This window comes from Pseudomonas sp. C 49-2 (genome assembly GCF_003970195.1).
Lineage (GTDB): Bacteria > Pseudomonadota > Gammaproteobacteria > Pseudomonadales > Pseudomonadaceae > Aquipseudomonas > Aquipseudomonas canadensis.
This window is the reverse complement of record NZ_RXYG01000006.1, coordinates 1-57,671: the sequence shown is the minus strand read 5'-3', so window position 1 is coordinate 57,671 and position 57,671 is coordinate 1. Positions and strand designations below refer to the sequence as shown.

At 59.3% G+C, this 57,671-nt stretch carries 47 protein-coding genes, 4 tRNA genes, 1 pseudogene and 1 riboswitch (1 of these 53 running past the window's edge); of the genes and pseudogenes, 14 read left to right on the top strand and 38 right to left on the bottom strand.

The window, feature by feature from the left end:
• Positions 1–746, bottom strand: the 5' portion of a protein-coding gene (locus EJ576_RS13435; RefSeq protein ID WP_122726436.1) for an XdhC family protein. It extends 241 nt beyond the left edge of the window; 746 of the gene's 987 nt are visible here — the first part of the coding sequence; the start codon lies at positions 744–746; its stop codon lies off the left edge, out of view.
• Positions 747–885: 139 nt separating this feature from the next.
• Entirely contained in the window at positions 886–2,217 is a 1,332-nt protein-coding gene (locus EJ576_RS13430) for a dicarboxylate/amino acid:cation symporter (protein WP_028617588.1), read from the bottom strand.
• Positions 2,218–2,555: 338 nt separating this feature from the next.
• Between EJ576_RS13430 and EJ576_RS13425 the strand changes: the two genes are divergently transcribed.
• On the top strand, positions 2,556–3,554 hold the full coding sequence (locus tag EJ576_RS13425; protein ID WP_016979763.1) for an AraC family transcriptional regulator: 999 nt from the start codon (positions 2,556–2,558) through the stop codon (positions 3,552–3,554).
• 54 nt (positions 3,555–3,608) lie between these two features.
• Here the strand turns inward: EJ576_RS13425 and EJ576_RS13420 are convergent, their stop codons facing one another.
• From EJ576_RS13420 to EJ576_RS13410, 3 genes are read right to left on the bottom strand one after another with little or no spacing between them, the layout of a single operon-like run.
• The gene (locus EJ576_RS13420) at positions 3,609–4,955 is read right to left on the bottom strand and encodes an ATP-binding protein (protein WP_028617590.1); all 1,347 of its coding nucleotides are present in this window, start codon (positions 4,953–4,955) and stop codon (positions 3,609–3,611) included.
• Positions 4,952–5,629, bottom strand: coding sequence for a response regulator transcription factor (locus EJ576_RS13415; protein ID WP_016973689.1), 678 nt, complete (start codon positions 5,627–5,629; stop codon positions 4,952–4,954). Before EJ576_RS13415 ends, EJ576_RS13420 begins: the two co-directional genes overlap by 4 nt.
• Before the next feature lie 18 nt (positions 5,630–5,647).
• The gene (locus EJ576_RS13410) at positions 5,648–5,956 is read right to left on the bottom strand and encodes a hypothetical protein (RefSeq protein ID WP_126570507.1); all 309 of its coding nucleotides are present in this window, start codon (positions 5,954–5,956) and stop codon (positions 5,648–5,650) included.
• Between the two features lie 147 nt (positions 5,957–6,103).
• Between EJ576_RS13410 and EJ576_RS13405 the strand changes: the two genes are divergently transcribed.
• Positions 6,104–6,820 (top strand): 4'-phosphopantetheinyl transferase, encoded by a 717-nt coding sequence (locus EJ576_RS13405; RefSeq protein WP_126570506.1) that lies wholly within the window; start codon positions 6,104–6,106, stop codon positions 6,818–6,820.
• 28 nt (positions 6,821–6,848) lie between these two features.
• Here the strand turns inward: EJ576_RS13405 and EJ576_RS13400 are convergent, their stop codons facing one another.
• Positions 6,849–8,459, bottom strand: a complete 1,611-nt coding sequence (locus EJ576_RS13400; protein WP_122726428.1) for an ATP-binding protein — start codon at positions 8,457–8,459, stop codon at positions 6,849–6,851.
• Positions 8,456–9,181: a response regulator gene (locus EJ576_RS13395; RefSeq protein WP_122726426.1), complete on the bottom strand. Its 726-nt coding sequence runs from the start codon at positions 9,179–9,181 to the stop codon at positions 8,456–8,458. Before EJ576_RS13395 ends, EJ576_RS13400 begins: the two co-directional genes overlap by 4 nt.
• Before the next feature lie 553 nt (positions 9,182–9,734).
• Here EJ576_RS13395 and EJ576_RS13390 point away from each other — a divergent pair.
• Complete coding sequence (locus EJ576_RS13390) at positions 9,735–12,632, top strand: ribonucleoside-diphosphate reductase subunit alpha (RefSeq protein ID WP_126570505.1); 2,898 nt, start codon at positions 9,735–9,737, stop codon at positions 12,630–12,632.
• Between the two features lie 90 nt (positions 12,633–12,722).
• Here EJ576_RS13390 and EJ576_RS13385 read toward each other — a convergent pair whose 3' ends face one another.
• The 7 genes from EJ576_RS13385 to EJ576_RS13350 all read right to left on the bottom strand — a co-directional run bounded on the left by EJ576_RS13385 (position 12,723) and on the right by EJ576_RS13350 (position 19,035).
• Positions 12,723–13,823, bottom strand: a complete 1,101-nt coding sequence (locus EJ576_RS13385; protein WP_256656604.1) for a hypothetical protein — start codon at positions 13,821–13,823, stop codon at positions 12,723–12,725.
• A 148-nt stretch (positions 13,824–13,971) separates the two neighbouring features.
• Complete coding sequence (gene flgE, locus EJ576_RS13380) at positions 13,972–15,288, bottom strand: flagellar hook protein FlgE (RefSeq protein WP_122687168.1); 1,317 nt, start codon at positions 15,286–15,288, stop codon at positions 13,972–13,974.
• 31 nt (positions 15,289–15,319) lie between these two features.
• Positions 15,320–16,048, bottom strand: a complete 729-nt coding sequence (flgD, locus tag EJ576_RS13375) for a flagellar hook assembly protein FlgD (protein WP_028617598.1) — start codon at positions 16,046–16,048, stop codon at positions 15,320–15,322.
• Between the two features lie 16 nt (positions 16,049–16,064).
• Positions 16,065–16,508 carry a flagellar basal body rod protein FlgC gene (gene flgC, locus EJ576_RS13370; protein WP_010208347.1) on the bottom strand — a complete coding sequence of 148 codons (444 nt, stop codon included), beginning with the start codon at positions 16,506–16,508 and terminating at the stop codon, positions 16,065–16,067.
• A 3-nt stretch (positions 16,509–16,511) separates the two neighbouring features.
• Positions 16,512–16,919: a flagellar basal body rod protein FlgB gene (gene flgB / locus EJ576_RS13365; protein ID WP_010208346.1), complete on the bottom strand. Its 408-nt coding sequence runs from the start codon at positions 16,917–16,919 to the stop codon at positions 16,512–16,514.
• Positions 16,920–17,232: 313 nt separating this feature from the next.
• Entirely contained in the window at positions 17,233–18,060 is an 828-nt protein-coding gene (gene cheR / locus EJ576_RS13355) for a protein-glutamate O-methyltransferase CheR (protein ID WP_122726421.1), read from the bottom strand.
• 42 nt (positions 18,061–18,102) lie between these two features.
• On the bottom strand, positions 18,103–19,035 hold the full coding sequence (locus EJ576_RS13350) for a chemotaxis protein CheV (RefSeq protein WP_123474583.1): 933 nt from the start codon (positions 19,033–19,035) through the stop codon (positions 18,103–18,105).
• Between the two features lie 94 nt (positions 19,036–19,129).
• Here EJ576_RS13350 and flgA point away from each other — a divergent pair, with 94 nt between their 5' ends.
• The 4 genes from flgA to EJ576_RS13330 all read left to right on the top strand — a co-directional run bounded on the left by flgA (position 19,130) and on the right by EJ576_RS13330 (position 21,723).
• Positions 19,130–19,894 (top strand): flagellar basal body P-ring formation chaperone FlgA, encoded by a 765-nt coding sequence (flgA, locus tag EJ576_RS13345; protein ID WP_122726416.1) that lies wholly within the window; start codon positions 19,130–19,132, stop codon positions 19,892–19,894.
• A 141-nt stretch (positions 19,895–20,035) separates the two neighbouring features.
• Positions 20,036–20,359, top strand: coding sequence for a flagellar biosynthesis anti-sigma factor FlgM (gene flgM, locus EJ576_RS13340; RefSeq protein WP_122687331.1), 324 nt, complete (start codon positions 20,036–20,038; stop codon positions 20,357–20,359).
• A gap of 48 nt (positions 20,360–20,407) precedes the next feature.
• The gene (locus EJ576_RS13335) at positions 20,408–20,878 is read left to right on the top strand and encodes a flagella synthesis protein FlgN (RefSeq protein WP_028617603.1); all 471 of its coding nucleotides are present in this window, start codon (positions 20,408–20,410) and stop codon (positions 20,876–20,878) included.
• A gap of 95 nt (positions 20,879–20,973) precedes the next feature.
• Positions 20,974–21,723, top strand: coding sequence for a flagellar brake protein (locus EJ576_RS13330; protein ID WP_122726414.1), 750 nt, complete (start codon positions 20,974–20,976; stop codon positions 21,721–21,723).
• Positions 21,724–21,783: 60 nt separating this feature from the next.
• Here EJ576_RS13330 and EJ576_RS13325 read toward each other — a convergent pair whose 3' ends face one another.
• Both EJ576_RS13325 and EJ576_RS13320 read right to left on the bottom strand, forming a co-directional pair.
• A complete protein-coding gene (locus tag EJ576_RS13325) occupies positions 21,784–23,169 on the bottom strand; it encodes an MFS transporter (protein ID WP_126570503.1) in 1,386 nt (461 codons plus the stop codon).
• 269 nt (positions 23,170–23,438) lie between these two features.
• Positions 23,439–23,515: transfer RNA gene (locus EJ576_RS13320), tRNA-Arg, on the bottom strand.
• A gap of 325 nt (positions 23,516–23,840) precedes the next feature.
• Here EJ576_RS13320 and EJ576_RS13315 point away from each other — a divergent pair.
• The 3 genes from EJ576_RS13315 (at position 23,841) to EJ576_RS13305 (ending at position 24,964) form a co-directional block, all read left to right on the top strand.
• Positions 23,841–24,068, top strand: coding sequence for a hypothetical protein (locus tag EJ576_RS13315; protein ID WP_126570502.1), 228 nt, complete (start codon positions 23,841–23,843; stop codon positions 24,066–24,068).
• 10 nt (positions 24,069–24,078) lie between these two features.
• The gene (locus tag EJ576_RS13310; RefSeq protein ID WP_122726380.1) at positions 24,079–24,258 is read left to right on the top strand and encodes a PA3371 family protein; all 180 of its coding nucleotides are present in this window, start codon (positions 24,079–24,081) and stop codon (positions 24,256–24,258) included.
• A gap of 379 nt (positions 24,259–24,637) precedes the next feature.
• On the top strand, positions 24,638–24,964 hold the full coding sequence (locus EJ576_RS13305) for an Arc family DNA-binding protein (RefSeq protein WP_003175643.1): 327 nt from the start codon (positions 24,638–24,640) through the stop codon (positions 24,962–24,964).
• 169 nt (positions 24,965–25,133) lie between these two features.
• Here the strand turns inward: EJ576_RS13305 and mgtE are convergent, their stop codons facing one another.
• The 8 genes from mgtE to ltaE form a co-directional block, all read right to left on the bottom strand.
• Positions 25,134–26,576 (bottom strand): magnesium transporter, encoded by a 1,443-nt coding sequence (gene mgtE / locus EJ576_RS13300; protein ID WP_122726378.1) that lies wholly within the window; start codon positions 26,574–26,576, stop codon positions 25,134–25,136.
• A gap of 340 nt (positions 26,577–26,916) precedes the next feature.
• Positions 26,917–26,993: transfer RNA gene (locus EJ576_RS13295), tRNA-Arg, on the bottom strand.
• Between the two features lie 72 nt (positions 26,994–27,065).
• Positions 27,066–27,142, bottom strand: a tRNA-Arg gene (locus tag EJ576_RS13290).
• A 108-nt stretch (positions 27,143–27,250) separates the two neighbouring features.
• Positions 27,251–27,341, bottom strand: a tRNA-Ser gene (locus EJ576_RS13285).
• Positions 27,342–27,403: 62 nt separating this feature from the next.
• The gene (csrA, locus tag EJ576_RS13280; protein WP_003175645.1) at positions 27,404–27,592 is read right to left on the bottom strand and encodes a carbon storage regulator CsrA; all 189 of its coding nucleotides are present in this window, start codon (positions 27,590–27,592) and stop codon (positions 27,404–27,406) included.
• 175 nt (positions 27,593–27,767) lie between these two features.
• Complete coding sequence (locus EJ576_RS13275) at positions 27,768–29,009, bottom strand: aspartate kinase (protein WP_028617609.1); 1,242 nt, start codon at positions 29,007–29,009, stop codon at positions 27,768–27,770.
• Between the two features lie 95 nt (positions 29,010–29,104).
• The gene (alaS, locus tag EJ576_RS13270) at positions 29,105–31,723 is read right to left on the bottom strand and encodes an alanine--tRNA ligase (RefSeq protein WP_028617610.1); all 2,619 of its coding nucleotides are present in this window, start codon (positions 31,721–31,723) and stop codon (positions 29,105–29,107) included.
• A 146-nt stretch (positions 31,724–31,869) separates the two neighbouring features.
• Positions 31,870–32,874 carry a low-specificity L-threonine aldolase gene (gene ltaE, locus EJ576_RS13265; RefSeq protein WP_126570501.1) on the bottom strand — a complete coding sequence of 335 codons (1,005 nt, stop codon included), beginning with the start codon at positions 32,872–32,874 and terminating at the stop codon, positions 31,870–31,872.
• Between the two features lie 191 nt (positions 32,875–33,065).
• A riboswitch (FMN riboswitch) is annotated at positions 33,066–33,235 on the top strand.
• Between the two features lie 96 nt (positions 33,236–33,331).
• Between ltaE and EJ576_RS13260 the strand changes: the two genes are divergently transcribed.
• On the top strand, positions 33,332–33,838 hold the full coding sequence (locus EJ576_RS13260) for a 6,7-dimethyl-8-ribityllumazine synthase (protein WP_010208324.1): 507 nt from the start codon (positions 33,332–33,334) through the stop codon (positions 33,836–33,838).
• A gap of 193 nt (positions 33,839–34,031) precedes the next feature.
• Here EJ576_RS13260 and astE read toward each other — a convergent pair whose 3' ends face one another.
• The 7 genes from astE to EJ576_RS13225 form a co-directional block, all read right to left on the bottom strand.
• Entirely contained in the window at positions 34,032–35,036 is a 1,005-nt protein-coding gene (gene astE, locus EJ576_RS13255; RefSeq protein WP_122726375.1) for a succinylglutamate desuccinylase, read from the bottom strand.
• 11 nt (positions 35,037–35,047) lie between these two features.
• Positions 35,048–35,338, bottom strand: coding sequence for a hypothetical protein (locus EJ576_RS13250; protein WP_003214319.1), 291 nt, complete (start codon positions 35,336–35,338; stop codon positions 35,048–35,050).
• 24 nt (positions 35,339–35,362) lie between these two features.
• The gene (astB, locus tag EJ576_RS13245; protein WP_122726373.1) at positions 35,363–36,709 is read right to left on the bottom strand and encodes an N-succinylarginine dihydrolase; all 1,347 of its coding nucleotides are present in this window, start codon (positions 36,707–36,709) and stop codon (positions 35,363–35,365) included.
• Positions 36,710–36,897: 188 nt separating this feature from the next.
• Positions 36,898–38,367, bottom strand: a complete 1,470-nt coding sequence (gene astD / locus EJ576_RS13240; protein ID WP_178083545.1) for a succinylglutamate-semialdehyde dehydrogenase — start codon at positions 38,365–38,367, stop codon at positions 36,898–36,900.
• On the bottom strand, positions 38,364–39,389 hold the full coding sequence (gene astA, locus EJ576_RS13235) for an arginine N-succinyltransferase (protein ID WP_028617615.1): 1,026 nt from the start codon (positions 39,387–39,389) through the stop codon (positions 38,364–38,366). Before astA ends, astD begins: the two co-directional genes overlap by 4 nt.
• 51 nt (positions 39,390–39,440) lie before the next feature.
• On the bottom strand, positions 39,441–40,460 hold the full coding sequence (aruF, locus tag EJ576_RS13230) for an arginine/ornithine succinyltransferase subunit alpha (protein ID WP_003175655.1): 1,020 nt from the start codon (positions 40,458–40,460) through the stop codon (positions 39,441–39,443).
• A gap of 246 nt (positions 40,461–40,706) precedes the next feature.
• A complete protein-coding gene (locus EJ576_RS13225) occupies positions 40,707–41,927 on the bottom strand; it encodes an aspartate aminotransferase family protein (protein ID WP_126570499.1) in 1,221 nt (406 codons plus the stop codon).
• Positions 41,928–42,235: 308 nt separating this feature from the next.
• Here EJ576_RS13225 and EJ576_RS13220 point away from each other — a divergent pair, with 308 nt between their 5' ends.
• The gene (locus EJ576_RS13220) at positions 42,236–48,163 is read left to right on the top strand and encodes a dermonecrotic toxin domain-containing protein (RefSeq protein ID WP_126570498.1); all 5,928 of its coding nucleotides are present in this window, start codon (positions 42,236–42,238) and stop codon (positions 48,161–48,163) included.
• Between the two features lie 14 nt (positions 48,164–48,177).
• On the opposite strand, the gene EJ576_RS13215 is transcribed toward EJ576_RS13220, so the two are convergent.
• The 7 genes from EJ576_RS13215 to acs all read right to left on the bottom strand — a co-directional run bounded on the left by EJ576_RS13215 (position 48,178) and on the right by acs (position 56,138).
• Positions 48,178–49,158, bottom strand: coding sequence for a GlxA family transcriptional regulator (locus tag EJ576_RS13215; RefSeq protein WP_016979802.1), 981 nt, complete (start codon positions 49,156–49,158; stop codon positions 48,178–48,180).
• A 205-nt stretch (positions 49,159–49,363) separates the two neighbouring features.
• The gene (locus tag EJ576_RS13210) at positions 49,364–50,128 is read right to left on the bottom strand and encodes an ABC transporter ATP-binding protein (RefSeq protein ID WP_010208310.1); all 765 of its coding nucleotides are present in this window, start codon (positions 50,126–50,128) and stop codon (positions 49,364–49,366) included.
• Positions 50,129–50,155: 27 nt separating this feature from the next.
• Entirely contained in the window at positions 50,156–51,268 is a 1,113-nt protein-coding gene (locus EJ576_RS13205; RefSeq protein ID WP_028617618.1) for a succinylglutamate desuccinylase/aspartoacylase family protein, read from the bottom strand.
• Position 51,269: 1 nt separating this feature from the next.
• Positions 51,270–51,968 (bottom strand): ABC transporter permease, encoded by a 699-nt coding sequence (locus EJ576_RS13200; protein ID WP_122726364.1) that lies wholly within the window; start codon positions 51,966–51,968, stop codon positions 51,270–51,272.
• Entirely contained in the window at positions 51,965–52,654 is a 690-nt protein-coding gene (locus EJ576_RS13195; protein WP_010208305.1) for an ABC transporter permease, read from the bottom strand. The genes EJ576_RS13200 and EJ576_RS13195 overlap by 4 nt, the downstream gene beginning before the upstream one ends.
• Before the next feature lie 91 nt (positions 52,655–52,745).
• A complete protein-coding gene (locus EJ576_RS13190) occupies positions 52,746–53,531 on the bottom strand; it encodes an ABC transporter substrate-binding protein (RefSeq protein WP_126570497.1) in 786 nt (261 codons plus the stop codon).
• Between the two features lie 651 nt (positions 53,532–54,182).
• Entirely contained in the window at positions 54,183–56,138 is a 1,956-nt protein-coding gene (gene acs / locus EJ576_RS13185; protein ID WP_122726361.1) for an acetate--CoA ligase, read from the bottom strand.
• 413 nt (positions 56,139–56,551) lie between these two features.
• Here acs and EJ576_RS13180 point away from each other — a divergent pair, with 413 nt between their 5' ends.
• Complete coding sequence (locus EJ576_RS13180) at positions 56,552–56,821, top strand: DUF2790 domain-containing protein (protein WP_028617622.1); 270 nt, start codon at positions 56,552–56,554, stop codon at positions 56,819–56,821.
• A gap of 473 nt (positions 56,822–57,294) precedes the next feature.
• Positions 57,295–57,671, top strand: a pseudogene (locus EJ576_RS13175) (ribonucleotide-diphosphate reductase subunit beta); the annotation flags it as partial.

Below are 57,671 nucleotides of genomic sequence, written 5' to 3'. Positions count from 1 at the left end.
TTCAGCGCCGTGAGCAACGCCATATCATCCAGGCGCGGGTCATGGGTGAGGCAGACGATGGCCGTGCGCTCATCGGTCTGGATGTTCAGCACCGCTTCATCGGGCATGCCGGGTACAAAGCGGCCATGCTGCTCTTCCCAGCCGTAGACGAATTCGTCGCGCGGGTCGCAGATCAGCACTTCGAAATCCAGCAAGCGCGCCATTTCCGCCACATAACGCGACAACTGGCCGGCGCCAATCAACAGCAGGCGCCAGCGCGGGCCATAGATGGCGCGCAAGCGTTCGCCATCGAAGGTCACGACATCCGTCTTGCTCGCGCCGCTCAAGGTGACCTTGCCGGTGCCCAGGTCAAGCTCGCGTGCGACGATCTGATGATCTTCACACCGCGCCAGCAACTCAGACACCCACTCCCACTCGTCCACGCGTTCCTCGGTCAGGCGCAGGGTGCCACCGCATGGCAGACCAAAACGCGCAGCTTCATCGCGGGTGACACCGTAGGTCACCAACTGCACAGGCGGCCCGTCTTCAGGCAAGCGACCATCCTGCAGGCGTGCAATCAAGTCATCCTCGATGCAACCGCCCGACACCGAGCCGATCACCACACCATCGCCGCGCAACGCCAGCATCGCCCCTGGTGGGCGTGGTGCGCTGCCCCAGGTCTGGACCACGCTGTACAACACTACTCGCTGCCCGGCGCGGCGCCATTCGAGCACGCTGCGCAGGACATTCAAATCAACACTGTCCACAAAACCTCCTGCAAGCGTCACAAACGATTCACTTACTGTAAAACAAAAGCAGCCAAAGTAATGCGCCAGAAACGCAAACGCCCCGAACCAGTCGGGGCGTTTGTGGGTGGCTGTGGCGTCAGGTCACGCCAGCAGCGACTTACTTGACGACAGGTGCAGGGCCTTCAGCCACGCCCAGGTCATCCAGCTCGCGGGTTTCCGAGATACCGGTACCGCCGGACGCCAGCTCGCTTTGCAGCTTGTCGGTGTCCAGTTCCTTGACCCACTTGGCCACAACGATGGTGGCAACCGCGTTACCCACCAGGTTGGTCAGCGCGCGAGCTTCGGACATGAAGCGGTCGATACCCAGGATCAGCGCCAAGCCGGCAACCGGCAGGTGGCCTACGGCCGACAGGGTGGCAGCCAGTACGATGAAGCCCGAACCGGTCACACCTGCAGCGCCTTTGGAGGACAGCAGCAGCACCAGCAGCAGGGTGATCTGGTGGGTGATGTCCATGTGGGTGTCAGTCGCCTGGGCGATGAACACGGCAGCCATGGTCAGGTAGATCGAAGTACCGTCGAGGTTGAAGGAGTAGCCGGTTGGAATCACCAGGCCTACTACGGATTTCTTCGCGCCCAGACGCTCCATCTTGATCAGCATACGTGGCAGTGCGGATTCGGAAGACGAAGTACCCAGAACGATCAGCAGCTCTTCACGGATGTAGCGGATCAATTTGATCACGCTGAAACCGTGGGCGCGGCAGATACCACCCAGCACCACCAGCACGAACAGGATGCAGGTGATGTAGAAGCAGATCATCAGTTGGCCCAATTGCACCAGGGAACCCACACCGTAGGCACCGATGGTGAACGCCATGGCACCCAGGGCACCGATTGGCGCGAGCTTCATGATCATGTTGATGATGTTGAACATCACGTGGGCGAAGCGATCGATGAAGTCCAGCACCGGCTTGCCGTAGGCACCCAGGCGATGCAGGGCGAAACCGAAGATCACCGAGAACATCAGCACTTGCAGGATGTCGCCGTTGGCGAAGGCGCCGACGATGGTGTTAGGGATCACATTGAGGATGAAACCGACGATGCTCTGGTCTTTACCGGCAGTGACGTAGGCCGCCACTTTGGAGGCGTCCAGGGTCGCTACGTCGATGTGCATGCCGGCGCCCGGTTGCACGACGTTCACCACGATCAGGCCGATCAGCAGCGCGATGGTCGAAACGATTTCGAAGTACAGCAGCGCGTAGCCGCCGGTCTTGCCGACCGATTTCATGCTTTGCATGCCAGCGATGCCGCTGACAACGGTGCAGAAGATGATCGGGGCGATGACCATTTTGATCAGTTTGATGAACCCGTCACCCAGTGGCTTGAGGGCCACACCCGTCTGCGGGTAGAAGTGACCGAGCAAAATACCGATAACGATTGCAACGATCACCTGGAAGTACAGGGATTTGTAGATTGGCTGACGAGTCGTCATTGCAAAGTTCCTCAATCGTCCCGTGTGGCAAAGATCCGCCATTGCCCACGACACTTGAATTGCGAACCCTCCTGCACTGGAGGGATTTGTTGTTTGCGAGCCCTGTAGGAACAAGCCTGCGCTGTAATCCCTATCGCAAACGCCGTGCCACTTTACTGAAAAACCCTGAAGGCCTTTAGACATCAGGGCTTGGGGTTTTGAAGCGCCCCTTCACGCAGCAAAACAGATGGCGGATTTCCGCCCACTCGTCCAATCCCGTCCTACAATTTGGCGGATATCCGCCTTGTGACCGCATTCGGGGCTGACTACCATCAGCCCTCCATGGACGAGGCCTTCGCATGCGTGAACGTACCATCGCCAGTCATTACGCCAGGGCGGCCCTCGGCGGGGCGCGTCGGGCCGGCTATGACTACTCGGGCTTGCTGCAGCAGGTGGGCATTACCCCGGAACTGCTGACCGAACCCCGCGCCCGTATCGCGCCGGAGCAGTTCACCCGCCTGCTGCAAATGCTGTGGCTGGCACTGGACGACGAATACCTGGGGTTCGCCGACGGCCCGAGTAAACGCGGCACCTTCGCCATGATGTGCCACGCATTGATCCACTGCCGCACCCTGGAGAAGGCTCTGGAACGCGGTTTATTATTTTATAGCCTTTTCCCACAAGGCCCGCGCTGGCAGCTGACACGCGAAGGCGAAATGGCCCGCTTGAGCCTGGACGACTCGCAGTTGTGGGACCCGGATCATTTCTTGAGTGAGTGCCTGCTGGTGATCTGGCATCGACTGGGCAGTTGGCTGATAGGCCAACGTATCCGGCTGCATCAGGCCACTTTCAGCTACCCAATGCCGGCGCACGCCGGTGAATATGACCTGCTGTTTCCCTGCGCCCAGGTATTCGGTGCACCGAACAGCAGCCTGGTGTTTCCCGCGCGCTATTTGAACCTGCCGTTGTTGCAGGATGAACGCACCCTCAAGCACTTCCTCGAGCGCTCACCCGCCGACTTGCTCTCTCGTCCGGATGAAGGCGACAGCTTGAGCAGCCAGCTACGCCGCTTGCTCAGCCGCGACCGCACGCCCTGGCCGGACCTGGAAGCCGTCGCCCAGCACCTGCATATCAGCCCGCAGACCCTGCGCAGGCATTTGCGTGAAGAAGGCACCAGCTTTCAGGCGCTCAAGGATGAGTTGCGGCGAGACATCGCCATCTATCATTTGGGCCGGGCGGATTTGTCGTTGCAGGAGATTGCCGAACAGCTCGGGTTTTCGGAACCGTCGGCGTTTCATCGGGCGTTCAAGAAGTGGACGGGGCTGACGCCGGGGGCTTATCGAGCGCAGGAGAGTTAGAGGAGAAAGATGTTTTTGTGGTGAGCAGGCTTGCCCACCCGCCACAAAAACCGATCAAACGGCCGGGAAGTGAATCTTGAACGCGGCGCCGCCCAGAGGCGAATCCCCCAAGGTCAGCCGAGCGCCATAACTTTCAATGATGTCCTTGACCACCGCCAAGCCGATCCCCTGCCCCGGATGTTGGCGGTCCAGCCGTTCACCTCGCTGCAGAATCCTTGCACGCTGATCCGGCGGCACACCAGGGCCATCATCCTCAATACACAGCTCACTGCCTTCGAGGTTTTCCACGAAGCTGATGCGCACTTCGCTCAAACACAGGCGGTAGGCGTTTTCCAGCAGGTTACCGAGCAGCTCCAGCAAGGCGCCCTTCTCGATCGGCACGTCGCATGCTTGCGGCAGTTCAAAGGACACGGTGACGCCTTTGTCGCGGTAGACCTTGTCCAGCGTGTCGCACAGGCTTTGCAGCACCGGTTCCAGCCGCACCTGGTGACGCACCAGGCCGCTTTTTCGCAGGCTGGCGCGCTGCAACTGGTAGCTGATCTGCTGGCTCATGCGCTCGATCTGCGATTGCAGCACCCAGGCCTGGTCGCGGTCTTCCGGGCGCTGGGCCATGTCTTCGCTCACACCTTGCAGTACGGCGAGCGGGGTTTTCAGGCTGTGGGCCAGGTCGTCGAGGGAATCACGGTAACGCGCCCGTTGCTCACGCTCGCTGTGCAGCAAACGGTTGAGGGAGCCGGTGAGGCGTAACAATTCACGGGGGTGTTGTTCGGACAGGCTTTCGCGAGTACCGCCTTCGATCTGGTCAAGTTCCTGGCTCAGCCGCCGCAGGGCTTGCAAACCCCAGGTCAGGCCCAGCCAGAGCAAGGTCAGCAGCACCAGCAACGCGGCGCCAAAGCCCAGGTAGAGGTTTTCGCGCAAGCCTTCGAGGGTCAGTTGGTATTCGCGCACCGGCTGCAGGGCAACGATACTGAACGCCGCACTCTTGCCGCCCAGCAGCCTGACCTCGACGTCGTAGACGAAGAATTCCTGGCCGTTGGCCTCACGGATCCGCGCAAATTCATTGCCGCGCCCGTCGTAGCGCGGCTTGTAGTTGATGTTTTCTTCCTTGGTCGCCCGCGAACGCCACACCAAGTGACCTTCACGGTCATAGATGTAGCCGAGCAAGCGGCTGTCGGTGAGGTTGAAGCGCTCATCCGGCAACTGCGCCGGCATCAACAGGCGGTTGTTTTCCACCCGTGCGGCCGAGATCAGCGTCGTGACGTCCGACGCCAGGCGTTGCTCGATGGAATCCTGCAACGCCAGGCTGAACGCCCCTTGCATCGCCGGCAACAAACCCAGCATGAACAGCACGGCCAGGGTGGCGGCCGCCAGCATCAAACGCACGCGTAGCGAGCGAATCAACGGCAGCGCTCATTGAACAGGTAACCCAGGCCACGCACGGTGTCGATCGGCTTGAACCCGGCCGGGCCTTCCAGCTTTCGGCGCAGGCGACCGACCAGCACTTCAATCACGTTCGGATCACGCTCGTCATCATCGGGGTAGAGTTGTTCCATCAAACGGTCTTTGGCCACCACTTGCTGGTGATGGCGCATCAGGTACTCAAGGATTCGGTATTCGTAGGCCGTCAGCGCCAAAGGCTGTTCGTCGAGGGACGCCTGCTTGCGGTTGAGGTCCAGCAGCAGCGGGCCCGCGACAATCGTCGACTGGGTAAACCCGCTGGAGCGGCGCAGCAAGGCGTTCATCCGCGCCTCCAGCTCTTCGAACTGGAACGGCTTGACCACGTAGTCGTCGGCACCGGCCGCCAGGCCTTCGACCTTGTCCTGCCAATTGCCACGGGCGGTGAGGATCAGGATCGGGAAGGTCTTGGCCTGGGTGCGAAGTTGGCGGATCAGGTCCAGGCCGCCCATGCCGGGCAGGCCCAGGTCGATGATCGCCAGGTCATGATTGAACTGGCCGGTCTGGTACAGGGCCTCTTCCGCATTGGCCACGGCCTCGACCACGTGCCCGCTGTCGGTCAGGCGGGTCAACAGGTGATGACGCAGCAGCGCCTCATCTTCTACCACCAGCAATTTCATAAGGCTCTCCAAAGCAAATCAACTGTCCGACAGAGGGATATCATAGCGGCCCTGCAGGTCTTGCGGGCGCAATTGAATGCCATTGAACTGGCCGGTCAGGTGTTCATAGCCGGCGCGATAGGCCGGCTGCGGGGCTGCCAGGCCCAGGGACTGGCCCCAGGGCGTGGGCTGGCTGGCAGATTCTTCGAAACTGACACGCTGGATCAGAGTGCTGGATTTCTTGGTTTTCTCACCGCCGAATGCGGCGAAGGCACCGTCGGCGGCCTGGGCCCCCGTGGCGGCACTGAGCATGGTCAACGCCAACATCAGCTGTTTGATCGCAGTCATGGTGTTACCTCTATGCGTTTGGCTGTTGCCCTTGGGTATGAATCCAGACTACGCAGGCGCCCCTGAACTCCCCCTGAACGAGCTCTGAACCTCGCCTGAACCGCAACGGGCTATCCTGTCTTGCATCAACTCGGCAAAATACCGCCCATGAATTCCGTACCCGCTTGCTGCACCCCACTCGACGCCCATTGGCCGCTGCCCGAATCCTTGCCCGGCACGGTGTTTCTCAGCACGCGCTTTGACCCCGCCTTATTAACGGCCGGCGATTTCCAGCGCAGCGCCGTCCCGCCCCCGGCCAGCATCCAGCGCTCAGTGGCCAAGCGCCAGGCCGAATTCCTGGCCGGCCGACTGTGCGCCCGCGCCGCGCTGCAACAACTCGATCACCTCAACTACATCCCCGCCATCGGTGAAGACCGCGCGCCGGTGTGGCCTGCGCATATCTGTGGCTCCATCACCCACAGCACCGGGCATGCGGCCGCGATTGTCGCGCACAAGGCGCAATGGCGTGGGCTGGGGATGGACCTGGAGACTGTGCTGAGCCTGGAGCGGGCGGAGCGATTGGCGGGAGAAATTCTTACTGCCGATGAACTGCAGCGTCTGGCCGCCTTGCCGAGGGAGCAGATTGCACAATTGGTGACATTGACGTTTTCGGCCAAGGAGAGCCTGTTCAAGGCGCTCTACCCGATTGTGCAGAAGCGCTTCTACTTTGAGCATGCCGAGGTAATGGAGTGGACTGAGGCCGGGTATATAAGGCTGCGACTGCTGACGGACTTGTCCGAGGAGTGGTGCCATGGCAAGGAATTGGCAGGGCAGTTTGCGGTAGATGATGGGCAGCTGTTGAGCCTGGTGGCTGTCGGCGCCTGATAGGGCGTTATTGCCGGCGATAGCAGTATCAGGGTTTCTCCTGATCCCTCGGCCAACTCAGGCTAAAGCACGCCCCACCCAAATTGTTGCTCTTGCCAATCAATGCCCGCCCGCCGTGCCAGTAGATAATCCGCCGTACGATCGACAACCCCAACCCGTGCCCGCCAGATGCACGGGTGCGGCTGTCGTCCAGGCGCAGGAACGGCGTGAAGATCCGCTCCCAGGCACTCTCAGGCACACCGGGACCATCATCTTCGACATCGATGCGGCAGCGCACCTGGCCCACCTGATAACTGATCAACACCTGGCCCTGGGCATGGCGCATGGCATTGCTCACCAGATTCTGCAGCGCACGGTGCAGGTAACGCGGCTCGGCGTCGACCCAGGCATCGTCCCAGTGCGCCGACGACAGGCAAATACCCCTGCTCACGTTGACTTGCGGACGCAGTGGCGATAATTCGCCTATCACCTGATCGAGCAGCGCATCGAGGTCGACCCGCTGGAAATTCAGCTCCGGCGAGCCTTGTTCCAGGCGCGCATACGTGAGCATTTCATCGACCAGGCCATCGAGGTCCTGGATATCGCTGTCCATGCCCTCCAGGTATTTACGCCGCGCCTCGGCCGTGGTGGCATCGCCGACCATTTCCAGGCCGAAACGCAAGCGCGCCACCGGCGTGCGCAGTTCGTGGGACACCGCGCGCACCAGCTCACGCTGGATCGCCAGCAACTGCTGCAAGTGCTCAGCCATGCCATTGAAGGCTGCGGCCAGGCGCCCCACCGAGTCAGCGCCACGGGCCGGCACACGTACTTCCAGGTTGCCCTTGGCGATGCGGGTGGCGGCGGCTTCCAGGCCGCGCAGCCGCCGTTCAAGCTGACGCACCAATAGATAGACGATCAAACCGATCAGGGTCAGGCCGATCAAAGCGATCAGGATCAGCCATTGCGGCGGGTAAGGGTTCATCTGATACAGCGGCCCGAGTTCCAGCACCCATGGCGTACCGACCATGCCGGCAAACACACGAATCGAGTCGCCGCCCTTGCCCAGGGCCATTACCGTGTCGCCTTCCGAGACACGGCGGCGCTGGTCTTCGTCCATGTCGGCCTGGTCGAGGGTCATCAGGTGCATGTCGAAGCCAAACCCCTTGGCTTCTTTTATATCCGCCAGACGCTGCGGCTGTTCAGCCACCGGAAAGCGCACCAGTTCGTCGGCAAGCAGGTAGATAGTCGCACGCGCCAGCTGTTCGCTGATCTGCTGCACTTCGCCCGTAAGCACCAACTGCGACTGTTCACTGACCAAGCGCAGCACCCGCGCGGCATGAGGCCCGGTCTGCTCCACCAGCACCTGGCCGCGTTGCAGGCGATTGCGCTGGCTCAAGTCCAGTTGCGCCTCGGCCAGGGGGCGCAGGTCCAAGGGAATGCCGAGCAAGCGCTCCCACACGGCCAGGGCGCGCTGGCGTTCGATGGGGCTCATGGGTTGCAGGTTGTCGCCCATCAAGGCGAAGGTGCCGTGGGCCAGGCGCTCGCGGTATTGGCCGCTACGCACCTCGTTGAGCAGGTGCAGGGCCAGCACGCCGAGCAACGCCACCAGAATCAGCGCTGCGCACATGCCGCCGTAGATGCGCAGGAAGATCGAGTTCACAGCGGCATGTCGGCGGCGGCTTCGGGGACGAACAGGTAGCCCTTGCTGCGAATGGTCTTGATCAGGCGCGGATGAATCGGATCGTCACCTATCTTGGGGCGGATACGTGAGATACGCACATCGATGGAGCGGTCCTGGCCGTCGTAGCCGATGCCGCGCAGGGCGATGAAGATTTCTTCGCGGGACAAGATCCGCCCGGCATTGGCCACCAGCAGCCATAAAAGGTCGAACTCGGCGCTGGTCAGCTCGATACTGGCATTGTTCAGCCAGGCTTCGCGCAGGGCGTTGTCCACCACCAGAGGACCGAATTGCAGGCGACGCTGGTTCTCCACGACAGCCGGTTCCGCCGGTTCGCTGCGCCGCAGCAAGGCCTGGATGCGTGCCAGCAACAGGCGCGGGCGCACAGGCTTGCACACGTAGTCGTCGGCGCCCATGTCCAGGCCCAGCACCTGGTCCATGTCATCGGTCCGCGCGGTGAGCATCAGGATCACGCCGTCATAGCGCTCGCGCACCTTGCGGCAGATGCTCAAGCCGTCTTCGCCGGGCAGCATCAGGTCGAGGATCACCAGGTCCGGCTGCTCGTCGATGATGCGCCCCGCTGCTAGGGCGCCATCGCCTTCCACGGACACCTGCAGGCCATTGCTCTCCAGATACTCACGGGTCAATTCGGCCAATCGCTGGTCGTCTTCGACTATCAATACCTGCCAGGCTTCTTGCTCCACGGGTGACCTCAATGTCTGTCATAAAAGGCGGGCATGATCTGGGTAACGGCGTAGCCCGATACGGTCGATTGTAGCCATGGGCCAACCCTCAAACACAAGCCGGGAAATCCATTCGGTGATCACGTTTTTTTGTGATAGGGTTCGCGCCCTTCGAAAATGGGCAGGTTGTTTTAAGCCCGAAACATTTAATGACAAACGGCGTAATCCAGCAGCAGTGCGGCCTACACACCCATTCAACCTTTCTTACACATTTTACCCACAGCGTTATCCACAGGTTACTGCGTTGCTAACCCCTCGAAAACGCATTATCTTGTACCTCGGCACTGGAGAAGACCCTACATGTGGGGTTTTTGAAGAAAGCGCCCAACCACACAAGTGGCAAGAAATTCAAGCGTTTTATTGCTAGCGCAGCATGGAACCAACCGATTTTCAGTAGACCAAACCGCTCACGCGGATGGCAGCTGTTTCCCATCCCCGATATGGAAAACGGTACGGGTGTTGCAGGAAGAGCCTGGCACTCGCAATCAAATATAGAACGTGGAGACAATCCCCCATGCAAACCGACACAACTCGCGAGAACCCGCAAGGCTCCGTGCCGCAGGCCGCCGATTCGAACCTGGATCTGTCCGCCACCGCACCTGGCCAATTGCGCGTGATCAAGCGTAACGGCACTGTCGTTCCTTACACCGATGACAAAATCACCGTCGCCATCACCAAAGCGTTTCTTGCAGTTGAAGGCGGCACCGCTGCTGCCTCGTCGCGCATCCACGACACCGTTGCCCGCCTGACCGAACAAGTCACCGCGACCTTCAAGCGTCGCATGCCTTCGGGCGGCACCATCCATATCGAAGAAATCCAGGACCAGGTCGAACTGGCCCTGATGCGTGCCGGCGAGCAGAAAGTTGCCCGCGACTACGTGATCTACCGCGACTCGCGCGCCAAGGAACGTGCCGTACGTTCCCCGGCCGAAGAAGCCGCCGTACAGGCTCACCCGTCGATCCGCATCACCCTGGCCGACGGTAGCTTTGCACCGCTGGACCTGGGCCGCCTGAACACCATCATCACCGAGGCCTGCGAAGGCCTGGAAGAAGTCGATGGTGACTTGATCCAGCGCGAAACCCTGAAGAACCTGTACGACGGCGTGGCCCTGACCGACGTCAACACCGCCCTGGTGATGACCGCCCGTACCCTGGTTGAACGTGAGCCGAACTACTCGTTCGTGACCGCGCGCCTGCTGATGGACACCCTGCGTGCCGAAGGCCTGGGCTTCCTGAAAGTCGCCGACAGCGCCACCCACCACGAAATGGCCGACCTGTACGCCAAGGCCCTGCCGGCCTACATCGCCAAGGGTATCGAATTCGAATTGCTGAACCCGGTCCTGGCCACCTTCGACCTGGAAAAACTCGGCAAGGCGATCAACCACGAGCGCGACCAGCAGTTCACGTACCTGGGCCTGCAGACCCTGTACGACCGTTATTTCATCCACAAGGACGGTATCCGCTTCGAACTGCCGCAAGTGTTCTTCATGCGCGTGGCCATGGGCCTGGCGATCGAAGAGAAGCAGAAAGAAGACCGTGCCATCGAGTTCTACAACCTGTTGTCGTCCTTTGACTACATGTCGTCGACCCCGACCCTGTTCAACGCCGGCACCCTGCGTCCACAGCTGTCCAGCTGCTACCTGACCACCGTGCCGGATGACCTGTCGGGCATCTACCACGCGATCCACGACAACGCCATGTTGTCCAAATTCGCTGGCGGCCTGGGTAACGACTGGACCCCGGTGCGCGCACTGGGCTCGTACATCAAGGGCACCAACGGCAAGTCCCAGGGCGTTGTTCCGTTCCTGAAAGTCGTGAACGACACCGCCGTTGCGGTCAACCAGGGCGGCAAGCGCAAAGGCGCTGTCTGTGCCTACCTGGAAACCTGGCACATGGACATCGAAGAGTTCATCGAGCTGCGTAAGAACACCGGTGATGACCGTCGTCGTACCCACGACATGAACACCGCCAACTGGATCCCTGACCTGTTCATGAAGCGTGTCTTCGATGACGGCAAGTGGACTCTGTTCTCGCCATCCGAAGTGCCGGACCTGCACGACCTGACCGGTAAAGCCTTCGAAGAGCGCTACGAGTACTACGAAGCCCTCACCGAGTACCCAGGCAAGGTCAAGCTGTTCAAGACCATCCAGGCCAAAGACCTGTGGCGCAAAATGCTGTCCATGCTGTTTGAAACTGGCCACCCATGGCTGACCTTCAAAGACCCGTGCAACCTGCGCAGCCCGCAGCAGCACGTGGGCGTGGTTCACAGCTCGAACCTGTGCACCGAGATCACCTTGAACACCAACAAGGACGAGATCGCCGTTTGCAACCTGGGCTCGATCAACCTGCCGAACCACATCGTCAACGGCAAGCTGGACACCGCCAAGCTGGAACGTACCGTCAACACCGCCGTGCGCATGCTCGATAACGTGATCGACATCAACTACTACTCGGTGCCACAGGCGCAGAACTCCAACTTCAAGCACCGTCCCGTGGGCCTGGGCATCATGGGCTTCCAGGACGCGCTGTACCTGCAGCACATTCCTTACGGTTCGGACGCGGCGGTCGAGTTCGCCGACAAGTCCATGGAAGCGGTCAGCTACTACGCGATCCAGGCTTCCTGCGACCTGGCCGACGAGCGCGGCGCCTACGAGACGTTCCAGGGTTCGCTGTGGTCCAAGGGCATCCTGCCGCTGGATTCGCAACAGATCCTGATCGAGCAACGTGGCCAGAAGTACATTGATGTTGACCTGGAAGAATCCCTGGACTGGGCGCCAGTACGTGCCCGTGTGCAGAAAGGTATTCGTAACTCCAACATCATGGCCATCGCACCGACCGCGACCATCGCCAACATCACCGGCGTATCGCAGTCGATCGAACCGACTTACCAGAACCTGTATGTGAAATCGAACCTGTCGGGCGAATTCACCGTGATCAACCCGTACCTGGTCCGCGACCTGAAAGCCCGCGGCCTGTGGGACTCGGTCATGATCAACGACCTGAAGTACTACGACGGCTCCGTGCAGCAGATCGAGCGCATCCCGCAAGAACTCAAAGAGCTCTATGCGACGGCCTTCGAAGTGGACACCAAGTGGATCGTTGACGCCGCCAGCCGTCGTCAGAAGTGGATCGACCAGGCTCAGTCGCTGAACCTGTACATCGCCGGCGCTTCGGGCAAGAAGCTCGACGTGACCTACCGCATGGCGTGGTACCGTGGCCTGAAAACCACTTACTACCTCCGTGCCCTGGCCGCGACCAGCACCGAGAAGTCGACCATCAACACCGGTAAGCTGAACGCGGTTTCCAGCGGCGGCAACCACGGTGATGATTCGGTGCTTGCAGCGCCAGCCGGCCCGGCCCCAGTGCCAAAGGCTTGCGCGATCGATGAGCCGGATTGTGAAGCTTGCCAATAAGCTGAGGCGGTCCCGGGCTTGAAAGCCCGGGATTGAAAAACCCGATAACCCCCGACTGCATGGGTTTATCGGGTTTTTTTATGCCTACAATCAGGTCAATGCATAGGCAATACCGGGTTGAGGGCGACCGCCTCGCTGCCCCCACAACTCGACTTGCCCACCAATAACGGCCATTGAGTGTTTGTTGTAACCCACCACCCCTAACTGACCGTTTGCCAACCCATTGCTCGACGTTTGGTGATAACGGCCTCTCAAACCGAGGCGATCCAGCGCTTCATGGGGCATTTCACCGTTGTTCAGGCTTTGCATCGCATGGGCAAAACTGCGCTTTGCATCATTGGGGTTGTCATCCAGTCCATTACCTTCCATCTGGGCACGCTTGGCGCTTGCCGCATAGAGAAAGTTGGCGTTGGTCAGCATTTGTGGATCATCCCCGCTAAAGCCTGCATAAGCCGCAGCCTGCTGCAACTCGCTTTTAGACAACTGAAGCTTAAAGCCGTCCTTCATGGTGACGTCATAGCCATTGCCCGTCTCGGTTACCTTGTCAAAGATATCCTGAGGGTTCTTGCCGTATTTCATCATCGCCGCTTTTATGGCCGAAACGGTCACGCAACTTCCATTGTCACCCTGGTAAAAACCACTCCAGATGTTACCGGCCCCGAACTCTGTGCTGGGCTTTTCCCCAGGTTTACCCGTATTGGTCTTGTAGTCATAAAAACCTGCCCCTTTGCTGGGCGGCACATTGGACATGGGCTCCGAACCACCAAAGTCATTTCGGTTTACCCCGCCTCCGCCGCCGCCCCCTCCACCTCGACCACCGCCACCACCGCCGCCGTTATCTATTGGCGGCGCCGGTGGAGATACATCATCTGGAAAAAGTTCTGGAAACATCCTCTTCAAAAAAGCCAGCCAATCGCTAGAAGCATCTTTCTTTAACTGCTCAATCAACTCCTTGAATTTCTCCTCGCCGAGCTTCTTGCGCATTTCATTGAGTTTGTCGCGCAAATCCTGGACAGTCTGGCTCTTATTGGTTTTCTCGGCATCCTCCAGCGCCTTGAGCAACGTTGAAATGGCCGCCGTATCTGCATCACCGCCATCGGTCTTGTCTTGGTTTTTTTTAGTCTCATGCGTATTGCTCTCGCCGCCGAAGTACACCCGATCGACTTGAGCCAACCTCTGTGCGCCCTGCATAGAATCCCCACCTTTGAGTTGATCACCGGCTCAATGGGTGAAGAAAAAGTCATCAATGGTTCCATCCTCAAGGGCACATCGAATGTAAACGCGGGCCAAAAAAAACCCCTCATCGAGGGGTTTTTTAAGCGGTATCAGATCAACAGCATCAAGTCATCTGAATGATGGTCTGCATGATGGTGCTCTGGGTGGAGATGGTCTTGGCGTTCGCCTGATAGTTGCTCTGCGCTTTGATCAGGTCCACCAGCTCGTTGGTCAGGTTGACGTTGGAGTTCTCCAGGGAGTTGGCCACGATCGAGCCCAGGGTGCCGGCTTGCGGGGTGTCATAACCTGGCTGGCCCGAAGCGAAGGTCTCTCTCCAGGTGGTTCCGCCAGCCGGCTGCAGGCCTTGTTCGTTGTTGAAGCTGGCCAGGGAGATCTGGCCGATGGCCTTGCTCTGCTGGTTGCTGAACGTTGCGAACAGTACGCCGCTGCCGTCGATTTTCAGGCCGGTGATCTGGCCGGTGGCGTAGCCATCGGTGACCGGTGGGTTACGGTAAGTGGCCGAGTTGTACTGGGTGATGTTGGCCATGTTGACGGCGATCCCGGTTGGGTTCGCATCAGCACCATTTTTCTTCCACACACCATCGGTCACGGTGCCAGGGACCCAACCGGTGATGGTCAAGGTCTTGTTGGAAACAGTACCCGTCACGACGCTGGTGAGTTTGCCGGCACCGTCAAAGCTCAATGTCGACGGTACTGGCGCCTTCACATCGGCACCGGTGCCGAAAGGAGGTGAACCGTCCGGGTTGCGGCCGTCAATCAGCGTATAGGCATTCCACTTGTTGCCGTCGGTTTTCACCAGGTATTGCACCATTGGGTGTGCATTGCCCTGGGAGTCGTACAAGGTGGTGCTGTACTGGGTGGTAAAGGTGCTGGTGTCGTTCGGGTTGAACGGCTTGGCCGCCTGGTCGATCACCGGCTCCGAAGAGTTCAGGTTACTGGTGGAGTCCACTTTGGTGGACGCCTTGGGCGGCAGGTTCGACAGGTTCAGTTGCAGGTCGGTCAGGCCGCCCTTGATGATCTTGCCATCCGCATCCGCCGCATAACCTTGCAGGCGCGAGGTGCCGGTGTTGTTGGTGATGTAGCCGTCTTTGTCGGCACGGAAGGCACCGCTACGGGTGTATTCCAGCGAACCGTCACTGCCCTTCTGCACGAAGAAGCCGCCGCCCTGGATCGCCATGTCCAGGATGCCGCCGCTACCGTTCACGTCACCTTGGGTGAACTGCTGGGATACCGCCGCCAGGTTCACACCGTTACCGATGCTGTTCTGGCCGGTGCCCAGCTTGGAGGCCGCGTAGATGTCCGCGAATTCCGCACGGGACGACTTGAAGCCAGTGGTCGCGACGTTGGCGATGTTGTTGCCAGTCACGTCCAGTTGTTTGTTGGCCGCATAGAGGCCGCTAAGGCCGATGTTAAAAGACATGTTTCTCTCCCTCTGCCGTATTTAGCCGGCTCTATGTACCGATAGTCTGAATTTGCGACAGCTTGACGCTGCCCATGCCGCCAGCCAGGTTCAACAGCATTTCGCCGCCGGTCTTGCTCAAGGTCACGCTCGTTACCGTTGCTGGCAGCGAAGTGGTCAGGGCAACGGCGTCGCCCTTGTCATTCTTGGTGGTGGCATTGAAGGTGTAGGTGCCCGCAGGAGCGACCTCGCCCTTCTCGTTCTTGCCATCCCAGATAAAGCTCTGACTGCCGACAGCCTGGGCGCCCATTTCGATGGTGCGCACCAGGTTGCCGTCTTTGTCGGTGACCTTGACGGTGACGTTGCCCGTCGCCGTTTTCACATCCACCGAACCGGTCATGCTCTTGCTGGTATCTACCATGGCCTTGTCGGTCTGGATGATGATCGAGCGGCCTACCAGCGACGATGCCTGCAGCGCTTGCGACGAGCTGAAGTTGCTGGAGATCGCATTCACCGAGTCATTCAGCGTATTGATGCCTTCCAGGCTGCTGAACTGCGCCAACTGAGCCACGAACGCGCCGTTGTCTTGCGGCGACAGAGGGTTCTGGTTCTTCAGCTGGGTTACCAACAGTTGCAGGAACGCATCCTTGCCCAGCGACTGTTTGCCGGTCGCGGCCTTGGAAGCGTCGCCCAGGCTGCTAGCGTTGTCTGTGGCGGTCTTGACCTTGGAATTGAAAAGGTCCTGGACTGGCGTGTTGTTACTCGTATCAACAATGGCCATTATTTGGCGCCCCTTATCACTGACCCAGGGTCAGGACCTTCTGCATCATGGTTTTGGCGGTGTTCATCATTTCCGCGTTGGTCTGGAACGAGCGGCTGGCGGAAATCATGTCGGCCATTTCCTCGACCACGTTGACGTTGGGGTAGTAGACATAACCCTTTTCGTTCGCGGCGGGGTGGTTGGGTTCGTAGCGGGCTTCAAGGTTGCTCTGGTCTTCGACCACACCGAGCACTTGCACGCCGGAGCCTGCTGCACCCTGGTCCTGGAACAACGAATCGCTGCCGCCCGCCTGGCCGCCCTGGAACATGGTGGCGAACACCGGGTGGCGGGCACGGTAAGTCTGGTCAATGCTCGAAGACACGGTCTCGGCGTTGGCGATGTTACTGGCGACGGTGTTCAAACGCGTGGTCTGCGCGCTCATGCCACTGCCGGCAATATTGAAAACACTGGACAGGGACATGGCTTACTCTCCACGCAGGGCTGACATCAGCCCTTTGAATTTGCTGTTAAGCAGGGTGAAGCTGGCTTGGAAGTTCACCGAGTTCTCGGCGTAGGCCGATTGCTCCAGCTGCGCGTCGACGGTGTTCTGGTCGATCGAGGGCTGCATCGGCGTGCGATACAGCAACGACTCGTCACCATTGCTCAGGCCTTGGGCTTCGATATGACGACTGTTGGTCATGTTCAAGGCGAAGGTGCCGTTCTTGGTCTTGTCCTGCTGTGCAGCGAGCACGGCGGAAAAGTCCAGGTCCCGAGCCTTGTAGTTCGGGGTGTCGGCGTTGGCAATGTTGTTGGCCAGGACTTCGGCACGCTGGGCGCGGAAGCCCAGGGCTTGTTCGTGGATACCGAGCGCTTTATCGAAGCTGATGCTCATGGTGGAAACCTTTAGGGGCTGACCTGCTTTTCGTTAACAGGGTTATAGCAAGGTGTGTGCCAGTTTGTGGGAAGCCCGTATTTAAAGGGCTTTGGGGCGGATTGCCGGGCGGCAATGCCAGAAAAGCGGCAACGGGTTTCCGCGTGGTGCCAGTAAAGCGGCAATCCGGGTTGCCGCTATTGAAAGGTTTGCCGCAAAAACAAATGTGGGAGCGGGCTTGCTCGCGAATGCAGTCTGTCAGTTGATACATGCATCGACTGACACTGCGCTTTCGCGAGCAAGCCCGCTCCCACATTTTTTTATCACGTACGACTTACTTAGCCTGGTAAATGATCCCCGGGCTGCACTGCACCATCTGGTAATGATCCGGCAGTCCGTTCAGCGCTTCGGAAGCACCCAGAAAAAGGTAGCCGCCACGCTTGAGCGTGCCATGGATGCGCAGCAGGATGTCTTTCTTCACTTCGGCCGAGAAGTAGATCAGCACGTTGCGGCAGAACACCATGTCGAACTTGCCCAGACTGGCGTAGCTGTCAAGCAGGTTGAACGAGCGGAACTCCACACGATTCTTGATCGGCGCCTTGACCGCCCAGCGCCCCGCCCCTTTCGGATCGAAGTAACGTTGCAGGCGCTCCTGCGACAAACCACGGCCCAGGGCCAGGCTGTCGTACTCGCCAGTCTTGCAGTTGTTGAGCATCGTGCCAGACAGGTCGGTGGCGACGATTTGCGCCCCGGCCTTCAACTGGCCCATGTTCGTCCGTTCGAACTCATCGATGGACATCGAAATCGAGTACGGTTCCTGCCCCGAAGAGCAAGCGGCCGACCAGATGCGCAGGCGCTGGCCGGGGCTGGCCTTGATGGCCTCCGGCAACACTTTGCTCTTGAGCACTTCAAACGGATAGGTGTCGCGAAACCACAGGGTTTCGTTGGTGGTCATGGCATCGACCACCATCTCCTTGAGCCCACTGCGCGGCTGCCCTTGGATGCGCTGGACCAGCTCACCCAACGACTTGATGCCCTGCTGTTCCATCAGTTTGTTGAGACGGCTGGATACCAGGTACTGCTTGTTTTCACCGAGCAGTATGCCACAGGCTTTTTCCAGGAAGACCCGGAACTGTTCGAAATCCAAATTACCCGTAGACAATGATACCGCCTCTTAAATCGTGTGACCGCCAGGGGAAATCCCCTAGCCGTGATCTGCTGCCTTGATCCGGTCGACTACCCGGGATGCCAGGTCATCAGGACGGAATTTGGCCAGGAAGTCATCGGCACCGACCTTCTTGACCATCGCCTGATTGAATACACCCGACAACGAAGTATGCAGGATGATATGCAATTTTTGCATGCGTGGATCGTTGCGTATCTCGGCCGTGAGGGTGTAGCCGTCCATTTCCGGCATCTCGATGTCGGAGATCATCATCAAGAATTCTTCTTCCGGCTTCTTGCCGTCGTCCACCAGCTTGCGCAGGTAATCCAGCGCCTGGCGACCGTCGTTGAGGGCCACCACTTCCACACCGACCGTCTGCAGGCAACGGGTCACCTGCTTGCGCGCTACCGAGGAATCGTCCACGGTCAGCACGCGCAGGGAAACGGCCTTGTGCGCAGTTTCGGCGTCCACCACCCCCACGGAAATCGATTCCGAGGTAGGTGCCACTTCGGCGAGGATCTTCTCCACGTCGATAATTTCCACCAACTGGTTATCCACCCGCGTCACCGCCGTGAGGTAGTGATCGCGACCGGTGCCCTTGGGCGGCGGATGGATCTCCTCCCAGTTCATGTTGACGATGCGCTCCACCGAGCGCACCAGGAAACCCTGGGTCTTGGTGTTGTACTCGGTAATGATGACGAACGGGTTCTCACGGTCCTGCAAACCCGCCGAACCCGTGGCCAGGGACAGGTCAAGAATCGGGATCGTCGCGCCACGGATATTGGCGACGCCACACACCACCGGGCTCGACTTGGGCATGATCGTCAGCTTGGGGCATTGCAGCACTTCCCGCACCTTGAACACGTTGATGCCATACAACTGCTTGCCATCCAGGCGAAAAAGCAACAACTCCAGGCGATTCTGCCCTACCAGCTGTGTGCGCTGGTTTACTGAATCCATTACTCCTGCCATGCCTTGACTCCCACGCTAAAACCTTTGGCCATACCTATAAGGGCAGTGACGCGCACCCAACTCTAAACGGCACGGCCTTTGCTATTTATTGGTCATGGATATTAAAACGACATTTTCCCGACGCCCCATCCTGACACGGTACCGCACATTGCTTTGCGCACCGCTGGCGCTGCTTGCCTTCGGCCTGGGCACCGCGGCCCGCGCAGACAACGTCACCTTGCCTGATCTACTTATCGGCGTCACCCAAGGCTTTCTTGAGTTCACTGTAGAAGATTATCTGGCAACTACCCAGACACCAGGGCGTTATGAAATCCAGGTCAACCAGTTGGACCCACGCCTGCGCATGCCCATGTGCGACAAGGAATTGACAGCCACCCTGGAAAGCCCCGCCCAGCCGATCGGCCGTGTGACGGTCAAGGTGCGCTGCGACGGCGCCTCGCCCTGGACCGTGTTCGTGCCGGCGCAGGTCAAGCTCTTCCGTGATGTGGTGGTGGTTGCCCGCCCGCTCAAACGTACCGGCATCATCGGTTTCGAGGACGTGGTACTACGCGAACGCGACATCAGCATGATCAGCCAGGGCTACCTGACCTCCCTCGACCAGGCGGTCGGGCAGAAATTGACCCGACCAGTGGTCACCGACCAGGTCATCACTTTGGTGCATCTGGAGCAGGCGGAGGTGATTCGCAAGGGCGACCAAGTGGTGATTTCCGCCAGCAGCGGTGCGCTGCAGGTAAAGATGCCGGGGGAAGCCCTGTCCAATGGCGGCATGAGCGAACAGATTCGCGTGAAGAACCTCAACTCCAACCGAGTGATCAAGGCACGGGTCACCGCACCGGGTCAGGTGGAGGTGGCTTTATAGACTACTGGTATCGGGCGCGCGCTTTTCCTACACTGTCGGTTGGATGCCGGCCTGCAGGTTTTATTGTCAATCGAGCCTAAAGTTTGTCCGGGTATGGCCGAAAACATGGCAAGCGTCCAAATACCCAGAGGTTTTTTGATCATGGTCATCGATTTCAGTCGTTTAAATAACACCCCGACCACGTCGGCCCCTACGCGAGCTACTGGCACCAAAGACAGCGTAGAAGCCAAGGCCCAGCCACTGCCCGCCAAGGCAGAACAGGCCAGCGTCAGCCAGAGCGGGGAATCCGTACACCTGAGCAATGAGGCTCAACAGTTGCAGAAGGTCACTGACTCGCTGCGCGATCAACCGGTGGTCAATAAAGCCCGTGTGGCGGAATTGAAACAGGCAATCGCCGATGGCAGCTATAAAGTCGACAGCAACCGTGTAGCCAGCAAGCTGCTTAATTTCGAAGCCGAGCGCTAGGCACAGGCCTGCGCAGGGCTTTTGGACGCTTAAACCCCAAGGCCAGCCATGCATCACGACGAAAATCTGCTTCAACTGATCATTGATGATCTAGCGCCGACGCAACAGCTGCTCGAGCTGCTCAGGGAAGAATCCCTGGCCCTCTACGGCCGGGACATGCCCCTGCTGGAAGAAATCCTGGCGCGCAAGCAGTCGCTGATTGTCCTGCTGGAACAGCACGGCAAAAAACGCAGCCAGATCCTCGTCAGCCTGGGCCTGCCCGCAGACCATGATGGCCTGACGCAGCTGGCTAGCCACTCTTCGGTTGGCGATCAACTACTGGCCCAGAGCAAAGAACTCAATCAATTGCTCACCCAGTGCCAGGAAGCCAACTTGCTCAACGGTCAGTCGATCCAGCTTCAGCAAGCCACGACCGCCAACCAGTTGCGTATACTTCACGGCGGAGAGCCTCCGGCGCTTTACAATGCCCAAGGTTCCACCTCGCGCCTGGTCAAGCCAAGCACCCGCAGCCAAGCCTGACGCCGGTTTACAGCGCACCTTTCCAAGGCGCGCCACATACTGGCAGAATGCCTGCTCTTGCGTGTAGTCGTATTTTGTCTGGAGATGGAAGAACCGTGTTCAACGCCCTTAATGCGGAAGATGCCCCGCAGCCACCCAAGGTCCTCACCACGCCTCTGGAAATCGCCAGCACCTTGCGGATGCTGCAAGACAGCCATGACCCGCTGATCATCACCTTTCATGAGCGCAGCCAGCGCTTCCAGAGCTACCTGGTCGACGTGGACCGGGACAGCAAGACCCTGGCACTGGACGAAATGATCCCGCGTGACGGTGAGCGCTTCCTCGAAAGCGGCGAGCCGTTTCGTATCGAAGGTTTTCATGAAGGCGTGCGCGTCGCATGGGAAAGCAACGGTACTTACACCATCAGTGAAAAAGACGGCCACCGCATCTACACCGGCGGCATGCCTGACGAAGTAGTCTACCACCAGCGCCGCAATGCCTTCCGCGCCGCCTTGAAACTGGCCCAACTGGTCAACATCGAACTGGGCGGCGAGAAGCTCAATGCACCGATCAGCGGCAAGCTGCTGGATATTTCCGCCACCGGCTGCAAACTGCGCTTTGAAGGGGATATCTCCGAGCGCTTGCAACTGGGCCAGGTCTACGACCGCTTTATCGCCGCCCTGCCCTTTGGCAGCATGACCACCTCGGTCGAACTGCGTTATTTGCACTTCGAAGAGAAGATCAACACCACCTTCGCCGGTGTGCGCTTCCACAACATGAGTGGCTTGGTGCAGCGCCAAGTCGAGCGTTTTGTGTATCAGCTGCAACGCGAAGCAAGGCGCTTCGACAAAGACGATGATTTTTAAAGCTTAAAGATCGCGGCAAAAAAACGGGCAGATCCTGATGGGATCTGCCCGTTTTTGCTTTCAGGGACGCGCCCGGCTCAAGTCGTGAGGGTGCTCGTCTGGTCCCACGGGTTCAGGCGGCCCTTCAAAGAGCGGCTCATCCGGCTCTGGGTTCGGACCCGTTTGCGGCTCAGCGTCCGGGACGGCGGTTTGCATTTGCTCCTGCACCACAGCCTCATCCACCCGCGGGTCGAGGCACGCCACCAGCGGCGAGCTGGACATGCTGTCTGGCATCGCGACGTGGTGCAACGGTGCGTCGTCCACCTGATGCAGGTTGGTTACAGCTTTCGGCCGGATACGCCACACCAGGATCAAAGCGCACAGGCTGAAAAACGCATACAACATCTGACTGCCAAAGAGCTTCATCACCACGCCGGCCAGCAGCGGCCCGATGCTGGCGCCTACACCGTAGGTCACCAGCAGCATCGCTGTCAGGGATACCCGACGATCGCCTTCGACGTGGTCGTTGGAAAACGCCACGGCCAGCGGGTACAGGCAAAACTGAACCAACGAACACAGGAACCCGGCGACAAACAGCACTTCCAGCGGAACCTGAGTCATGATCGCCAGAGGCAATGCCGCCACAGCCAGAGCCAAGGCAAAACAACGGATCAACAGCGCGCGATCATAACGATCAGACAACCAGCCCAACGGCCATTGCACCAACAGCCCGGCAAAAATGCAGCTACCCATGAACAAGCCGACTTGCTCGGTTGTGAGCCCTTGCTGCGACGCGTAGAGCGGCGCCAGACCGTAGAACGAGCCCACGATCAATCCCGCACCGAGCACCGTACTCAACGACTGCGGCACGCGCTTGATAAAGAAGCGTGGCTCCATCGGCGCAGGATGCAGCGGCGCCGGGTGAATCCGCCGGGTCATGGCCACCGGCACCAGGCACAGGGCGAAACACAGCGCCACCAGCATCAGCAATTCAAGGCCAAGCTGAGGGTGCATGACCAGGATCAGTTGACCGAGGACCAGGCCCAGGTAGGAAGCGATCATGTAACCGCTGAACACCACGCCACGCTGCTTGGCGTCCGCCTGCTCATTGAGCCAGCTCTCGATAACCATGTACTGGCACATCATGCCCAGGCCCACGATCATCCGCAGCACGATCCACGCCGGCAGCCAGTCGATCAAGCCATGGCCCAGCACGGCCGCACCGACAATCCCGGCGCAGGTTGCATAGGCGCGGATATGCCCGACCCGGGCAATCAGGCGGTGCCCGATCTTGCCACCCAGCACCAGGCCAAAATAGTTGGCCGCCATCAACGCACCCACCCACAGGCTGTCGACATGATCAGCCGCCAGGCGCAGGGCCAGGTAAGTACTGAGCAGGCCGGAGCCGATCAGCATCATCAAGGAGGCGAAATAAAGGGCTCGAAAAGATTTCCAGATCTGGCGCATCGGCGTTCCGAGCGGCTCCTTGCGGTGAGAGACAGGGCTATCGGCATGATAGTCCGGGGTGGCCGGGTCCGGACAGGCGGTATGCGCTGTTTCCGGGGATTATTTTGCTTAAAGGCTCAGACGCTGTCTGGCTGCTCGCGGGATACACGGATTGCGATAAATACACGACGCAAGGGGTGTGAACCCAGAACCCTGGCAAGGTTCGACCCATCTTCAGAAAACGCCCACAAAAAAGCCCCGCCAGACGGATCTGTGCGGGGCTTTGGATCTGGTGTCCCAGGGCCGGTTCGAACGGCCAACCTTCCCCTTAGGAGGGGGATGCTCTATCCAATTGAGCTACTGGGACAAATGACAGCCGATACGCTGAAGGCGCGGCGACGGACGGCGTGCATGTTAACGGCCGAGGTGAGTTTTGTCATGTCGTCCGTGGGCTTTTTGAGTGTAGGCCGATACCGACCTCATTTATCCCGCCTTGCCCCCGAAAATACAGGCCCGCGAGCCCATCGTGCAAAATGCACTCCCCCAAAAAGCCATCATTGCAAATTGCAACCTTTCAGTCGTTTAAAGTAGACTCAAGCCTTTGATTTTATTGAACTAATAGATTGGCACGACACCTGCAATACTTCTCCTACAAACCCAATAAGCCACGGCGTTAAGCGGAGAACATGACCATGAACAGTGCCCTTCTGTTAGCCCTCAACACCGTAGCCCTGGCTGCATTGCTGATGTTTCACTTTCAATCGACCGGCAGCAACGATCCTGCGCAGATCAGCCAGGCCGTGCCACATCACCTGCAGCAACGCCCGCAACTGGCGGTGATGACCCCCAATGCGCAATCGCCTGTACGCCTGACCCAAGGCACTCAGTCCGCACCCGCCTCTGGGCACTGGGTTTTCTGAGGAACCTCTGATGAACAAATTTGCCTGGCTGTTTTTATGCCTGACCGTATCGATAGGGATTCTGGGCCTGGGGACTGAATCCCAAGACGGCCAAACGACCGCATTCGTCGCCAGTGGCGTGTTCGCCAGCCTGTTGCTACTCACCTTGATCGTGGGTCGACGCATCAAATTTGACCCAGTCCTGCGCTAACCCCCCTCCCTACCTTATGTCGCCTTCCCCTCGCTAATCGGCGAATTGCCACTAGTCTTAAACTTAAGGGCAAAAGGCCACTTTGCTATAGGATGTGCGGCCTCAAACCCTGTGGTGGCATGGGCTGACGGGAAGTTCCATCGCGGATTCACGCGTTGAAAATTTTTCCAACCAGTCCGCAAAAATGCAAATGAGTGCTGGCATAAAGCCTTTAGCCAGTTCAATATTTGTCACAGAATTGACGCCAAGGAAATGTCAAATCTGAGGCATGATGCGGCCTCTTTGCAATTCAGGTTGAACTTTGGTCGTGAGCCTTGTCTTAACACTCATCTTGCGGCCAATTCCAAAAACCGCTCCCCTGAACTAACCGGTTAAATATATGCGCCCATTGAAACAGGCAATTTATTCCAGCCGTACGGCTGACAAGTTCGTCGTACGTCTGCCAGACGGAATGCGGGAACGCATTGCCGAGGTGGCTCGCAATCATCACCGCAGCATGAACTCCGAAATCATCGCGCGCCTGGAACAAAGCCTCATTCAGGAAGGTGCGCTGGGCGACGAGTTGAGCATGCGCCTGGACAGCCCCGAGCTGTCGCTGCACGAACGCGAACTGCTGCAGCGTTTTCGTCAGCTCTCCCACCGCCAGCAAAATGCTCTCGTCTCGCTTATCGCGCATGACGTTGAGGCGGCCGCAGAAGCCAATTGATCTGCAACTGAAAGCCGAAGCCAGCCATGTGCTGGCTTTTTTTTGCGTGGGATTTTTTGTAGGAGCCGGCTTGCCGGCGATCCGAGCGATGCGGTCTATCAGTTAAACCGAGGGGATGCGATCGCTGGCAAGCCGGCCCCTAAAGAGGAAGCCGGCGCGCGATGCAAGATCAAAGTAGGAAGATCGTTGCCAAACCCAGGAAGATGAAGAAGCCACCACTGTCGGTCATGGCCGTGATCATCACGCTGGCACCCATTGCCGGGTCGCGCCCAAGGCGGGCCAGGGTCATCGGGATCAATACCCCCATCAGCGCCGCCAGCAGCAGGTTGAGCGTCATAGCGGCGGTCATCACCACACCGAGCGACCAGCTGCCATACAGCAAGTAGGCCACCACACCGATCACCCCACCCCACACCAGGCCATTGATCAAACCAACCGCCAACTCTTTGCGCAGCAGACGCGACGAGTTCGCCGTACTCACCTGATCCAGCGCCATGGCGCGCACGATCATGGTAATCGTCTGGTTGCCCGAGTTACCGCCGATACCAGCCACAATCGGCATCAGCGCTGCGAGCGCCACCAGCTTCTCGATCGAGCCCTCGAACAATCCAATAACCCGCGACGCAATAAATGCGGTAATCAGGTTAATGGCCAGCCACGCCCAACGGTTATGCAGTGAGCGCCAGACCGAGGCAAAGATATCTTCCTCTTCACGCAAACCTGCCATGTTGAGGACTTCTGTCTCACTCTCTTCACGAATCAGGTCGACCATTTCATCGATGGTCAAACGGCCGATCAGCTTGCCGTTCTTGTCGACCACCGGCGCCGAGATCAAGTCATAACGCTCAAACGCCTGGGCGGCCTCGTACGCGTCTTCATCCGGGTGGAAACTCACCGTGTCGCTGGCCATCAGGTCTGCGACTTTCTTGTCTGGATCATTCACCAGCAGCCGCTTGATCGGCAAAACACCCTTGAGAATGCCTTCATAGTCGACCACGAACAGCTTGTCGGTATGGCCCGGCAACTCTTTGAGACGACGCAGGTAACGCAAGACCACTTCCAGACTAACGTCTTCGCGGATGGTGACCATCTCGAAGTCCATCAGTGCGCCGACTTGATCCTCGTCGTAGGACAGCGCGGAGCGCACACGCTCACGTTGCTGGCCATCGAGGGCTTCCATCAGCTCATGGACAACATCACGGGGCAGCTCAGGGGCCAGGTCGGCCAGTTCGTCGGCGTCCATCTCCCTGGCCGCAGCCAGGAGTTCGTGATCGTCCATGTCGGCGATCAGGGTTTCACGAACCGAGTCGGACACTTCGAGCAGGATGTCGCCGTCTCGATCAGCCTTGACCAACTGCCAGAGGGTCAGTCGATCGTCGAGCGGCAAGGCTTCGAGAATGTAGGCGACGTCGGCAGAGTGAAGGTCGTCGAGCTTGCGTTGCAACTCAACGAGGTTTTGCCGGTGAACCAGGTTTTCGACCAGATTGTTGTTCGGGCCATCCTGGCGGTGCGTGAGGTCTTCGACCACGCGCTGGCGCTGCAGCAGCTCGATGACTTGAGCCAGACGATCCTGCAGGCTTTCTTGTGTTTTCTTTACTTCTACTTCGGTCATAGGCGAACTCCACTCCCAGCAGCGGGGCACGCCGGAAGGATCAATCAGTCAATTCATGATTGGTAAAACGGGGTACTGAGCAACTACTGGGTAAGTCCATGGAGGTATTCCACAAGCCCCGGCGGGGCTGACGGGCGCAATGATACACCGCCCGGCCACTTTAAACGTCAAAAAACTGGGAAGAACAAGCGCTTGCGAGCCAAAGCTGAGTATTGGCTGCATCTATGAACTGCGACGACGCAGTGGAGGAGGAAAACACATGGGCGCGAGAGAAAAAGAAAAAGTCCTACACAATCCCCAGACGGCAAAAAGCCCGCACTAGGCGGGCTTTTTGTTTGTATGGTGCACTCGACAGGATTCGAACCTGTGACCGCTCGGTTCGTAGCCGAGTACTCTATCCAGCTGAGCTACGAGTGCAGATTGTGTTTTTAGACCAGATCACAACTGGTTGTAACCGAATCACTTGCATTGCTGCAACTGACTCTTAAATGGTGCACTCGACAGGATTCGAACCTGTGACCGCTCGGTTCGTAGCCGAGTACTCTATCCAGCTGAGCTACGAGTGCATTTGTTGCCGCGCATTATAGGCCGTTCAATCTCTATGTAAAGCTATTTTTTCGTTAATTTTCAACAACTTAGCGAAAAAACCAGATTGCAACGTACTAAGCAAATAATGGCGGAGAACGGGGGATTCGAACCCCCGACACCCTTTTGAGGTGTACTCCCTTAGCAGGGGAGCGCCTTCGGCCACTCGGCCAGCTCTCCGCAACACGGGGCGTATATTAACCACGTTCATCCCCGTTTGCAAACATAAAAAACGATAAAAATTAAAGGCTTGGTTCTTCGTCCTTCTCTTTCTTGATCCGCAGGTAGATTTCCTCGCGGTGTACCGCCACCTCTTTCGGAGCGTTAACCCCGATACGCACTTGATTGCCTTTGACGCCGAGCACGGTCACGGTGATTTCGCCATCACCGATAATCAGGCTTTCTGCGCAACGACGAGTCAGAATCAGCATACCTTTCTCCTCACGCATTTCAGTTCAGGAACAACAGTCTGCAAAAAAAAGGCCTTCGACCTACAACCCAAAGGCCATAGCCCTACCCGCCTAAGTATTGTCGAGCGCACGCAAAAGAACATGCGCTCTACAAAAAAAGGAAAGGCGCGGTAAACCGCGCCTTCCTGGCACTTCGTCACTCGCCCTGTCGGGCCGGAGCGTCCAGCTCAAAAGCGGTATGCAGTGCGCGTACAGCCAATTCCAGGTACTTCTCTTCGATGACCACCGAGACCTTGATTTCCGAGGTGGAGATCATCTGGATGTTGATGCTTTCCTTGGCCAGTGCCTCGAACATGCGGCTGGCAACGCCGGCATGGGAACGCATGCCCACACCCACGATCGACACCTTGGCAATCTTGGTATCGCCGACCACTTCACGGGCGCCAATCTCGCTTGCGGTGTTCTGCAGGATCTTCTCCGCCGCATCGTACTCGTTGCGGTGCACGGTGAAGGTGAAATCGGTGGTGTTATCGTGCGAAACGTTCTGCACGATCATGTCGACTTCGATGTTCGCGCCGCTGATAGGGCCCAGGATCTTGAAAGCCACACCCGGGGTATCCGGCACGCCACGGATAGTCAGCTTGGCTTCATCACGGTTGAAAGCGATACCGGAAATGATCGGCTGTTCCATGGATTCCTCTTCATCAATAGTAATGAGGGTGCCCGGACCCTCTTTGAAGCTGTGCAATACGCGCAGCGGAACGTTGTACTTGCCGGCGAATTCCACCGCACGGATCTGCAGCACCTTGGAACCGAGGCTGGCCATTTCCAGCATCTCTTCAAAGGTGATCTTGTCCAGGCGCTGGGCCACGGAGACAACGCGCGGATCCGTGGTGTAAACGCCATCCACATCGGTGTAGATCTGGCATTCATCGGCCTTCAGAGCCGCGGCCAGTGCCACGCCGGTAGTGTCCGAACCGCCACGCCCCAGGGTGGTGATGTTGCCGTGCTCATCCACACCCTGGAACCCTGCTACAACTACCACGCGCCCGGCTTTCAGATCCGTACGGATTTTCTGATCGTCGATCTGCAGGATCCGCGCCTTGGTATGCGCGCTGTCAGTGAGGATGCGCACCTGACTGCCAGTGTAGGACACCGCCGGCACACCGCGCTTGTTCAACGCCATGGCCAGCAAGGCGATGGTCACCTGCTCGCCGGTGGACACGATCACATCCAGCTCACGTGGCAGCGGCTGTTGATCACCACTGATTGCCTTGGCCAGGTCGATCAGGCGATTGGTCTCGCCGCTCATGGCCGACAGCACCACCACAAGGTCGTCGCCGGCATCGCGGAATTTCTTAACCTTGTCGGCCACCTGCTCGATTCTTTCAACAGAGCCGACCGAGGTGCCTCCAAATTTCTGTACGATCAAAGCCATTTCTAAGCCGCCTCAGCCCGTAAAGGGGCGCCCAATAAACAAATTCAAGCAACCGAGCGAGCCCATGACTAGACCATGGGCTCATTAACAGCGCCTTAAATGCCTGCCTCGACAAACGGCACGGTCAGGGCCAGTGCCGCGTCCAGGGCACCGGCGTCTACACCACCGCCTTGCGCCATGTCCGGACGACCACCGCCCTTCCCGCCCACTGCCGCGGCGGCTTGCTTCATCAAATCACCGGCCTTGAGTTGGCCAGTCAGGTCTTTGGTTACACCGGCAACCAGAACGACCTTTTCCTCATGGACACCGCCGAGCAGGATCACTGCGCGGCCGAGCTTGTTCTTCAACTGATCGACCAAGGCCAACAGCGCCTTGCCATCCTGACCGTCCAGGCGCACGGCCAGGACTTTCACACCCTTGACGTCCAACGCGCTGGCCGACAGATCATCGCCCGCCGCACTGGCTGCCTTGGCCTGCAACTGCTCCAGCTGTTTCTCCAGCGCACGGTTGCGCTCCAGAACGGCGGACAGCTTGTCGATCAGGTTGTCACGGCTGCCCTTGACCAGGCCCGCCGCCTCCTTGAGTTGTTCTTCAGCCGCATTGAGGTAAGCCAGCGCCGCAGCGCCGGTCACCGCTTCAATACGACGCACGCCGGACGCCACACCGCCTTCGCTGATGATTTTCAGCAGGCCGATGTCGCCGGTACGGTTGGCGTGGATACCGCCACACAGCTCCACCGAGAAGCTGCCGCCCATGCTCAGCACGCGCACTTCATCACCGTACTTCTCGCCAAACAGCGCCATGGCGCCTTTCTTTTTAGCGGTTTCGATATCGGTTTCTTCGGTTTCCACCGCTGTATTCTTGCGAATCTCGGCGTTGACGATGTCTTCCAGGGCCTTGATCTGCTCCGGCTTGATCGCTTCAAAGTGGCTGAAGTCGAAGCGCAGGCGCTGACTGTCGACCAACGAACCCTTCTGCTGAACGTGATCACCCAGTACCTGACGCAACGCGGCGTGCAGCAGGTGAGTGGCGGAGTGATTCAAAGCGGTTGCATGCCGTACGTCGGCATCGACCTGGGTGTCTACCGGCGCACCGACCGTCAGGTTGCCCAGCACCAGCACACCGTGATGCAGGAACGCGCCGCCGGTCTTGGTGGTGTCGCGCACCTCAAAACGACCGGAGGTCGAGCTGAGGAAACCACAGTCACCAATCTGGCCGCCGGACTCGGCGTAGAACGGCGTCTGGTCCAGGACCACAACGGCCTCATCGCCTTCGTTCAACACGTCGACCGATTTACCGTCTTTATAGATAGCAACAATTTTGGCCGAGCCAACGGTCGCCTGGTAACCAATGAACTCGGTAGGCACATCAACCTTGACCAGGGTGTTGTAGTCCAGGCCAAAGGAGCTGGCGGAGCGAGCGCGCACGCGCTGGGCTTCCATCTCACGCTCAAAACCGGCCTCATCGACGGTCAGCTCGCGCTCACGGGCAATGTCGGCGGTCAGGTCCATCGGGAATCCGTAGGTGTCGTAAAGCTTGAACACCACGTCGCCCGGCACCACGGTGCCTTTGAGCCCGGCCAGGTCCTGCTCCAGGATCTTCAGGCCGTGTTCCAGGGTCTTGGAGAACTGCTCTTCTTCAGCCTTGAGCACGCGCTCGATGTTGTCTTGCTGCTGCTTGAGTTCCGGGAAGGCTTCGCCCATCTCGGCAACCAGCGCGGCGACGATTTTGTAGAAGAAGCTGCCGGTGGCGCCCAGCTTGTTGCCGTGACGGCAGGCGCGACGGATGATGCGACGCAGCACATAACCACGGCCTTCGTTCGACGGCAGCACGCCATCGGCGATCAGGAAACCGCAGGAACGGATGTGGTCCGACACTACTTTGAGCGACGACTGGTTTTCGTTGGCGCAGCCAATCGCGGCAGCCGAGGCGCTCAGCAGGTTGGTGAACAGGTCGATTTCGTAGTTGGAGTGAACGTGCTGCATCACCGCACTGATCCGCTCCAGGCCCATGCCGGTGTCTACCGACGGCGCCGGCAGCGGATGCAACACGCCATCGGCGGTGCGGTTGAACTGCATGAACACGTTGTTCCAGATCTCGATGTAACGGTCGCCATCTTCTTCCGGCGAGCCCGGCGGGCCGCCCCAGATGTCGGCGCCGTGATCGTAGAAGATTTCGGTGCAAGGGCCGCACGGGCCGGTATCGCCCATGGTCCAGAAGTTGTCGGAGGCGTACGGCGCGCCCTTGTTGTCGCCGATGCGGATCATGCGCTCCACCGGCACACCGATTTCATTGGTCCAGATGTCATACGCTTCGTCGTCGGTCGCGTAGACGGTGACCCAGAGTTTTTCCTTCGGCAGCTTCAGCACGCCGGTCAGGAAGGTCCAGGCAAAGGTGATCGCGTCTTTCTTGAAATAGTCGCCGAAGCTGAAGTTGCCGAGCATTTCGAAGAAGGTGTGGTGGCGCGCGGTGTAACCGACGTTTTCCAGGTCACTGTTCTTGCCGCCGGCGCGTACGCACTTCTGGCTGCTGGTGGCGCGGGTGTAGGCGCGCTTCTCCTGGCCCAGGAAGCAGTCCTTGAACTGGTTCATCCCCGCGTTAGTGAACAGCAGGGTGGGGTCATTGCCTGGGATCAAGGAGCTGGAGGCTACACGGGTGTGGCCTTGCTCTTCGAAGAAGCGAAGGAAGGCTTCACGGATTTCTGCGCTTTTCATTAGGTTCTTCCACGGAGGCTGCGGCCAAAGGCCAGTGCGCAACATCATCAGACGGAGCGACGGCAAAGGGCCGCATTATATCGGCCCTTTGCCGGTGGTACAGCGTGTTTATACGATTGAAACGTTCAATTAGACGGTCTGCACGGTCATTTCCGCGAAAATTCGACGAATGTCTGCGCGACCTGCTCGATCTGCGCCCGGCTGACATCCAAATGCGTGACCATGCGCAGACGCGGGGCGGCGCTCAACGTGATCCCGCGTTCGGCGGCAAACGCCTTCAAGGCTTGAGCCTGGCCACCGATCTGCACGTAGACCATGTTGGTCTGCACGGGCTCCACCTCATAACCGGCCTGGCGCAACGCATCGCCCAGCCATTGGGCATTGGCGTGGTCATCAGCCAGGCGCTGCACCTGGTGATCCAGGACATACAGCCCCGCCGCCGCCAGTGAGCCGGCCTGGCGCATGCCGCCGCCAACCATCTTGCGCAGGCGCCGAGCCTTGGCGATCAACGCCGTAGAACCGCACAGCACCGAGCCAATCGGCGCGCCAAGGCCTTTGGACAGGCACACCGACACCGAATCGAAATGCTGGGCAATCTCGCGCGCATCCACGCCGAGCTTGACCGCTGCGTTGTAGAGCCGCGCGCCATCCAGATGCAGGGCCAGGTCATGTTCACGGGTGAATGCCCGTGCCTTTGCCAGGTAATCCAGCGGCAATACCTTGCCTTGCATGGTGTTTTCCAGCGCCAGCAAACGGGTGCGGGCAAAGTGGAAGTCGTCGGGCTTGATCGCCGCCAGCACCTGGTCCAGGTCCAGGGAACCATCGGCCTGCACTTCGAGGGGTTGCGGCTGGATCGAACCGAGCACCGCCGCGCCACCGCCTTCGTATTTGTAGGTATGGGCCTGCTGGCCGACGATGTATTCCTCGCCGCGTTCACAGTGGGCCATCAACGCCAACAGGTTGCTCATGGTGCCGGTCGGCACGAACAACGCGGCGGCAAAACCCAGGCGCTTGGCCAGTTCGGCTTCGAGGCGATTGACGCTGGGGTCCTCGCCATACACGTCATCGCCGCTGACCGCAGCGGCCATCGCGTCCCGCATGCCGGGGGTGGGTTGGGTCACGGTGTCGCTGCGCAGGTCGATCACAGACATGAAACAAGCCTCTGAAGGGTTGAGTAAGTTCCTTTTGTGAGTGATTACTGCGGGCAACGCCACGGAATATCAAGCCCCCAATGCATTCAATCGAATACCAACCAAACAAAGCGATATAGCTTATCGATACAGCGGTCGTGCAGTTTTCGAAAAAGCGTGTTAAAAACTCTCCGCCGCCAGGGTTCTGGTGGCAACGTTCTCAGGGCGGGGTGCAATTCCCCACCGGCGGTAATTACACGCAATGTGTATAGCCCGCGAGCGCTTGGCGCCTCGAACTGCTCCGGCAGGACGGCGACAAGGTCAGCAGACCCGGTGTGATCCCGGGGCCGACGGTCATAGTCCGGATGAAGAGAGAACGGGATTGGCACCTAAGGGCCGCGCACGAATTGTGCTTGCGTACCCTTAAATCCCATTCGATTCATAACGCCCTGTTTTTTTCTTAAACAGGAGTCAGAACATGCAACCCACCGCAATCGACAGCAAAAGCAAAAACCACCACGGCGAGCGCGTCGCGTTTATCCAGGCCTGCTGGCACAAGGATATTGTCGACCAATCGCGCAAAGGTTTCCTCGCCGAAATGATCGCCCAGGGCTACCAGGAATCGGACATCGATTTCTTCGAAGTCGGCGGCGCCTTTGAAATGCCCTTGCACGCCAAGCTGCTGGCCAAGACCGGCCGTTACGCCGGTATCGTTGCCGCCGCGCTGGTGGTGGACGGTGGCATCTATCGCCACGAATTCGTCGCCCAATCGGTGGTCAGCGGCCTGATGCAGGTGCAGCTGGAAACCGAAGTGCCGGTGTTCTCGGTGTCCCTGACCCCGCATCACTTCCACGCCGGCAGCGAACACCAGACCTTCTTCTACGAGCACTTCGTACACAAAGGCCAGGAAGCTGCGCGCACCTGCGCCGACACCTTGCATAAAGTGCGGGCGATCCGCCGCAGTGAGCAAAAACTGGCGGTCTGACACAGACTGAGCCCATAAAAAACGCCCCGACAAGCTCGCTTGCCGGGGCGTTTTTTATGGGGGCGCTGCTGCATGATAACGACCCAAGCACCGAACCCACTACGACCAACCCCGAACCTTTCAGCGAGAACGGTTTGCGCAAAGCGTTGGGGCTGCCGCCGCGTACTGCATCCAGGTCGACACAGATAAGTGCTTAAACCAGTGCTGCGTCGGTGGTGGGCACAATCAGAATCCCGGCCCGCAAGCCATTCTTCACCTTCGGGTTAGGGAAGATGATGCGCGCACCCTCCTCCTCGATCACCCAGCGGGTCTTGGCCACATCTTCGGCCAGCAGGTAGCCCTGCGCTAACGGCGAGAAGTTCTCCACGTCAGCGGGCAAGTGCATCAGGAAGGCATCGCTGTGTTTGATGACTTCGCGCGATACGGCAAACAATTGCAGGCCGTCCAGGCTCTCGGTTTCCGGCTCGGTGCCTTCGATGATCTGCTTCAGGCGGGTTTCCAGGCGAGATACGTCCACACCCTGGTTCTGCCCGAACGGCCGCGCCTTGCCCAGCTCCAGGGTGAAAGCCTCGGCGTCGAGTTGCTCGTAGGTAAACGCGGTGAAGGTGATCGAGGTTTTGTTCTGCAACAGCACCGCTTGCATGCCGGCAGCGTTCAGGCGTGCCAGTTCATGGCGCGAATGCTGACGGCCTTCCTTCCACGGGTACAAAGCGAACTGCTCGATCTTCGAGCCACGAATAGCCGTGTGCAGGTCGTAATGCAGGCGCGAGCGGCCAGGCTGGCTGAAGAAGCTGCGGGCCAGTTGCTCAAGCTCGGCGGCGCGCATGGCCTCCGGGCCGATATTTTTTTCGTGACGGCCGTTGAACAGCCGGTTGACGTCCAGTTCCAGGTAACGCTCGCCGCGGCGCATGGCCTCGGGGTTGCCGAACAGGAACAGAATACGGGTGCGGGGTTTGATCTCCCCACGGGCGATGCCATGCAACAGGCGGTCGAGCAATTCGATCGGCGCGGTTTCGTTGCCATGGATGCCGGACGACAGCAGCAGGTCGCCGCCGCTGTCCTTCGCTTCAGGTGGGCGCACTTCAAGCGCGCCCTCGCTGAGCCAGCGCATCTGCACGCCGTCGACAGTCAGTTGAATTTTTTGCGCCGGTTCACGACCGGCGAGGGTCAGTTCAAGCAGTTTGCCGAGGGCGAGCATACGCAGCTTCCTTAGTGGTTGCAGCCTGGGCCGTGGACGTGATCGTCGTCATCACCTTCAACGTCGGCCGGTTCCATTTCCAGTTGCAGGCTCATCAGGTTGGTGGCCAGTGGGCGCATCAGCAGATTGGCGTATTCGGCATCGCCTTCTTCCACGTCAACGCCGATCAGCAGTTGGCCACGGCCGTCGTGCTGGATCCAGATTTCCTTGCCCTGCCAGACCACGGCGACGCGGGTGCAGGAAGTTTCCAGCTGGGTGCCGTCGGTGTCTTCAAGAATCAGTTTCAGGGTGTCGGTGGTCATAAATAGCTCTCAGCCATGCGGCGTTTAATTGATCTGGAAAGGATAAACCGAGCCCAGTTTAAGGATTTGCGTCAGTTCATCCAGTGCCGTCCGGCATTCAAGCAGCAACTGCGGGTCAGCCAGGTCGCTTTCGCGCAAGCTGTCGCGGTAGTGCCTGCCTACCCACTGGGTCAGTGTTTCGTACAACGGCGCGGTCATGATAACGCCTGGATTCACCGCCGCCAGTTCCGTTTCGTTCAACGCCACACGTAAACGCAGGCACGCCGGGCCACCGCCGTTCTGCATACTTTGCTTGAGGTCGAACACCTTCACTTCGCGGATCAGCCCACCGGCAGCGGTCAGGCCTTGCAGGTACTGCCAGACGCGCTCATTGGCACGGCACTCTTCCGGCACGATCAGCAGCATCGAGCCGTCAGCGCGGCTCAGCAACTGGCTGTTGAACAGGTAGGAACGTACCGCGTCTTCGACACTGACTTGCGCGCGCGGCACGCAGACGGACTGGAAGTGACCGCCCAACTTACCCAGTTTGCCGTGCAGTTCCGCGAGCATCTGTTCGGTATTGAGGAAGGCATCTTCGTGATAGAACAGCACTTCGCCGTTGCCGACCGCGATCACGTCGTTGTGGAACACGCCCGCATCGATCACTGCCGGGTTCTGCTGGGCGTAGACCACGCCGTCATCCTTCAAGCCGTGTAGCCGTGCGACCGCCTGGGACGCTTCCAGGGTCTGGCGCGCCGGATATTTCTGCGGCGCCGGGTAACGGGGATCGAACGCGCTGCGACCAAACACGAAAAATTCGACGCCCGCCTCGCCATATTCACGGCAGAAGCGCGTGTGGTTGGCCGCGCCTTCATCACCGAACTGCGCCACGGCCGGCAAGGCGGCGTGGTGGGCGAAGTGTTTATCATCGGCAAACATCGCGCCCAACACACGGCTGGTGGTCGGGTGTTCGATGCTGCGGTGGTATTTGCAGTTGAGGTTGGCGGCGGTGAAATGCACGCGGCCGTCAAAGGTGTCGGCACTTGGGCTGACGGTGGCGGCGTTGGCCACCCACATGCTCGACGCGGAGCAGCTCGCGACCAGCAACGGCATCGCATCCTTGGCCGCTTGCTGGATCACTTGGGCGTCGGTGCCGCTGAAACCCAGGTTGCGCAAGGCGGCCACATCAGGACGTTCCTGGGGCGCCAATACACCTTGTACAAAGCCCATGTCCATCAGGGCTTTCATTTTCTGCAGGCCCTGCAACGCCGCTTCCTTGGGGTTGGAATGCTGCTGGCTGTTGCTCTGGGACGCGACGTTGCCGAAGGACAAACCGCCGTAGTTATGGGTCGGCCCCACTAGACCGTCAAAATTGACTTCATAGGATTTCATCGGCGAGGCTCCACGAACATCTGTATTTTTATAGGCATCAAATTACTTGAACACACCACCGACCTAATGTGGGAGCGGGCTTGCTGTGGTGAGGGGGCTTGCCCCCCGACGGGTACACCGCCGAATTCTGGGGCTGCTTCGCAGCCCAGCGCGGGGCAAGCCCGCTCACCACAAAGCCGGTTCCTGCATTAGATCAGCGTAATGCCGGGGGTTAGCGTTGCTGGCACCACCAAGGTTGGGGTTTCCAGCGAGGCCACCGGGTACGCGCAATAATCCGCCGCGTAATACGCACTGGCGCGATGGTTGCCCGACGCACCTACCCCACCAAACGGCGCGGTACTGGCGGCGCCGGTCAGCTGTTTGTTCCAATTGACGATGCCCGCGCGGCTTTCCAGCCAGAACTGCTGGTAGCGCGCTTCGGAGTCCGACAACAGACCAGCGGCCAAACCGTATTGGGTGTTGTTGGCCTCGGCAATCGCCGCTTCAAAATCAGCGTAGCGGATCACCTGTAACAGTGGGCCGAACAGTTCCTCGTCTTCACGCTCGGTCACGCCGGTCACGTCGATGATGCCGGGGGTCAGCAAGGCGGCCTGGTCCTGAGGCTGAGTCATTTCCAGCAACGCCACAGCGCCATTGGCGAGCATCAGTTCCTGGGCGTCCATCAACGCTTTGGCGGCGGCGAGGGAGATTACCGAGCCCATGAACGGCGCGGGTTGCTGATCAAACGCGCCCACCTCAATGGTCGAGCTGACCGCCACCAGGCGCGCCAGCAACGCGTCGCCCCAAGCACCTTGCGGCACCAGCAGGCGGCGCGCACAGGTGCAGCGCTGGCCGGCGGAGATAAATGCCGACTGGATGATGGTGTAGACCGCTGCATCCACATCGGCCACTTCGTCGACCACCAACGGGTTGTTGCCGCCCATTTCCAGGGCGAGGATCTTGTCCGGGCGCCCGGAGAATTGCTGGTGCAGATGATTGCCGGTACGGCTGGAGCCGGTGAAGAACAACCCATCGATACCGGGGTTGGCCGCCAACGCGATGCCGGTTTCCCGCGCGCCTTGCAGCAGGTTCAACACACCCGCCGGCAACCCGGCTTCGATCCAGCATTGCACGGTCAGCTCGGCAACCTTGGGGGTCAGTTCGCTCGGTTTGAACAGCACGGTGTTACCCGCCAGCAACGCCGGCACGATATGCCCGTTCGGCAAGTGGCCAGGGAAGTTGTACGGGCCAAACACCGCCACCACACCGTGGGGCTTGTGGCGCAACACGGCGGTGGCGTCGCCCAGCGGGCCGCTCTTCTCTCCGGTGCGCTCGCGGTAGCTTTGCACCGAGATCGCGATCTTGTTGGCCATGCTGGTCACTTCGGTGGCCGACTCCCACAGCGGCTTGCCAGTTTCCTCACCGATGCAACGGGCGATTTCGTCGGCACGGCTTTTCAGGGTGGCGGCGAAGGTTTCCAGCACGCTGATGCGTTCTTCCAGCGGGCGCTTGGCCCAGGCTGGGAACGCCTGGCGCGCGGCCTGCACGGCGGACTCGACCTGCTCGGCCGTGGCGCCATTACCGGCCCACAGCACCTGCTGGGTCACCGGGTTGCGCGATTCAAACAGTTCACCCTGGCCAGCCAACCAGCTACCTGCGATATACAACGAATTCATTATTTCGACTCCCGAGCAGCGGACAACGGTACGGCACGCACTTGATCACCCACCACCAGTTGCAGGCGCTTGGCGGTCTGCGGATCGACCACCAGCGTGCCCGCCGCCAGACGAGCCGGGGCGGCGGTGATGCGGCATTCTTCGCGCTTGCGGTTATGGATCAGGAACGGCGTGGCATCGTCCCCCGGCGTACCAATCGCCAGCACCAGCGACTGGCTGTCGCGCACAGCACGGATCTTGGTGGTTTCACATTCCACCGCAGGGCCGGCATCGAAGATGTCGACATAGCCTTGGTAGCTGAAGCCTTCGCTCTTGAGCATGCTCAGCGCCGGCTCGGTGTCCGGGTGGACCTTGCCGATCACGTTGCGCGCATCCTCGGACAGGAAGCAGCTGTACAGCGGAAACTTCGGCATCAGCTCGGCGATAAAAGCCTTGTTGCCCACGCCGGTGAGGTAGTCAGCCTGGCTGAATTCCATCTTGAAGAAGTGGCGGCCCAGGCTTTCCCAGAACGGCGAACGGCCGGCGTCGTTGGACACGCCGCGCATCTCGGCGATGATCTTGTTGCCAAACAACTGCGGGAATTCGGCGATAAACAACATGCGCGCCTTGGCCAGCATGCGGCCGTTAAGGCCGGTGCGGTAATCGGCGTGCAGGAACAACGAGCACAGCTCGGAGTTACCGGTGAGGTCGTTGGCCAGGAACAGCGTCGGGATCTCGCGGTAGATGTTCAGCTCCTGGGAGGCACTGACCGTCAGGCCAACCCGGAAGTTGTACCAAGGCTCGCGCAGGCCAACGGCGCCGGCAATGGCGGAAATGCCCACCACACGGCCTTCGTCGTTTTCCAGCACGAACAGGTAGTCGGCATCGCCACGCCCGGCTTCGCCGCGAAAGGTTTTCTCGGCCCAGCCCACGCGGTGGGTCAGGCGCTCTTCGTTGGCCGGCAAGGTGGTGAGGCCGGTGCCGGTGCTGCGCGCCAGATCAATCAGGGCCGGTAAATCGCTGCTGCGTACGGGACGAACGATCATGCTATCTCCTCGAACGGGCCGCTGTTGTCAGCCACCCGCGAAACTCTCTTTTTAAACCGCTACCAGGCGCACGCTCGCGCCTTCACCAACACCCAGGGCTTCGGCCGCTGCAAGGTCCAACGTCACCGGTTTACCCGGCGCATAGTCCAGCTCCAGCATCACCGCGCGGTAATCCTGCAACTGCGCGTTGCTCACCAGGTACTGGCGACCGACACCCTTGACCATCTCACCGATCTTCACCGGCACCACGCGGCTCTGGGCGATCGAGCGAATGCCCGACACCCGTGCGTGCAGCGTCGGGCCACCGTCGAAGATGTCGATGTAATGGTCGGTCTCGAAGCCTTCGCGCATGAGGATGTCGAAGGTGATCTGTGCACGCGGGTGCACCTGGCCCATGGCTTCCTGGGCTTCGTCCGGCAGCAGCGGCACGTAGATCGGATAGTGCGGCATCAGCTCGGCGAGGAAGGTACGGCTTTTCAGCCCGCACAAGCGCTCGGCGGCGGCGTAGTTGAGGTCGAAGAAGTTGCGCCCGATGGCGTCCCAGAACGGCGAGTCGCCGTTCTCATCGCTGTAGCCGACGATCTCGGTCACCACCGAGTCGGCAAAGCGCTCGGGGTGGCTGGCGACAAACAGCAGGCGGCCACGGGAGTTGAGTTCCGACCACGGCGAACCGACCAGCTCGGGCACCACATAAAAACTGGTGAGCAGGCTGTTGCCGGTGAGGTCGTGGCACTGGGAAAGCACATGGATCTTGTTGTGGATCTTCAGCTCGCGGGAGGCGTGCACGAAGGTCTCGTTACGGAAACTGTAGAAAGGTTCCGAGTAGCCCGCCGACGCGACAATGGCCGAGCAACCGGCGAGCTTGCCGGTCTCGGTGTCTTCAAGCACGAAGAAATAACTCTCTTCGCCGTTGAAACTGACCTCGGCCGCGAAGGACGCTTCGCTGGCGGCGATCTTGTCGCTCAGGCGTTCCACATCGTCCGGCAAGGAGGTGACACCAATCGGGCTGTCCGCAGCCAGACGCTGTACCTCGCCCAGATCAGCCATTTGCGCGGGGCGCATCACCAGCATGGTGTCACTCCTTAACTCGAAAAACTCACAGAGGGAAAAATGCCGGACAGGAGAACTGCTCACACCGCTCTCACGGTGTAAACAAATCTATGTGGGAGCCGGGCTTGCCCGCGATTACGGCGTGTCAGTCAGCACAGATGTTGCCTGTACCACCGTCTTCGCAGGCAAGCCAGCTCCCACATTTGATCCAGTCCGGCCTTTGGAATTTGTGTTCGGCGCCCGATTGTTCGGACGCCGAGCGGTCCATCAAGCTTGCGTCAGCGCTTTAACTGCACGCTCAAAACGGTCCAGGCCTTCCTTGATATCCGCCTCTTCCACCACCAGGCTCGGGGCAAAACGCACCACGTCCGGACCGGCTTGCAGGATCATCAGGTTTTCTTTCTCGGCCGCGTTGAACACGTCCTTGGCCTTGCCTTTGAACGCATCGCTCAGCACGCAACCAATCAACAGGCCCATGCCGCGTACTTCGGTGAAGATGCCGTACTGTTTGCCAATCTGTTCCAGGCGTGCCTTGAACAGGTCGTGCTTGGCGTTGACGCCGGCCAGCACCTCTGGGGTGTTAATCACGTCGATCACCGCCTCGGCCACCGCGCACGCCAGCGGGTTGCCGCCGTAGGTGGTGCCGTGAGTGCCGACGACCAGGTGCTTGGCCAGCGCTTCAGTGGTGAGCATCGCCGCGATCGGGAAACCGCCGCCCAGGCTCTTGGCGCTGGTAAGGATGTCCGGGGTCACGCCGTAATGCTGGTAAGCGAACAGATGGCCGCTGCGGCCCATGCCGGTCTGCACTTCGTCGAACACCAGCAGCGCGTTGTTCGCGTCGCACAGCTCGCGGGCGCCTTGCAGGTAAGCCAGCTCAGCCGGCAGTACGCCGCCTTCGCCCTGGATCGGCTCCAGTACCACAGCGCAAGTCTTGTCCGACACGGCGGCTTTCAGCGCGGCCAGGTCGTTATAAGGCACGTGCGTGATACCGGTGATTTTAGGACCGAAACCATCGGAGTACTTGGACTGGCCACCGACGTTGACGGTGAACAGGGTACGACCGTGGAAGCTGTTCAGCGCGGCGATGATCTCGTATTTCTCGCTGCCGAAACGGTCGAACGCAACGCGACGGGCCAGTTTGAATGCGGCCTCGTTGGCCTCGGCGCCGGAGTTGCAGAAGAACACGCGCTCGGCAAAGGTGGCGTCGATCAGCTTGTGGGCCAGGCGCAGGGCCGGCTCATTGGTGAAAACGTTGGAGACGTGCCACAGCTTGTTGGCCTGTTCGGTCAGTGCACCGACCAGCGCCGGGTGGGCGTGGCCCAATACGTTGACCGCGATGCCGCCGGCAAAGTCGACCAGCTCGCGACCCGCCTGGTCCCACACGCGCGAACCTTCGCCACGTACAGGAATGAATGCGGCCGGTGCGTAGTTAGGCACCATGACCTGGTCGAAATCGGCACGTTGCACCGGGGCTTGCTCAACGGACATCGGAGTCTCCTGAAGAGGAACGCCTGCCTGGAACTGGCGGGCGATGCAGGGATTGTAAGGACAGTTTTCAGCGCGGCCTTGCCGCCAAGCGACAACTTCTTATAGCGCCAACCCGCGATTTTGGCGGGTTTACGCCAATGCGACAAATAGCGTCGCAATGGCGCAGTTTAAACACTGTGGTGTCGCAGCGGCAGGTGTTCAGCAAGATAGATGCAACGCAAGGGGTGGTCGGCTATCTATCTACCTCCGGTCGGTCGGAAGAAATTGGTCTGCTCTCACGCCTATTCATCACACAAAGGCGTTCTCTCGTGACCCCACCGACTCCTTCCATCCCGCTCCCGGACCTGTCGACTTATCGCGACTTGCATCTGGAGATCCTCACGCAGGCGGTTCCCGACTGGCTGCCCAAGCTCTCTCCTGACAAGCGCGCAGCGTTTCGCACGGTAAAGCCAGACTTTGCGCAGTGGTACAAAACGGCCTCCCCGGAAGATCATGACCGTCTCAAAAACCGCATGAATACCGCCTGGGAGGCACAACTGCGGCTCGACCAGACCCTGGCCGAGATGAAGTCGGCGCAAGACTTCGGCGCGCCGCTGCTACAACAGTTACTCAAGCAACGCTTCGGTATCGAAACTGACGTCAAAACCACTTACCTGCGGCTCTACATTCCCCAAACGATACCTTGGTTCCCCGTTCGATCAGGCGGCGCAAGAACCTGGACGGTGTCATTGATCGACGCTGCCCTGCACAACTTTGAAGACGGCGAGGCATTTGAAGCGCAATCGGCGTTCATCACCCAACCCACCAGCACCGGACAATTCGACAGGCTGCCCGCGCTCCACACGCGAATCACCGTGGCGCAATTCACTGCCTTGTGCCGGGAACTGGACATCGGCGCCAAGTACCAGCGCTATCTTGAACAATTCTTTGATTTCAAAAACCCAGTGGCCATGGCGAGCCTAAAATTGAAGGTCAGGCAAAGCCAGGCAGCGAACTTGCACGTCGCGCTGCAAATGGCTTGGATGAAAGACGATCTGCACGATGATCAGTCATTCATACTCTTGCAACGCCTGATCAACAGCGACGGCAGCCTGAGTACCTGCCTACCGCTGCGGTGTTACAACCTGAGCATCATGTCCACCCCACTCACCGGCATCGTGCTGTTTGCCGAGAACATTGGCAGCCGTCGCCCGGTAGGCGTTATCGCCTATATCCCGGACGACCCTTACGCGCCGCTCAAGCATTACCCCACACTCGTCGACTTCATGACCGCACTGGGCAACAACCTGCGCACCGCTGAGTATCAACAGTTCTTCAGCCGCTTCGTCAATCACGAAGACCGCGGCCTCTTCTTTGCCGACCTCAACCGCAGGCTGTCCAAGGTCACTTGGCACGAGCACACACGTGACGATCCACTGCCCTCCTGGCGCGAGACCCCCATCGATAAGCCACACCTGACGTTCAGCGCCTCCAGCATCAGCGGCAACCTGTTCGAGCATCTGTTTCAGACAAAATTCAGCAAGGTGTTCAACGATGCCCGCATTATCGCGGTGTCCACCGCCAGCGTCGATCAGCGAGTACGCTGGGAGCGCTGGGACATCGTGCAGAAAGTGGCCGCGGCCATCCTGCAAATCGCAGCGCTGATTGTCGCTCCATTTGTCCCCCCCGTGGGCCTGTTGATGCTCGGCTACGCCGCCTATCAAATGCTTGATGACGCCTTTGAATGGATCATCGACCTGGCTGTGGGCGACGCGACCGTAGCTTGGGGGCATTTTCTGTCATTCGTGGAGCAAGGATTAGAATTGGGCCTGTTCATCGCGGGCGCGCCACTGGCCGCTGGCGCCTTGCGTGCTGCGCTGCCTGCCGAAGTCATCACGTTTTTCAATGGTCTCAAGCCCGTCACGTTACCCAACGGCAAGGCACGACTCTGGAAGCCAGACCTTGCACCCTACGCCCACGCTATCAAACTGGCCGACCACGCCTATCCAAACGCCGAGGGCCTGCACGCCCACAACGGTAAAAATATCCTGCTGCTCCCGGACAAACTGTTTGTTGTACAGAAGGACCCTGTCACCCAGCAGCCTTACCTTCAACACCCCACCAGGGCCAACGCTTACCGCCCGCCCCTGCTGACCAACGGCAAAGGTACTTGGGTGAGCGAACTGGACACCCCCCTGAGCTGGGACAGCGCCACCCTCATGAAACGCCAAGGCCCTAAAACAGCCGGGCTCAGCGATGAACAATTGGTCACCGCTCGGCGCATCAGCGCCACGGACGACGGCGCGTTGCGCAAGATGTACATCAACCGGCACCAGCCACCCCCCTTGCTGACCGATACCATTGACCGCTTCCAGATCGACCAGACGCTGCAGGACTTCATTGATCAAATGAACAGCGATGATCCCGCGGTTTTCAAGCGGGCCGATGCGCAGTCCCAACTGCACCTGCTGGCCAACCTGGACCTTTGGCCAAAAGCCAAGACCCTGCGGTTTGTAGATGCCGAAGGCAGAACCGCCTGGGAGTTGCCCGGCGAAACAAACGCCAGCGTGGTGCAAATACTCGAAGCCCAGTTGAAAAACGGTGACTTACTGAAAACCCTGCTGGAAGCGCTGGATGAACCCCAACGCAAAACCTTGCTGGGAGAAGCATTCGGCGACCCGCCAACCTCCCTGGACAATCGCGCGCTTAAACTCAGGAAAAAACTGGCCGGACTGGCTCAATCGCATCGCGCTGAATTGTTCAACACCCGCTACCAAAAGCTGGATCGCCCTGTCACCCCTCGCCAACAGGCCATGGTCGACAACACACCCGGATTGCCGCTCACCGCAGCCGACGCCCTGCTGGACACCGCCAACAGCCAGGAACTCAAGGCCATTGACGAAGGAACAGTCCCCGCGCGCTTGACCGAGCTGGCCCAAGCGTTGCGAGACGAAGCCAGGGTGAACCATGCCTACGACGGTTTATACCTCGACTCGACGGACACCCTCGACACCCACCGACTGGCCTTGCACTCCCTGGAGCAATTGCCCGGCTGGGCAGGAAAAAAGGTGCGCATTGAGATCAGAAGCTCCACGCCCGAGGTCACCCTCCTGGGTGCCATCGGCAAACCCAAGGCACGCATCAAAAGAGTCCTGGTGCGCTCGCCCGATGGGCGTTACACCCCGCAAGACGACAGCGGCGAACTGTTCGGCGCAACCGACCTGTACAACGCGGTGCTCCAGGCCCTGCCCGATGCCGAGCGCAACGCCCTGGGCCTACGCATCGGCCAAGGCCCCGCCCTGCGGCTGGCCCTGCGCACCCATGCACTGAAACGCGCCCCCTTGCGCAAGCTGATCACCGCCGAGCCCGCCCGCGCGCCTACCGACACCCGCACCCATCTGCGCCTGCTGGGCATGGACAACTACCCACCGGCTGCACCGGCTGAACAGCCCAGCGCGCAGGCGTTGGCACGAGAGCTGTATCCAGCCCGCACCGATGAACAAATCGGTGAGATGATCCAGGCACTGGAACGCCGTCCGGGTGGAGCCTTTCCGGCATTAACCGCCCTACGCCAAGAGTATCTGCAACTTAATCGTGTCCTGGCCGACTGGGCAGCCCGCACCCCGCGCCGCTACCCGGACAGCGAGGTGAACATGGGCCGTCAGGAATACAGTGACATGCGGCAAAACCGCGTGCTTTTCTGGCGTGAACTCTTGAGCGCCTGGCGCCGGGAAACCGAGACAGATACCTACTTCGAGCATCCCAGCCAAAACGGTGAGAAACTCAAATCGCACGCCATTCTGTATGGAGAGCTACCGGCGCTGCAGGCCAATTTCGAGCATATTTCCTACCTTGAACTCAATGGCAACAAGACAGCACTGAATAACGTCGATGGTTTTTTGCGTAGCTTTCCCAACATTCGCCACCTCAGCATCGCCAATGCCCAACTGGGTCAACTGCCACCCTCTCTCAGCGCAATGCCACGCCTCAACACATTGGTCCTCAGCGACTGCGGTATCACCCTGACACCCGACAGCCTGAATGCGCTGACGGCCATGAATAGACTTCGAACCCTGGACCTGTACAACAACCCGCTGGACTTGACCCCAAACGTTGAACGCATGATTGAACTGCGCTTTCTGGACCTATCCGAGACTGGCATTTCCAATGTACCTGTCGGTCTGCTCAGCCGAACATCGCTGGAGCTGGCAATGCTGTCCCAAAACCAGATTACACAGCTGCCTTCCGCGCTTTTCGATCTGCCCGCCGACACCCCAACCACCTTCGGCCTCTCGGGCAATCCCCTGTCGCGAGCGACCTTGGAGCAGGTAAAAAGCTATTACCAGCGAACAGGTCATTATTGGGACATCGACGCATTGGCAATCGATATTCAGCGCGTCAATACGCTTTTCCCGGACTTCAGCGTGAACGAAGTCAACCGCTTTCTCTTTGGTCTGTCTGGCAATATTGAAATGGGCCAGATCGAACTGGCGCGACTGGAAGTCGAATATGCTGACCTGTCCGACGGGCTTGATACATGGGCACAGCAAGCCCCCGCACCGGAGGAGCAAGCCCGGCGAGAGGCATTCAAAGAGGAACTCCAAGCCTGCTGGCGCCGAGAAGGTGCACTGGATACGAGCAGCCCCAAGGTCATTCCCACGTTCGCCGTGGAAAGCCCGCAACCTGTTACAGGCACATTCCCATCACTGGACAGCGGTGTCTTCAGGCATGTGTCTGCATTGCGCCTGAAGGGTGCGCAGGCGCCATTTCCCTTGCAATCGTCGCTTTTTTTCAGAGGGTTCCCCACCCTTAACCACTTGTTTATCGAGGGTTATGTGATGGGTGATGTTCCCGCTTCGTTATGGGACCTGCCCCAATTGACCTCGTTGCGTCTGCCCCGTTGCGCGCTCACCTTATCAACCGAGAGTGCCGCATCACTCGCCACGCTGAACGAGTTGGGAACACTGGACTTGAGTCATAACCCTCTGGGCCAACTGCCTGATTTCAGCGCGCTGCCCAGGCTGTCCAGCATCGCGCTTGAAGACACCGGCTTGACGCAAATTCCCGACAGCCTGCTGACGGCCGTGGAGCGCCAACACGTCAACCTGAGCAATAACCTGATCACCCAGGTTCCCGACAGCATGTTCAGGCTGCCCGACTCAGTCACCGCCGTCTTCGACCTCTCCCGCAACCCACTGAACCGCTCGGCACTGATGCAGATCAAACGCCATTGCCAGCGCACGGGCGAGCATTGGCGCGTCGATGCGCCGACGTCGTTGCGAGAAAGGATCGAAGCGCTGTACCCCACCTTCACCGAAAACGAAGCCAGCCGCTTCTTTTTTGAGCGACCCGGTGACCTGGACGCGGCAGAGCCTGCCATCGGACAACTTGAAGCCGAATACGCCAAACTGCGCACCGACCTTGAAGCATGGGTGGTGAATGTGCCAGAGCGCCACCCGATCGTGGACACGCCATTGGATGAGCAAACGCGGGCACAGGATCAGCTCAATCGACGGGCATTCAAAGCGCTGCTTGAAGAAGCCTGGCGCCGCGAAAGCGAACTGGACGACAACAACGACAGGTTTGAGCCGAGCTATAAGCTGACCTTTGAGGCGCCGATCCTAGGGGAGCTACCCGAATTGAGCGCCCGGTTTGAGCATGTGACAACACTCGACCTTGAAGGCAATGGCACCACCACCCGTATCGACGGACTGCTCAAATGCTTCCCCAAACTCAGGGGCCTGGTCATCTCACGATTCAGCCTGGGCGATATTCCCCTCACCGCGTTAAGTCTGACTGAGCTCAACGCCCTCAGCCTGACCGAATCTGCTATTCGTTTGACACCCACCAGTGCCGACGCCTTGTCGGGGATGAGGACCCTGCAGTACCTGGACCTGAGCGGCAACCCGCTGGGCCTCACACCCGACGTCAGTCATCTGTCTGAACTGGAAACGCTGATTCTGCCAGACACCGACATTACTCAAATCCCACAAGGGCTATTCGCCTTGCGCGAGTTGCGCACCTTGGACTTGAGCGACAATTTGATCGAAGAGGTTCCTGCGGACTTTTTACAACTGGCCACGCAGCTCGACACCGCATCAGACCTGAGCGGCAACCCATTGTCGGCAGCGAGTCTGGACATCCTCAGGCAGTACTACATGCAAACCGGTGACGACTTGGAGGTGGCGGCAGCGGGCCTGGATGCAAACGGCAATCCACTGGTGAGATCCAGCTCCCCAGAGCCCATGGAGGAATAACGACTCGCCGGCGGTCAACCGCGCTCGGACGGCACCGACGACAACTCAAACGGGCTGCTGCTGCGCCGTTGGTTACGGTCTTCCCGGGGCGTGGCGCCGAAGAAATTGCGATAGGCGCTGGAGAAATGCGGCCCCGAGGAGAAGCCGCACGACAGGCCGATCTGGATGATCGACTTGCTGGTTTGCATGAGCATCTGACGGGCCTTGTTCAGGCGCAGTTCCAGGTAGTACTGGCTGGGGACGCGGTTGAGGTACTGCTTGAAGATCCGTTCGAGCTGTCGTCGCGACACGCATACATGTTGGGCAATTTCGTCGGTGGTCAGCGGTTCTTCGATATTCGCCTCCATCAACAAAACAGCCTGGGTCAGCTTTGGATGGCTGGAACCCAGGCGGTTTTGCAGCGGGATGCGCTGACGCTCGCCGCCTTCACGGATGCGCTCCACCACCAGTTCCTCGGACACCGCACCAGCCAGTTCGGCGCCATGATCACGGGCCAACACTGCCAAGAGCAGGTCGAGTACCGACATCCCACCGCAGGCAGTGAGACGGTCGCGGTCCCAGTCGAACAGATGGCTGGTGGCGATGACCTTGGGGAAACGCTCGGCGAAATCGTCCTGCCAGCGCCAGTGCACGGCGGCGCGGTAGCCGTCGAGCAGGCCAAGTTGGGCCAGCGGGTACACACCGGCCGACAAGCCGCCGATCACACAGCCGGCGCGGACCAGTTGCTTGAGCGCGGTGCTCAGTTGGGAAGCGATGACCGTCGGCGGTTCATCCGCCAGCAGGAACAGCTTCTGGAACCCTTCCAATTTGCCCGCCCATGGCTCGCCCGGCAGTTGCCAGGCGCCTTCGGTCGCCGGTTCGGCTTGCAGGAACGACAGCTCGTAGACCACATCCGGATGCACCCGCTGGGCAACGCGCAAGGCCTCCTCAGCCAGCGCAAGCGTCAGGGCTTTTGTGCTGGGCCAAATCAGGAAACCAATTTTGTGGGCGGTCATGGAGTGCTATCCGAAGCCAGTAACAGTAATGAAGACAAGGGCCAATGCTAGCCCGTAATCGAGTACAAATCTCAAAAACGATGCATATCCAATGTGGGAGGGGGCTTGCCCCCGATGGCGGTGTGTCAGATAAACATTTCTAACTGATGTACCGCAATCGGGGGCAAGCCCCCTCCCACAGGGGTTACCTATTCACAGGAGGTCATTATTTCAAGCTCCCGGAAAGGAACTGCTGCAAACGCTCGGACTGCGGGTTCACCAGCACTTCACGCGGGTTGCCGCGCTCTTCGACGATGCCTTTGTGCAAAAACACAAGCTGGTTCGACACTTCACGGGCAAAGCCCATTTCATGGGTCACCACCACCATGGTGCGGCCTTCCTGGGCCAGGTCCTGCATCACCTTGAGCACTTCACCGACCAGTTCCGGGTCGAGCGCCGAGGTTGGCTCGTCGAACAACATCACTTCCGGTTCCATCGCCAAGGCACGGGCGATGGCTACGCGCTGCTGCTCGCCGCCGGACATGTGACCAGGGAACGCATCTTTACGATGACCCACACCGACCTTGGCCAGGTAATGCTCGGCCTTTTCACGGGCTTCTTTCTTCGACACGCCCAGCACGTGCACCGGGGCTTCCATCACGTTTTCAATCGCGGTCATGTGTGACCACAGGTTGAAATGCTGGAACACCATGGACAGCCGCGAACGCATGCGTTGCAGTTGCTTAGGGTCGGCAGCCTTCATGGCGCCGTCCTTGTTGGCCACCAGTTTCAGCTCTTCGTTGTTCAGCAGAATCTTGCCGGCGTGGGGTTGCTCCAGCAGGTTGATGCAGCGCAAAAAGGTACTTTTGCCCGAACCACTGGAACCGATGATGCTGATCACATCACCGGCTGCGGCGGCCAGGGACACGCCTTTGAGCACTTCATGACTGCCATAGCGTTTATGCAGGTCTTGGACTTCAAGTTTGTACATGCGGTCGGTTCTCACAAAAACAGGTGGTCAGTCGTTGAGCAAGCGCCCGTGACGCAGCGCTTCGCGCCCCGCCACCTTGGCCAGCCAGAAACCCGCTTGGGCATAACGTAGCCGTTCAACGGCAAACAACACCCCCGAAGTACCTGCACAGATGGTGCTGACGCGGTCTTCCAGGGGATCAATCACTTCAAAAATCGGCTCGCCTTTTTCGATCCATTCACCGGCTTTGCGCAGGTAACTGATCACCCCGGCGTGGGGCGCGAACAGCAATTCAGTGCCCTCGAAAGGCACGCCTTCGCAAGGTTCGAATTGCGGTGCAGGCCATTCGCCCTTGATCAAGCCCTGCTCAGCGAGGAACGCGAGAATACCTTCGGCGTGAAAAATCGCCTCGTCACGCCCGGTATCGGCCTGACCGCCCAGCTCCAGCGTAGTCGCCAGGCAAGCCAACGGGATTTGCGACTCAGGAAACGCCTGAGACAAACGCAACCACGGCAGCGAACAGGCCTCATCGAACGAACTGCCGCCGGAGTCTTCCGCCAGCAGGCCGACCTTCACATTCAAATGCGCCGACAGCGAACGCCACTGCGGCCAGTGCTGCGGCAGTGCGTACATGTGCAGTGCGGCTTCGGCGTCGCAATGCAGGTCGAGCACCACATCGGCGGTGCAGGCGTGGCTCAGCAAGATGCGCTGCATGCCTTGCAACTGGCTGCTTGGCTCGGGCAACGCGCTGAGTACATCGCTCATCGCCTGACGGATCAAACGCACATTGGCGTGGGGGTCATCACCCAACTTGCCGCTGAGCAACTCGGCAACCGGCTCGCTCAACTCGACGAAATCACGGTTGAAGTTCTTGCCGCTGCCCACCTCGAAACGGCCCTGGTGGCTGCCTTGCAGCAGTTGGCCCAGGCCCATTGGGTTGGCCACCGGCACCAGCTCGATCACGCCGTTAAGCGCGCCTTGCTGTTCCAGTTCGGCGAGGCGCTTTTTCAGCTCCCACGCGGCGCGCATGCCGGGCAATTCATCAGCGTGCAGGCTGGCCTGGATATACGCCTTGCGCTCGCCCTGGCCGAAACGGAATACGCTCAGTTGACGCTCGCAGCCCAGGTGGCCCCAAGGCAACAGGTGATCGATACGTTCCATATCAATGCTTCCGTGGAGCCAGGTAGCTCAGCCAGCGGCGCTCGGCCAACTTGAACAGGCGCACCAGAATGAAGGTCAGGCACAGGTAGAACACGCCGGCGGTGATGTAGGCTTCGAACGGCAGGTAGAACTGGGCGTTCACCGTACGCGCGGCGCCGGTGATGTCGATCAGGGTGACGATGGAGGCCAGGCTGGTGGTCTGCAGCATCATGATCACTTCGTTGCTGTACTGCGGCAGCGCACGGCGCAAGGCCGATGGCAACAGGATGCGGCGATACAGTTTGTAGCGCGACATGCCCATGGCCTTGGCCGCTTCGATCTCGCCATTGGGAGTGGCCTTGAGGCTACCGGCAATGATCTCGGCAGTGTAGGCGCTGGTGTTGATCGCGAAGGCCAGGCACGCACAGAAGGTGGCGCTGGACAGCAGCGGCCAGAGGAAGCTTTCGCGCACCACTTCAAATTGGGCCAGGCCGTAGTAGATCAAAAACAGCTGCACCAGCATCGGCGTGCCACGGATCACGTAGGTGTAGAGCCAGGCCGCGCCGTTGACGATCGGCTGCTTGGACACGCGCATCAAGCCCAAAGGCAAGGCAGCGAGCAGGCCGAAGAACAGCGAGATGGCGAGCAGTTTCAGGGTGGTCAGCAAGCCGCCAAGGTACAGCGGCATGGCCTCCCAGATGACGTTGTAGTCGAAGATCATAGATCAGCCGCCCTTACGCCTACCGAGTAGCGCTTCTCAAGATGACGCAAGGCCAGCAACGACACGCTGGTGATCACCAGGTACATCGCCGCCACTGCGAGGAAGAAGGTAAAAGGTTCGCGGGTGGCGTCTGCCGCCTGCTTGGCCTTGAACATCATGTCTTGCAGGCCCACCACCGAAATCAGCGCAGTGGCCTTGGTGAGGACCAGCCAGTTGTTGGTGAAACCGGGGATCGCCAGCCGGATCATCTGCGGCACCATCACCCGGAAAAACACTTGGAAACTGCTCATGCCATACGCAAGGCCGGCCTCGGCCTGGCCCTTGGGAATGGCCATGAAGGCGCCACGGAAGGTTTCCGACAAGTAGGCGCCAAAGATGAAACCCAGGGTGCCGATACCGGCGGCCAAGGGGTTCAAGTCGATATAGTCGTCGTAGCCCAGCATCGGCGCGACGCGGTTGAGCAGGTCCTGACCGCCGTAGAAAATCAGCAGGATCAGCACCAGGTCGGGGATCCCGCGGATCACCGTGGAGTACAAGTCACCCAGCCAAGCCAACCAGCGCACCGGCGACAGGCGTAACGCGACCCCGATCAGACCCAGAACAATGGCCAAGGCCATGGACGACAAGGCGAGCTGAAGCGTCAACCATGCGCCATCGAGGATGACGGCCCCGTAGCCTTTCAACATGATTCAGGTCCTCGAAAAGGGGGATGAAAAAATGGCGCAAACCTCAGGAATTCTGTTGCTTGCGCCATTTCGAACAGACAGCTACGACGATTTACTTAGGGTCAGCGCCGTAGATATCGAAGTCGAAGTACTTGTCCTGGATTTTCTTGTACTCACCGTTGGCACGGATCGCGGCAATGGCTGCGTTGATGCGGTCCAGGTTTTCCTTGTCGCCTTTGCGTACGGCGATGCCGATGCCGTCACCGAAGTACTTGTCGTCGGTGAACTGTGGGCCCACGAACGCGTAGCCTTTACCGGCTGGCGTCTTCAAGAAGCCGTCTTGCAGCAGGGTGGCGTCGGCCACGGTGCCGTCGAGGCGACCGGCTTCCACGTCCAGGTAGATTTCGTTCTGCGAGCTGTAAGGCACAACCGTGGCGCCTTTAGGAGCCAGGACTTCCTTGGCGAAACGATCGTGGATCGAACCGCGTTGTACACCGATTTTCTTACCCTTCAATTCAGCCAGGCTGTTGCTGACGGTGGTGCCTTCCTTCATCACCAGTTGCGCTGGGCTCAGGTAATAGCGGTTGGTGAAGTCCACGGACTTCTTGCGGTCTTCCGTGATGGACATGGACGACAGGATCGCGTCGATCTTGCGCACTTTCAGCGCAGGGATCAGGCCGTCGAACTCTTGCTCGACCCAAGTGCACTTCACGTCCATCTGCTTGCACAGGGCGTTGCCGATGTCGTAGTCAAAACCGACGATGCTGCCATCGGGCGCTTTGGAGGCAAACGGAGGGTAAGCCGCTTCGATACCAATTTTCAGGGGCTTGCCTTCAGCGAAAGCCTGCATGGACAGCACGGACAGCGCCAGGGCGCCCAACAGCACGAGTTTCTTCATCTTGGGACTCCATCGGTATAGGGCAAAACAGCAGTATGAGCCATGGCCCACGATGCGACTTAAGGGAAACCGAATTGCGGTGCTGCGTCCTACACCAGCTACACACTGGAGACGACGAGCGAGTGATCGGCATTCTAACGACAGGCCGGAAGCCGATATTTCCTCAATGCGACAACAATTTACAGAAGCACCGAGAAAGCGGTTCCAGCTCATTGACAGCCTCTGTATTTTATGCAGAGACAAAAGACATTAAACCTGTAGACGCTGCAAATTGCGGGCCTATTATTCGCAAACCCTTCTAGCACGGCAAGTCTGGCGTTTAATCTTATTTCCAGGGGTGTCTGGAATGGGGTTTTTCGGGGCGCAGACGTAGCACATTGCCTCAGGTTTGCGCGCGAGGTTACACATTCAGGGCGGGCGGTAACAATCAGAAACGCCCTACACGAAAAACCGATATTTATTTGACTGGCGCAGATCCCATGTGGGAGGGGGCTTGCCCCCGATAGCGTTGGATCAGCGCCAAATATGGCCGCTGACACACTGCCATCGGGGGCAAGCCCCCTCCCACATTTGATCTCCATTGGTTTCAAGATCCCACAAAAAAGCCCCACCCGGCCTACGCCAAGTGGGGCTTTATCTGACTATCCCGCCTTATGCGACGTTCATGGTCTTGTGCGTCTCGATCAAATGCGCGACCACACCTGGATCCGCCAGAGTGGAGATATCGCCCAAACCGTCATACTCGGCCGTGGCAATCTTGCGCAGGATACGGCGCATGATTTTCCCCGACCGCGTCTTCGGCAAGCCAGGTGCCCACTGGATCACGTCTGGCGAAGCAATCGGCCCGATTTCCTTGCGCACCCAGTTTTTCAACTCCAGGCGCAGCGCTTCGTTCGGTTCTTCGCCATTTTTGAGCGTGACATACACATAGATGCCCTGCCCCTTGATATCGTGTGGCACACCCACCACCGCTGCTTCAGCGACTTTAGGGTGGGCAACCATGGCGCTCTCGATCTCGGCAGTGCCCATACGGTGGCCGGACACGTTCAATACGTCGTCCACGCGACCGGTGATCCAGTAGTAACCGTCTTCGTCACGACGCGCACCGTCACCAGTGAAGTACATGCCACGGAAGGTCTTGAAGTAGGTGTCGACGAAGCGGTCATGGTCGCCGTACAGCGTACGCGCCTGGCCTGGCCACGAATCGAGGATCACCAGGTTGCCTTCGGCCGCGCCTTCGATCAGGTTGCCCAGGTTATCCACCAGCGCCGGCACCACGCCAAAGAATGGCCGTGCCGCCGAACCCGGCTTGAGCGCATGGGCGCCCGGCAGCGGGCTCATCATGTTGCCGCCGGTTTCGGTCTGCCACCAGGTGTCGACAATCGGGCAACGGGATTGGCCGACGTTCTTGTAGTACCAGTCCCACGCCTCTGGGTTAATCGGCTCACCCACCGAGCCAAGCAGGCGCAGGCTGCTGCCATCGGCGCCTTCACAGGCAGCGGTGCCGGAAGCCATCATCGCGCGGATCGCGGTCGGCGCAGTGTAGAGGATATTGACCTTGTGCTTGTCGACGATCTTCGCCACCCGCGTGATATCCGGGTAGTTCGGCACGCCTTCGAACAGCAGCGTGGTCGCGCCATTGGACAGCGGGCCGTAGACAATATAAGTGTGGCCAGTGACCCAGCCGACGTCGGCGGTGCACCAGTAGATTTCGCCCGGGCGGTAGTCGAACACGCGCTCGTGGGTCAGGCCGGCGTACAGCAGATAGCCGCCGGTGGTGTGCTGCACGCCCTTCGGCTTGCCGGTGGAACCGGAGGTGTAGAGGATGAACAGCGCTTCTTCGGCGCCCATCTCTTTGGGCGCACACACGGTGCCCGCCACTTTCATCAGGTCTTCGTACCAGATGTCGCGATGCTGGTTCCACTTGATCTGGCCATTGGTGCGCTTGCACACGATGACCTTCTGGATGCTGCTGGTTTCCGGGTTGGTCAAGGCGTCGTCGACGTTGGCCTTCAACGGAATTTTCTTACCGGCGCGAATGCCTTCATCGGCAGTGATCACCACCTTCGACTTACAGTCGATGATACGACCAGCCAGGGCTTCCGGCGAGAAACCGCCAAACACCACGGAGTGGATCGCACCGATACGGGTACAGGCCAGCATGGCGACCACGGCTTCGGGGATCATCGGCATATAGATGGTCACCACGTCGCCGCGGTGCACATCCTGGCCGCGCAGGGCGTTGGCGAACTTGCAGACTTCTTCATGCAGCTCGCGATAAGTGATGTTGCGGCTCTCGGCAGGATCATCGCCCTCCCAGATGATCGCGATCTGGTCGCCGCGCTCGGCGAGGTGACGGTCCAGGCAGTTGTAGGAAACGTTCAGGGTGCCATCGGCGAACCACTTGATATCGACATGGTGATCGTCGAACGAGGTCTGCTTCACCGTGGTGAAAGGCTTGATCCAGTCAAGGCGCTTGGCTTGCTCGCGCCAGAAGCCATCGGGGTTGACCACCGACTGCTGGTACATGGCCTTGTAGGTCGCCTCGTCGGTCAGCGTGTTGGCTGCTACTTCGGGGCGGACGGGGTACAGGGAAGCCGCACTCATCTTTCTTACCTCGGTGACATAGTTGTTTTTGTATGGCCCTGTTGTAGCCGGGGCTGACCTATAGAACCATTCGACGATGGTAGTAACAAGCCCCTACAAATTGCCCTGATATCCCCGTTTGCACCTCTAGCCCGCGGGCTGCGGCGTTTCGCAGCCATGTGAAAAAAGCTTTACCACGGGATTGTTACAAAAACCGCCAATAGTGTTTATCAAAAGTACGGGTATATGAATATAACCTGGGGGCCTAAAATCAACTCCGCCAACAAGGCACTTTGGTTACATACCGCAGTGATTAACAACGCAACAGCCCCCACGAAGGCAACCTTAATCCGAACTTCCAAATCTTCAAGTTACACACGCGGCCTCACAAGGGCCCCGTGACCCCATTCGACCTAAATAAGGTAAATAGAGAAATGAAAGCTTTAGTAGTTATGGCCCTCAGCAGCTTGTGCGCAACCGCCGCCCTGGCCGACGAAGCCCCGACTGACGTAGCTGGCCGCAACACCCCGATCGTTGAAGACTACACTTACAGCACCCACTTGGATGTTGCCAAAGTATTGTCCATGAGCAGTATTCCGGAAGTGTGCGAAGTTGTACCGGTGAAGATGGAATATGAAGACTCACAAGGTCAGCGTCATATTCTTAATTACCATGTGATGGGCAACGGTTGTTCTAACGGGTAATAACTTCATTAGTGTGATCTTGTTCGCCGCAAGAAATCGTTCTTGCGGCAAAGAACCGGCCCCCTCCTCCCCTCGCTGCGCCCCCTCGAAAAAAATCCTGCCGCTCGTCCCTCCGGCCAACCCCAGCAAAGCCGCGTCTTGGCTTGAAAAGTAGGCTTTTTGTCTGCGATCCGTGAGCATCCGCCACAACACAAAGCCGATTTTTTCCCTATAATGCGCGGGTAAATCGGGCCTGCAATATCCCTTTACACTGGGATGAAGAGCCAGACCTGAGGCCTCCCGCTGGAGCAAGCACCTACCGCTCCGCACCTCAAGCCTCACGCAGAGCACCCGTAACCCTATTCCGTTTAATGCGTGCGCTAGCTGCAACAAACGATTCCTTAAGATCCACCGCGGCCTCAGGGCCGTGTGAACACCCAACCATCCGGTTTCACACGGGCACCTTTGAGCCCTCACGCAGGAGACGACACGTCATGCTGAGCTGGGACGAATTCGACAAAGAAGAAGAAGGCGAAGTTGCCGCTAAAGGCGCCAACGCCGGCCACGCCACCGAAGCCAACATGGACCGCCTCGACGGCGATGGCGCCAAAGCAGCCCTCGAAGCCCGCGCCGTCACCGCCAGTGACTCCGCCGCCATCGTGCGCGCCAAGGCCGCCCTCGACAAACTCGACGTCGCCGAAGGCCTCGCCGAGCTGGAAGGCTCCGCCGCCCGCGTCGCCGTTGACGAAAAACGCATGATCAACTGCCGCGCCGACCTCAACCAACTCGTACCCTTCAAGTACGACTGGGCCTGGCAGAAGTACCTCGACGGCTGCGCCAACCACTGGATGCCGCAAGAGGTCAACATGAC

Bases quoted from the DNA above. Each gene is read 5' to 3' on its own strand.
- EJ576_RS13430 (WP_028617588.1), bottom strand. From the start codon at position 2,217: ATGACGACTCGTCAGCCAATCTACAAATCCCTGTACTTCCAGGTGATC.
- EJ576_RS13425 (WP_016979763.1), top strand. From the start codon at position 2,556: ATGCGTGAACGTACCATCGCCAGTCATTACGCCAGGGCGGCCCTCGGC.
- EJ576_RS13415 (WP_016973689.1), bottom strand. From the start codon at position 5,629: ATGAAATTGCTGGTGGTAGAAGATGAGGCGCTGCTGCGTCATCACCTG.
- EJ576_RS13410 (WP_126570507.1), bottom strand. From the start codon at position 5,956: ATGACTGCGATCAAACAGCTGATGTTGGCGTTGACCATGCTCAGTGCC.
- EJ576_RS13405 (WP_126570506.1), top strand. From the start codon at position 6,104: ATGAATTCCGTACCCGCTTGCTGCACCCCACTCGACGCCCATTGGCCG.
- EJ576_RS13390 (WP_126570505.1), top strand. From the start codon at position 9,735: ATGCAAACCGACACAACTCGCGAGAACCCGCAAGGCTCCGTGCCGCAG.
- EJ576_RS13385 (WP_256656604.1), bottom strand. From the start codon at position 13,823: ATGCAGGGCGCACAGAGGTTGGCTCAAGTCGATCGGGTGTACTTCGGC.
- flgE (WP_122687168.1), bottom strand. From the start codon at position 15,288: ATGTCTTTTAACATCGGCCTTAGCGGCCTCTATGCGGCCAACAAACAA.
- flgD (WP_028617598.1), bottom strand. From the start codon at position 16,048: ATGGCCATTGTTGATACGAGTAACAACACGCCAGTCCAGGACCTTTTC.
- flgC (WP_010208347.1), bottom strand. From the start codon at position 16,508: ATGTCCCTGTCCAGTGTTTTCAATATTGCCGGCAGTGGCATGAGCGCG.
- flgB (WP_010208346.1), bottom strand. From the start codon at position 16,919: ATGAGCATCAGCTTCGATAAAGCGCTCGGTATCCACGAACAAGCCCTG.
- EJ576_RS13350 (WP_123474583.1), bottom strand. From the start codon at position 19,035: ATGGCAGGAGTAATGGATTCAGTAAACCAGCGCACACAGCTGGTAGGG.
- flgA (WP_122726416.1), top strand. From the start codon at position 19,130: ATGGATATTAAAACGACATTTTCCCGACGCCCCATCCTGACACGGTAC.
- flgM (WP_122687331.1), top strand. From the start codon at position 20,036: ATGGTCATCGATTTCAGTCGTTTAAATAACACCCCGACCACGTCGGCC.
- EJ576_RS13335 (WP_028617603.1), top strand. From the start codon at position 20,408: ATGCATCACGACGAAAATCTGCTTCAACTGATCATTGATGATCTAGCG.
- EJ576_RS13325 (WP_126570503.1), bottom strand. From the start codon at position 23,169: ATGCGCCAGATCTGGAAATCTTTTCGAGCCCTTTATTTCGCCTCCTTG.
- EJ576_RS13315 (WP_126570502.1), top strand. From the start codon at position 23,841: ATGAACAGTGCCCTTCTGTTAGCCCTCAACACCGTAGCCCTGGCTGCA.
- EJ576_RS13310 (WP_122726380.1), top strand. From the start codon at position 24,079: ATGAACAAATTTGCCTGGCTGTTTTTATGCCTGACCGTATCGATAGGG.
- EJ576_RS13305 (WP_003175643.1), top strand. From the start codon at position 24,638: ATGCGCCCATTGAAACAGGCAATTTATTCCAGCCGTACGGCTGACAAG.
- mgtE (WP_122726378.1), bottom strand. From the start codon at position 26,576: ATGACCGAAGTAGAAGTAAAGAAAACACAAGAAAGCCTGCAGGATCGT.
- csrA (WP_003175645.1), bottom strand. From the start codon at position 27,592: ATGCTGATTCTGACTCGTCGTTGCGCAGAAAGCCTGATTATCGGTGAT.
- EJ576_RS13275 (WP_028617609.1), bottom strand. From the start codon at position 29,009: ATGGCTTTGATCGTACAGAAATTTGGAGGCACCTCGGTCGGCTCTGTT.
- alaS (WP_028617610.1), bottom strand. From the start codon at position 31,723: ATGAAAAGCGCAGAAATCCGTGAAGCCTTCCTTCGCTTCTTCGAAGAG.
- ltaE (WP_126570501.1), bottom strand. From the start codon at position 32,874: ATGTCTGTGATCGACCTGCGCAGCGACACCGTGACCCAACCCACCCCC.
- EJ576_RS13260 (WP_010208324.1), top strand. From the start codon at position 33,332: ATGCAACCCACCGCAATCGACAGCAAAAGCAAAAACCACCACGGCGAG.
- astE (WP_122726375.1), bottom strand. From the start codon at position 35,036: ATGCTCGCCCTCGGCAAACTGCTTGAACTGACCCTCGCCGGTCGTGAA.
- EJ576_RS13250 (WP_003214319.1), bottom strand. From the start codon at position 35,338: ATGACCACCGACACCCTGAAACTGATTCTTGAAGACACCGACGGCACC.
- astB (WP_122726373.1), bottom strand. From the start codon at position 36,709: ATGAAATCCTATGAAGTCAATTTTGACGGTCTAGTGGGGCCGACCCAT.
- astA (WP_028617615.1), bottom strand. From the start codon at position 39,389: ATGATCGTTCGTCCCGTACGCAGCAGCGATTTACCGGCCCTGATTGAT.
- aruF (WP_003175655.1), bottom strand. From the start codon at position 40,460: ATGCTGGTGATGCGCCCCGCGCAAATGGCTGATCTGGGCGAGGTACAG.
- EJ576_RS13225 (WP_126570499.1), bottom strand. From the start codon at position 41,927: ATGTCCGTTGAGCAAGCCCCGGTGCAACGTGCCGATTTCGACCAGGTC.
- EJ576_RS13215 (WP_016979802.1), bottom strand. From the start codon at position 49,158: ATGACCGCCCACAAAATTGGTTTCCTGATTTGGCCCAGCACAAAAGCC.
- EJ576_RS13210 (WP_010208310.1), bottom strand. From the start codon at position 50,128: ATGTACAAACTTGAAGTCCAAGACCTGCATAAACGCTATGGCAGTCAT.
- EJ576_RS13205 (WP_028617618.1), bottom strand. From the start codon at position 51,268: ATGGAACGTATCGATCACCTGTTGCCTTGGGGCCACCTGGGCTGCGAG.
- EJ576_RS13200 (WP_122726364.1), bottom strand. From the start codon at position 51,968: ATGATCTTCGACTACAACGTCATCTGGGAGGCCATGCCGCTGTACCTT.
- EJ576_RS13195 (WP_010208305.1), bottom strand. From the start codon at position 52,654: ATGTTGAAAGGCTACGGGGCCGTCATCCTCGATGGCGCATGGTTGACG.
- EJ576_RS13190 (WP_126570497.1), bottom strand. From the start codon at position 53,531: ATGAAGAAACTCGTGCTGTTGGGCGCCCTGGCGCTGTCCGTGCTGTCC.
- acs (WP_122726361.1), bottom strand. From the start codon at position 56,138: ATGAGTGCGGCTTCCCTGTACCCCGTCCGCCCCGAAGTAGCAGCCAAC.
- EJ576_RS13180 (WP_028617622.1), top strand. From the start codon at position 56,552: ATGAAAGCTTTAGTAGTTATGGCCCTCAGCAGCTTGTGCGCAACCGCC.